General features: G+C 35.0%; 62 protein-coding genes and 4 pseudogenes (2 of these 66 running past the window's edge). 33 read left to right on the plus strand and 33 right to left on the minus strand.

Features of this window, described 5'->3' with window-relative positions; translation table 11 throughout:
* Positions 1-177 carry the 5' portion of a hypothetical protein gene (locus AsFPU1_RS14785; RefSeq protein WP_124977120.1) on the minus strand. Its footprint begins 15 nt before the window's first position, so the window shows 177 of its 192 coding nt (coding positions 1-177); it begins with the start codon at positions 175-177; the stop codon falls past the left edge of the window.
* A gap of 341 nt (positions 178-518) precedes the next feature.
* Between AsFPU1_RS14785 and AsFPU1_RS14790 the strand changes: the two genes are divergently transcribed.
* From AsFPU1_RS14790 to AsFPU1_RS14805, 4 genes are all read left to right on the plus strand, one after another.
* Positions 519-713, plus strand: a complete 195-nt coding sequence (locus AsFPU1_RS14790) for a DUF2949 domain-containing protein (protein WP_438357535.1) — start codon at positions 519-521, stop codon at positions 711-713.
* Between the two features lie 178 nt (positions 714-891).
* Positions 892-2,094, plus strand: a complete 1,203-nt coding sequence (locus tag AsFPU1_RS14795; RefSeq protein WP_124977118.1) for an argininosuccinate synthase — start codon at positions 892-894, stop codon at positions 2,092-2,094.
* Positions 2,095-2,298: 204 nt separating this feature from the next.
* Positions 2,299-3,426, plus strand: a complete 1,128-nt coding sequence (locus AsFPU1_RS14800) for a DUF262 domain-containing protein (protein ID WP_124977116.1) — start codon at positions 2,299-2,301, stop codon at positions 3,424-3,426.
* On the plus strand, positions 3,423-4,073 hold the full coding sequence (locus tag AsFPU1_RS14805; protein WP_124977114.1) for an MAE_28990/MAE_18760 family HEPN-like nuclease: 651 nt from the start codon (positions 3,423-3,425) through the stop codon (positions 4,071-4,073). The genes AsFPU1_RS14800 and AsFPU1_RS14805 overlap by 4 nt, the downstream gene beginning before the upstream one ends.
* A 61-nt stretch (positions 4,074-4,134) precedes the next feature.
* Here the strand turns inward: AsFPU1_RS14805 and AsFPU1_RS14810 are convergent.
* The 4 genes and pseudogenes from AsFPU1_RS14810 to AsFPU1_RS14825 all read right to left on the minus strand — a co-directional run bounded on the left by AsFPU1_RS14810 (position 4,135) and on the right by AsFPU1_RS14825 (position 6,772).
* A pseudogene (locus AsFPU1_RS14810) lies at positions 4,135-4,586 on the minus strand (DUF29 domain-containing protein).
* Between the two features lie 39 nt (positions 4,587-4,625).
* On the minus strand, positions 4,626-4,853 hold the full coding sequence (locus AsFPU1_RS14815) for a hypothetical protein (protein WP_124977112.1): 228 nt from the start codon (positions 4,851-4,853) through the stop codon (positions 4,626-4,628).
* Positions 4,854-5,108: 255 nt separating this feature from the next.
* Entirely contained in the window at positions 5,109-5,951 is an 843-nt protein-coding gene (locus tag AsFPU1_RS14820; protein ID WP_369692084.1) for an ATP adenylyltransferase family protein, read from the minus strand.
* Positions 5,951-6,772, minus strand: a complete 822-nt coding sequence (locus AsFPU1_RS14825; RefSeq protein WP_124977108.1) for a Tab2/Atab2 family RNA-binding protein — start codon at positions 6,770-6,772, stop codon at positions 5,951-5,953. The genes AsFPU1_RS14820 and AsFPU1_RS14825 overlap by 1 nt, the downstream gene beginning before the upstream one ends.
* 163 nt (positions 6,773-6,935) lie before the next feature.
* On the opposite strand from AsFPU1_RS14825, the gene rimM reads away from it, so the two are divergent.
* The 4 genes from rimM (at position 6,936) to AsFPU1_RS14845 (ending at position 10,382) form a co-directional block, all read left to right on the plus strand.
* The gene (gene rimM / locus AsFPU1_RS14830) at positions 6,936-7,559 is read left to right on the plus strand and encodes a ribosome maturation factor RimM (RefSeq protein ID WP_124977126.1); all 624 of its coding nucleotides are present in this window, start codon (positions 6,936-6,938) and stop codon (positions 7,557-7,559) included.
* A gap of 61 nt (positions 7,560-7,620) precedes the next feature.
* A complete protein-coding gene (locus AsFPU1_RS14835) occupies positions 7,621-8,916 on the plus strand; it encodes an AAA family ATPase (RefSeq protein WP_125061130.1) in 1,296 nt (431 codons plus the stop codon).
* Positions 8,917-8,922: 6 nt separating this feature from the next.
* On the plus strand, positions 8,923-9,369 hold the full coding sequence (locus tag AsFPU1_RS14840; protein ID WP_125061131.1) for a hypothetical protein: 447 nt from the start codon (positions 8,923-8,925) through the stop codon (positions 9,367-9,369).
* 98 nt (positions 9,370-9,467) lie between these two features.
* On the plus strand, positions 9,468-10,382 hold the full coding sequence (locus tag AsFPU1_RS14845; protein ID WP_125061132.1) for a YihY/virulence factor BrkB family protein: 915 nt from the start codon (positions 9,468-9,470) through the stop codon (positions 10,380-10,382).
* A 34-nt stretch (positions 10,383-10,416) separates the two neighbouring features.
* On the opposite strand, the gene AsFPU1_RS14850 is transcribed toward AsFPU1_RS14845, so the two are convergent.
* From AsFPU1_RS14850 to AsFPU1_RS14860, 3 genes are all read right to left on the minus strand, one after another.
* Entirely contained in the window at positions 10,417-10,800 is a 384-nt protein-coding gene (locus AsFPU1_RS14850; RefSeq protein WP_125061133.1) for a four helix bundle protein, read from the minus strand.
* A 213-nt stretch (positions 10,801-11,013) separates the two neighbouring features.
* On the minus strand, positions 11,014-12,066 hold the full coding sequence (gene murG / locus AsFPU1_RS14855) for an undecaprenyldiphospho-muramoylpentapeptide beta-N-acetylglucosaminyltransferase (RefSeq protein ID WP_124977218.1): 1,053 nt from the start codon (positions 12,064-12,066) through the stop codon (positions 11,014-11,016).
* A gap of 125 nt (positions 12,067-12,191) precedes the next feature.
* The gene (locus AsFPU1_RS14860; RefSeq protein ID WP_124977216.1) at positions 12,192-13,436 is read right to left on the minus strand and encodes an RNA-guided endonuclease InsQ/TnpB family protein; all 1,245 of its coding nucleotides are present in this window, start codon (positions 13,434-13,436) and stop codon (positions 12,192-12,194) included.
* 94 nt (positions 13,437-13,530) lie between these two features.
* Here AsFPU1_RS14860 and AsFPU1_RS14865 point away from each other — a divergent pair, with 94 nt between their 5' ends.
* Positions 13,531-14,301 carry a DUF8623 domain-containing protein gene (locus tag AsFPU1_RS14865; protein WP_124977214.1) on the plus strand — a complete coding sequence of 257 codons (771 nt, stop codon included), beginning with the start codon at positions 13,531-13,533 and terminating at the stop codon, positions 14,299-14,301.
* Positions 14,302-14,371: 70 nt separating this feature from the next.
* Here AsFPU1_RS14865 and trxA read toward each other — a convergent pair whose 3' ends face one another.
* Entirely contained in the window at positions 14,372-14,695 is a 324-nt protein-coding gene (trxA, locus tag AsFPU1_RS14870; protein WP_124977212.1) for a thioredoxin, read from the minus strand.
* A 447-nt stretch (positions 14,696-15,142) separates the two neighbouring features.
* Here trxA and pcrA point away from each other — a divergent pair, with 447 nt between their 5' ends.
* Positions 15,143-17,491: a DNA helicase PcrA gene (pcrA, locus tag AsFPU1_RS14875; protein ID WP_124977210.1), complete on the plus strand. Its 2,349-nt coding sequence runs from the start codon at positions 15,143-15,145 to the stop codon at positions 17,489-17,491.
* Between the two features lie 19 nt (positions 17,492-17,510).
* Here pcrA and AsFPU1_RS14880 read toward each other — a convergent pair.
* Positions 17,511-17,915: pseudogene (locus tag AsFPU1_RS14880) on the minus strand (Crp/Fnr family transcriptional regulator); the annotation flags it as partial.
* A gap of 1 nt (position 17,916) precedes the next feature.
* Between AsFPU1_RS14880 and AsFPU1_RS23570 the strand changes: the two are divergent.
* From AsFPU1_RS23570 to AsFPU1_RS14915, 8 genes and pseudogenes are all read left to right on the plus strand, one after another.
* Positions 17,917-18,039: pseudogene (locus tag AsFPU1_RS23570) on the plus strand (sulfate ABC transporter ATP-binding protein); the annotation flags it as partial.
* Positions 18,040-18,142: 103 nt separating this feature from the next.
* Positions 18,143-18,445: a hypothetical protein gene (locus tag AsFPU1_RS14890; RefSeq protein WP_227873610.1), complete on the plus strand. Its 303-nt coding sequence runs from the start codon at positions 18,143-18,145 to the stop codon at positions 18,443-18,445.
* Positions 18,446-18,450: 5 nt separating this feature from the next.
* The gene (locus tag AsFPU1_RS14895; RefSeq protein ID WP_124977206.1) at positions 18,451-18,915 is read left to right on the plus strand and encodes a PIN domain-containing protein; all 465 of its coding nucleotides are present in this window, start codon (positions 18,451-18,453) and stop codon (positions 18,913-18,915) included.
* Between the two features lie 163 nt (positions 18,916-19,078).
* Positions 19,079-19,696 carry a DUF4129 domain-containing protein gene (locus AsFPU1_RS14900; protein ID WP_124977204.1) on the plus strand — a complete coding sequence of 206 codons (618 nt, stop codon included), beginning with the start codon at positions 19,079-19,081 and terminating at the stop codon, positions 19,694-19,696.
* 82 nt (positions 19,697-19,778) lie between these two features.
* On the plus strand, positions 19,779-20,003 hold the full coding sequence (locus AsFPU1_RS14905) for an addiction module protein (protein WP_124977202.1): 225 nt from the start codon (positions 19,779-19,781) through the stop codon (positions 20,001-20,003).
* Between the two features lie 61 nt (positions 20,004-20,064).
* Positions 20,065-20,220, plus strand: coding sequence for a hypothetical protein (locus AsFPU1_RS22720; protein ID WP_174715385.1), 156 nt, complete (start codon positions 20,065-20,067; stop codon positions 20,218-20,220).
* A complete protein-coding gene (locus tag AsFPU1_RS14910) occupies positions 20,217-21,308 on the plus strand; it encodes a DUF4350 domain-containing protein (protein WP_125061134.1) in 1,092 nt (363 codons plus the stop codon). Before AsFPU1_RS22720 ends, AsFPU1_RS14910 begins: the two co-directional genes overlap by 4 nt.
* Positions 21,309-21,590: 282 nt before the next feature.
* Positions 21,591-22,277, plus strand: coding sequence for a phosphatase PAP2 family protein (locus AsFPU1_RS14915; RefSeq protein ID WP_124976941.1), 687 nt, complete (start codon positions 21,591-21,593; stop codon positions 22,275-22,277).
* Positions 22,278-22,281: 4 nt separating this feature from the next.
* On the opposite strand, the gene AsFPU1_RS14920 is transcribed toward AsFPU1_RS14915, so the two are convergent.
* Positions 22,282-23,265 (minus strand): GntR family transcriptional regulator, encoded by a 984-nt coding sequence (locus tag AsFPU1_RS14920; RefSeq protein ID WP_124976943.1) that lies wholly within the window; start codon positions 23,263-23,265, stop codon positions 22,282-22,284.
* Between the two features lie 95 nt (positions 23,266-23,360).
* On the minus strand, positions 23,361-24,311 hold the full coding sequence (locus AsFPU1_RS14925) for a PRC-barrel domain-containing protein (protein ID WP_124976945.1): 951 nt from the start codon (positions 24,309-24,311) through the stop codon (positions 23,361-23,363).
* Positions 24,312-24,615: 304 nt separating this feature from the next.
* Here AsFPU1_RS14925 and AsFPU1_RS14930 point away from each other — a divergent pair.
* The 3 genes and pseudogenes from AsFPU1_RS14930 to AsFPU1_RS14940 form a co-directional block, all read left to right on the plus strand.
* Positions 24,616-24,726, plus strand: a pseudogene (locus AsFPU1_RS14930) (hypothetical protein); the annotation flags it as partial.
* Between the two features lie 92 nt (positions 24,727-24,818).
* On the plus strand, positions 24,819-25,277 hold the full coding sequence (locus AsFPU1_RS14935) for a cupin domain-containing protein (protein ID WP_124976947.1): 459 nt from the start codon (positions 24,819-24,821) through the stop codon (positions 25,275-25,277).
* Between the two features lie 89 nt (positions 25,278-25,366).
* Positions 25,367-25,681 carry a DUF3611 family protein gene (locus AsFPU1_RS14940; protein WP_124976949.1) on the plus strand — a complete coding sequence of 105 codons (315 nt, stop codon included), beginning with the start codon at positions 25,367-25,369 and terminating at the stop codon, positions 25,679-25,681.
* A gap of 90 nt (positions 25,682-25,771) precedes the next feature.
* On the opposite strand, the gene AsFPU1_RS14945 is transcribed toward AsFPU1_RS14940, so the two are convergent.
* The 9 genes from AsFPU1_RS14945 to AsFPU1_RS14980 form a co-directional block, all read right to left on the minus strand.
* Positions 25,772-25,990, minus strand: coding sequence for a hypothetical protein (locus tag AsFPU1_RS14945; RefSeq protein ID WP_124976951.1), 219 nt, complete (start codon positions 25,988-25,990; stop codon positions 25,772-25,774).
* 171 nt (positions 25,991-26,161) lie between these two features.
* Positions 26,162-26,332 (minus strand): hypothetical protein, encoded by a 171-nt coding sequence (locus tag AsFPU1_RS22725; RefSeq protein WP_172957557.1) that lies wholly within the window; start codon positions 26,330-26,332, stop codon positions 26,162-26,164.
* Positions 26,333-26,452: 120 nt separating this feature from the next.
* Positions 26,453-26,839, minus strand: coding sequence for a type II toxin-antitoxin system VapC family toxin (locus tag AsFPU1_RS14950; RefSeq protein WP_124976953.1), 387 nt, complete (start codon positions 26,837-26,839; stop codon positions 26,453-26,455).
* Positions 26,836-27,069: a type II toxin-antitoxin system Phd/YefM family antitoxin gene (locus AsFPU1_RS14955; RefSeq protein WP_124976955.1), complete on the minus strand. Its 234-nt coding sequence runs from the start codon at positions 27,067-27,069 to the stop codon at positions 26,836-26,838. The genes AsFPU1_RS14950 and AsFPU1_RS14955 overlap by 4 nt, the downstream gene beginning before the upstream one ends.
* A gap of 38 nt (positions 27,070-27,107) precedes the next feature.
* Positions 27,108-27,311, minus strand: coding sequence for a hypothetical protein (locus tag AsFPU1_RS14960; RefSeq protein WP_124976957.1), 204 nt, complete (start codon positions 27,309-27,311; stop codon positions 27,108-27,110).
* Positions 27,298-27,705, minus strand: coding sequence for a hypothetical protein (locus AsFPU1_RS14965; protein WP_124976959.1), 408 nt, complete (start codon positions 27,703-27,705; stop codon positions 27,298-27,300). Before AsFPU1_RS14965 ends, AsFPU1_RS14960 begins: the two co-directional genes overlap by 14 nt.
* A 291-nt stretch (positions 27,706-27,996) precedes the next feature.
* Complete coding sequence (locus AsFPU1_RS14970; protein WP_124976961.1) at positions 27,997-29,724, minus strand: diflavin flavoprotein; 1,728 nt, start codon at positions 29,722-29,724, stop codon at positions 27,997-27,999.
* A 133-nt stretch (positions 29,725-29,857) separates the two neighbouring features.
* Positions 29,858-30,202: a HepT-like ribonuclease domain-containing protein gene (locus AsFPU1_RS14975; protein ID WP_124976963.1), complete on the minus strand. Its 345-nt coding sequence runs from the start codon at positions 30,200-30,202 to the stop codon at positions 29,858-29,860.
* On the minus strand, positions 30,189-30,509 hold the full coding sequence (locus AsFPU1_RS14980) for a nucleotidyltransferase family protein (protein WP_124976965.1): 321 nt from the start codon (positions 30,507-30,509) through the stop codon (positions 30,189-30,191). Before AsFPU1_RS14980 ends, AsFPU1_RS14975 begins: the two co-directional genes overlap by 14 nt.
* 202 nt (positions 30,510-30,711) lie before the next feature.
* Here AsFPU1_RS14980 and AsFPU1_RS14985 point away from each other — a divergent pair, with 202 nt between their 5' ends.
* Positions 30,712-31,014 carry a type II toxin-antitoxin system HigB family toxin gene (locus AsFPU1_RS14985; RefSeq protein WP_124976967.1) on the plus strand — a complete coding sequence of 101 codons (303 nt, stop codon included), beginning with the start codon at positions 30,712-30,714 and terminating at the stop codon, positions 31,012-31,014.
* The gene (locus AsFPU1_RS14990; protein ID WP_124976969.1) at positions 30,965-31,390 is read left to right on the plus strand and encodes a helix-turn-helix domain-containing protein; all 426 of its coding nucleotides are present in this window, start codon (positions 30,965-30,967) and stop codon (positions 31,388-31,390) included. Before AsFPU1_RS14985 ends, AsFPU1_RS14990 begins: the two co-directional genes overlap by 50 nt.
* A 6-nt stretch (positions 31,391-31,396) precedes the next feature.
* Here AsFPU1_RS14990 and AsFPU1_RS14995 read toward each other — a convergent pair whose 3' ends face one another.
* Positions 31,397-32,689 (minus strand): cytosine deaminase, encoded by a 1,293-nt coding sequence (locus tag AsFPU1_RS14995; RefSeq protein ID WP_227873601.1) that lies wholly within the window; start codon positions 32,687-32,689, stop codon positions 31,397-31,399.
* Positions 32,690-32,781: 92 nt separating this feature from the next.
* On the opposite strand from AsFPU1_RS14995, the gene AsFPU1_RS15000 reads away from it, so the two are divergent.
* Together AsFPU1_RS15000 and AsFPU1_RS15005 are read left to right on the plus strand one after the other, a co-directional pair.
* Positions 32,782-34,164 (plus strand): HD domain-containing phosphohydrolase, encoded by a 1,383-nt coding sequence (locus AsFPU1_RS15000; protein ID WP_124976973.1) that lies wholly within the window; start codon positions 32,782-32,784, stop codon positions 34,162-34,164.
* Between the two features lie 56 nt (positions 34,165-34,220).
* Positions 34,221-34,814, plus strand: a complete 594-nt coding sequence (locus AsFPU1_RS15005) for a pentapeptide repeat-containing protein (RefSeq protein ID WP_124976975.1) — start codon at positions 34,221-34,223, stop codon at positions 34,812-34,814.
* Between the two features lie 342 nt (positions 34,815-35,156).
* Here the strand turns inward: AsFPU1_RS15005 and AsFPU1_RS15010 are convergent, their stop codons facing one another.
* On the minus strand, positions 35,157-36,302 hold the full coding sequence (locus AsFPU1_RS15010) for an IS4 family transposase (RefSeq protein WP_124969650.1): 1,146 nt from the start codon (positions 36,300-36,302) through the stop codon (positions 35,157-35,159).
* A 53-nt stretch (positions 36,303-36,355) separates the two neighbouring features.
* Between AsFPU1_RS15010 and AsFPU1_RS23575 the strand changes: the two genes are divergently transcribed.
* The 3 genes from AsFPU1_RS23575 (at position 36,356) to AsFPU1_RS15025 (ending at position 39,089) form a co-directional block, all read left to right on the plus strand.
* Complete coding sequence (locus AsFPU1_RS23575; RefSeq protein ID WP_438357543.1) at positions 36,356-36,550, plus strand: PEP-CTERM sorting domain-containing protein; 195 nt, start codon at positions 36,356-36,358, stop codon at positions 36,548-36,550.
* 406 nt (positions 36,551-36,956) lie between these two features.
* Entirely contained in the window at positions 36,957-38,216 is a 1,260-nt protein-coding gene (gene purD / locus AsFPU1_RS15020; protein WP_124978232.1) for a phosphoribosylamine--glycine ligase, read from the plus strand.
* A 78-nt stretch (positions 38,217-38,294) separates the two neighbouring features.
* Entirely contained in the window at positions 38,295-39,089 is a 795-nt protein-coding gene (locus AsFPU1_RS15025; protein ID WP_124978231.1) for a PD-(D/E)XK nuclease family protein, read from the plus strand.
* A gap of 292 nt (positions 39,090-39,381) precedes the next feature.
* Here AsFPU1_RS15025 and AsFPU1_RS15030 read toward each other — a convergent pair whose 3' ends face one another.
* The 7 genes from AsFPU1_RS15030 to AsFPU1_RS15060 all read right to left on the minus strand — a co-directional run bounded on the left by AsFPU1_RS15030 (position 39,382) and on the right by AsFPU1_RS15060 (position 48,223).
* Positions 39,382-41,379 carry an ABC1 kinase family protein gene (locus AsFPU1_RS15030; protein ID WP_124978229.1) on the minus strand — a complete coding sequence of 666 codons (1,998 nt, stop codon included), beginning with the start codon at positions 41,377-41,379 and terminating at the stop codon, positions 39,382-39,384.
* A 174-nt stretch (positions 41,380-41,553) separates the two neighbouring features.
* A complete protein-coding gene (locus AsFPU1_RS15035) occupies positions 41,554-41,778 on the minus strand; it encodes a DUF433 domain-containing protein (RefSeq protein ID WP_124978227.1) in 225 nt (74 codons plus the stop codon).
* A gap of 55 nt (positions 41,779-41,833) precedes the next feature.
* Entirely contained in the window at positions 41,834-42,184 is a 351-nt protein-coding gene (locus AsFPU1_RS15040; protein ID WP_124978225.1) for an SH3 domain-containing protein, read from the minus strand.
* 25 nt (positions 42,185-42,209) lie between these two features.
* Entirely contained in the window at positions 42,210-42,953 is a 744-nt protein-coding gene (locus tag AsFPU1_RS15045; protein ID WP_227873663.1) for a L,D-transpeptidase, read from the minus strand.
* A 19-nt stretch (positions 42,954-42,972) separates the two neighbouring features.
* Complete coding sequence (locus tag AsFPU1_RS15050; protein ID WP_227873662.1) at positions 42,973-43,530, minus strand: L,D-transpeptidase; 558 nt, start codon at positions 43,528-43,530, stop codon at positions 42,973-42,975.
* A gap of 753 nt (positions 43,531-44,283) precedes the next feature.
* Complete coding sequence (locus tag AsFPU1_RS15055) at positions 44,284-44,685, minus strand: fasciclin domain-containing protein (protein ID WP_124978221.1); 402 nt, start codon at positions 44,683-44,685, stop codon at positions 44,284-44,286.
* Positions 44,686-45,208: 523 nt separating this feature from the next.
* Positions 45,209-48,223, minus strand: coding sequence for an FAD-binding and (Fe-S)-binding domain-containing protein (locus AsFPU1_RS15060; RefSeq protein ID WP_124978219.1), 3,015 nt, complete (start codon positions 48,221-48,223; stop codon positions 45,209-45,211).
* Positions 48,224-48,514: 291 nt separating this feature from the next.
* Here AsFPU1_RS15060 and AsFPU1_RS15065 point away from each other — a divergent pair, with 291 nt between their 5' ends.
* From AsFPU1_RS15065 to AsFPU1_RS15075, 3 genes are all read left to right on the plus strand, one after another.
* Positions 48,515-48,790, plus strand: a complete 276-nt coding sequence (locus tag AsFPU1_RS15065; RefSeq protein WP_124978217.1) for a hypothetical protein — start codon at positions 48,515-48,517, stop codon at positions 48,788-48,790.
* Between the two features lie 534 nt (positions 48,791-49,324).
* Positions 49,325-50,824, plus strand: a complete 1,500-nt coding sequence (locus tag AsFPU1_RS15070; protein WP_124978214.1) for an energy transducer TonB — start codon at positions 49,325-49,327, stop codon at positions 50,822-50,824.
* A 383-nt stretch (positions 50,825-51,207) separates the two neighbouring features.
* Positions 51,208-51,753, plus strand: coding sequence for a Uma2 family endonuclease (locus tag AsFPU1_RS15075; protein WP_124978212.1), 546 nt, complete (start codon positions 51,208-51,210; stop codon positions 51,751-51,753).
* Between the two features lie 246 nt (positions 51,754-51,999).
* Here AsFPU1_RS15075 and psb34 read toward each other — a convergent pair whose 3' ends face one another.
* Together psb34 and aqpZ are read right to left on the minus strand one after the other, a co-directional pair.
* A complete protein-coding gene (gene psb34 / locus AsFPU1_RS15080) occupies positions 52,000-52,185 on the minus strand; it encodes a photosystem II assembly protein Psb34 (RefSeq protein WP_124978210.1) in 186 nt (61 codons plus the stop codon).
* A 178-nt stretch (positions 52,186-52,363) separates the two neighbouring features.
* Complete coding sequence (gene aqpZ / locus AsFPU1_RS15085; RefSeq protein ID WP_124978208.1) at positions 52,364-53,128, minus strand: aquaporin Z; 765 nt, start codon at positions 53,126-53,128, stop codon at positions 52,364-52,366.
* A 204-nt stretch (positions 53,129-53,332) separates the two neighbouring features.
* Between aqpZ and AsFPU1_RS15090 the strand changes: the two genes are divergently transcribed.
* A complete protein-coding gene (locus AsFPU1_RS15090) occupies positions 53,333-53,626 on the plus strand; it encodes a Mo-dependent nitrogenase C-terminal domain-containing protein (protein ID WP_124978206.1) in 294 nt (97 codons plus the stop codon).
* Positions 53,627-53,894: 268 nt separating this feature from the next.
* Entirely contained in the window at positions 53,895-55,838 is a 1,944-nt protein-coding gene (locus tag AsFPU1_RS15095) for an FAD-dependent oxidoreductase (protein WP_124978204.1), read from the plus strand.
* Between the two features lie 163 nt (positions 55,839-56,001).
* Here the strand turns inward: AsFPU1_RS15095 and AsFPU1_RS15100 are convergent, their stop codons facing one another.
* Positions 56,002-56,243, minus strand: the 3' portion of a protein-coding gene (locus AsFPU1_RS15100) for a hypothetical protein (protein WP_227873661.1). It continues 220 nt past the right edge of the window; 242 of the gene's 462 nt are visible here — the last part of the coding sequence; the start codon falls outside the window, past its right edge; its stop codon occupies positions 56,002-56,004.

Here is a 56,243-nt window from a genome sequence, read left to right on the forward strand (position 1 = left end):
ACATCCTAATTCAGCCTTTAACTCTGTTTTAGATTTGCCAGTATCGCGGCCTTCTAAATATTCCTGATAGGCTTTCTCTCCCGCTTCAATTTCTTCAGGAGGCACGTCATCAACAGTCTCAGCGGTTTCTAAATACTCTAGGAATTGCTCAATATTTAAAGCACTTTGGTTGTTCATGCTACTGCGCCTACTTCCTTATTGTTTTTCTGGCTTTCATTAACCATCATAAAACAAAAGAGGGATTGTGGCGCGGTATATCGGATAGGTTATCATAAGCTTTACTTATCACCACACATACGGGAAAATCGTACTAAAGCCTTAGTTGGTATATAAAATTTGTTTTTTTTGTATTACTTGTAACCTAAAGAAATCTTGAAGGGGGCCAAATCGAAAATTGTCACTCTCTTTACGCATTTTTGACACAGCATTGACACAATGAGTGTGTTTAATGTAAATGGATTTATTTACCAAAGCCGACTTCATAACCTTGATAAAATTATCTTATTACCCCTATTCTTATGAATCAAATGACTATCAGATTCCTCGATTTTTTAAAAGATGATTTAGCGATTCCGGCTGAGTCTATCGCCTTAGCTGTTCGGGACGTATACGCCATGCCTCATCACTTTCCCATGATTCTTTGGCAATATGGATTAGTTAATAAAGAACAACTAGAAGATGTCTTTGACTGGCTAGAGGAACATTGTTTATAAAGTTTTAATCTGTTTTTTATCTTAAAATCATGAGGAACACTCAACCCCAACAAGTAGAGCATTTTAGAAAGTATTAATAGAACGAAAATTGTCCTGTATTCTTGACCATTTTTAATGACTTGACACAGTTATCTAAAGTACAATTAATCATTAGTTGTTTGCTAGAGATAAAATATTTATGGGTCGTGCTAATAAAGTTGTGCTGGCTTATTCTGGTGGGGTTGATACTTCCGTATGTATTCCCTATCTCAAGAATGAATGGGGAGTAGATGAAGTGATCACCTTGGCTGCGGACTTAGGGCAAGGGGACGAATTAGGCCCTATTCAGCAAAAAGCTCTGAAATTTGGAGCAATTGAGTCCTTAGTCGCTGATGCTACCTCAGAATTTGTCACAGAGTATGCGTTTAAGGCGATTAAAGCCAATGCCCTCTACGAAAACCGCTATCCTCTGTCTACCGCTTTAGCCCGTCCCCTCATTGCTAAACTCTTAGTCGAAGCGGCTGAAAAATATGGGGCTGATGCGGTGGCCCACGGATGTACTGCCAAAGGTAATGACCAGGTACGCTTTGATCTGGGTATTTTAGCCCTTAACCCCACTTTAAAGGTTTTGGCCCCCGCCAGAGAATGGAATATGAGTCGGGAACAAACTATTGCCTATGGGGAACGCTGTGGCATGGAATTTCCGGTTAAGAAGTCTTCTCCTTTTAGTATTGATCGTAATTTACTCGGACGCAGTATGGAAGCGGGGCCTCTCGAAGATCCTATGACGGAACCCCCGGAAGAAATTTATCTGATGACCAAGGCGATCGCGGATACCCCTAATGAACCCGAATATATTGAGATTGGGTTTGAAAAGGGTATTCCTGTTAGTATTAATGGTCAAATTCTTGATCCCGTGACCCTTATCAGTCAACTCAATGACACAGTAGGTAAACATGGGGTTGGCCGTCTTGATATGATTGAAAATCGGGTGGTTGGCATCAAATCACGGGAAATTTATGAGGCCCCGGCTTTGTTAGTATTAATTGATGCTCACCGAGATTTAGAAAGTCTGACTCTGACGGCTGATGTTACTCAATATAAACGCGGTCTTGAAGAAACTTACGGTCAATTAATTTATCGGGGTTTGTGGTATTCTCCTTTAAAAGAAGCTCTTGATGCTTTTATTGATCAAACTCAAGAACGAGTGACGGGAATGGTACGCATTAAATTGTTGAAAGGCAATGCGAAAATAGTAGGTCGTTCTTCAGAAAACTCCATTTATAGTGCGAATTTGTCCACTTATGGAGAAGATGATCATTTCGATCATAAAGCAGCAGAAGGCTTTATTTATATTTGGGGACTTCCTACTAGAGTTTGGGCCCAAAAAACCAAGGGTTAATGATTGAATGTAGGGGCATAATATATTATGTCCCTATCCATTTTTTTTTGTCATTCACTCCAGAGCTATTTTATTGTCTAAAACGCCCTAACCCTAAAGGGTTGGGCTATAAGAACAAAGCCCGCCTGCGCGGGCTATCTGGCTAATTATTAATATTTGCGATTATACTATTTAATAAAAATTCAATTTAAGTTACTTTAAATTATGCCACTACAAGAAGAAATTGACAAAACTAGAAAAGAAATTAGGACAGATAGTTATTCTATGTCTATTGGCGAATGGATAAGTCTTTATGAGAACAATGAGGTTAATATTTATCCAGAGTTTCAACGTTATTTTCGCTGGTCGGATCATCAAAAATCGGCTTTTATAGAATCAATTTTACTGGGTATTCCTATTCCACCAATTTTTGTTAGTCAAAGAGATGATGGGGTTTGGGATGTGGTGGATGGTGTTCAGAGGCTATCAACAATCTATGAATTTGTTGGTATTTTAAAAAAAGATGAACAAGAAGAAGATAAGGAACAAGAAAAAGATGATGTTCCAGTTTCTTTACAAAAAACAACATATTTAGCATCTTTGGAAGGCAAAAAGTGGGATGATCCCAATGATCCAGAAAATTCTCTGACACAGACACAACGTTTATTGATTAAACGATCAAAAATTACTGTTAATATTGTTGAAAAAGAAAGTGATCCCATTATTAAATATGAGTTATTTCTACGATTAAATAGGGGAGGATCACCCGCTACTCCTCAAGAAATGAGAAATTGTATTCTTGTGATGTTGAATAAAGATTTATATGAATTAATGCGTTCACTTGCTAATTATGAATCATTTAGAAATTGTATTGCTTTGAGTGATAGGCTTTATGAAGAAAAGTATGATATGGAATTAGTATTACGCTTTATTCTTCTATTTGATAAAGATCAGAAAAATATTGAAAAATTAGGAGGCGATGTTAATGAGTTTCTAACAGACAAAGTACGCGAAATCGCTACTAATAAAGAGTTAGACTATAGACACATAGAAACAGCATTCAAGAGAACATTTGATATACTTAATGAAACAACGGGAGATAATAGCTTCAAAAGATATAAATCTGAACAGGATAGATTTCTTGGTAAATTTATATTATCTGCATTTGAAGTAGTCGCATTAGGAATAGGATATAATTATAAAAATCTGCCAACAACTAATCTAATATCTGATAAAATAAAGAGTATTTGGTCAAATCAAACTTATCAAAAGTGGTCTGGTGCAGGTGTGAATACTGTAAGACGTTTACCCTATCTTATTCCCCTTGGTAGAGGGGTATTTTCTGCCTCATGAAACGCCAGACTGCTGAACAACTAAGTGATAGACTTTCAGACGATCTTATTTGGAGAAAGAAGGAACTTTCAGAACTTAAATCTTTGGTAGAAAACAAAGGTTTTTCACCTCAAAAACATAACTTATTAACTCGCAGTGGAATCTGTATTTTATATTCCCATTGGGAAGGTTTTGTTAAATTAGCTGCTAACTCTTATCTAGAATATGTTAGGCTTAAAAAGCTTCGTTATGAACAACTTTCTAGTAACTTTTTATCGTTGGCAATGAAAGATAAGCTAAAGGAAGCAAAAGAGACAAATAAAGCATCATTATATATACCTGTTTGTGATTTTTTTCTAGTTGAGTTACATAATAAATCTTCCCTACCTAAAGAAGCGATTTCTACGGCTTCAAATCTTTCTTCTGAAGTTTTCAAAGAAATCACTTATATTTTAGGATTAGATTTTTCTCTTTATTCTACTAAGTCAAAATTAATAGATGAGAAACTTTTAAAAAACAGAAATGAAATTGCACACGGTAACTATTTGATGATTGACACAGAAGAATATATAGAGTTACATACAGAAGTTATAGGAATGCTTGATACATTTAAGACTCAAATAGAAAATGCTGTTCTTAATGAGGATTTTAAACGAAATTTATCTTAATTTTAAATAGTGCTATTATTCCATTTTGTTAATCTTGAAATAATTCTTGTCTATAATTAAATCAGCGTAAATAATCAGGGTTTAGTACATTTTCAAGGGTAAAAGGACAAATTTTAGGAAAGATATTAAGGTTTAACTCTGTTTCTGCAGCAGCTTCTTTTCTAGCATACTCATAACAATAATTAAACCTTATTGTTAAATAAGTCCGTAAACTCGGACTATCTTCTAATTGTCTTTCCAGTCTTCGTCTATGTTTAATAATAGAATATTGCCAACTGTTCGTTTTTTTTCCGGTTGGTACTGCCACTTAAGAAGATGAAGCAAAATAATAATTAAATTGCTTTCTAAAGCGTGTTTTTCTTTTCTTCCCATAGCGGACAATTCTTCAATCAGATTATCATAATCAAGTCTTGATAACTGACGTTTTTGTAAATTATTAATAGTTGTTTCTAACCAAAGAAGAAAATCTTGATCGTAAAGTTTACAATCAAATTGATATATTTCAGTTGTCATTATTTACCCCATAATAAAACTGATGATTGTTTTACAATTTTATCCTGAAATCATAAAGGTACTCCAAAATAATAAAAATAGACCAGCACTTAGTCCCAACGGTGTGACTAAAAATTCCACAAATTCTAATAATACTAACAAACATCTTAAGACACCTAGTGATAAGTCCATGGAACTGCCCCCATCAAGTTGAGTAAAATTGAGTAGATGAACTCTAGTTTTGGCGGGTAGTAACCCGTTTCTAGAATAATGACCCTTACTTCTCACGAATTTATTATTCCTAAGCTTTAAAAGTGACCTCTTTATATAAGATACAAATTGTAATGTTTTTTTGCAACTAGGGAACTTTTTGAAATTATTAGAGTCGATGATCCGTTTAACTCTTACTACAAATCTAAAGGATCACATTCAAGATAATTTAGAATAAATGCCTAAATTTTCAAACTCAATCAGGTTTATTGAGCTACATTTTCTAAAATAGTCATGGGACCTAATCTTTTTAATTGTTGCAATTGTTCTTGATTACGTACCAATAAAGGCCCCAGCAAACCCTAAAGAATTAACAGAAATAGACTCAAAACTTGCTTGCGATCGCTTAATTACCATCATCCATTGTCGGGTTATCAAAAGATTATAAGCTCCTGATGGTTTTTGTTCTGTTCTTAGTAAACCAATTTTGTCTAATAAACTTTCATATTTTCTTAAAATAGTATGAATAATTTCTGTAAAATCGGAATTATGATTAATGTCTAAATAAGTGAAAGCATGACTAAAAGAAAAACTCGGAATTTCTCCAATTTCGCCCTCAAATTGAGCTTTTTTTAAGAAAGGTTCAATCGGAATTCTTTCACCTTCATCGGCAAAAGGAAGGGGAACTAATTGTAAATGTTTATGAGGTTGACTAGCTCCTGCAACTTGACCACTATTATAAAATATTAGTCCATCTATTTGTAATAAACAAGCCCATAATGCTCCTATATCATTGAGATTTAACGAGCTTTCTTGGTCTTCAAATTCACGAGTAATAATTAATAAGTGATAAGGAACAACATTATATTTATTTAAGAGACATAAATGAGTTTTAGAAATATCTGTAACAAATAAATCTTGTTCATAGGGTAGAAACGGATTAAAGTTTTTTCCTGTTTGTTTAACTTGTTTTTCTTGTTCTTGTTTAGCTTTTTCTTTACGGTCTAAATTTGTTAACACTCTCACTAAAAAATTAATCTCTCCCTCTTTAACAAATTCAGTGTCAGTGGGAATGCTGTGTAATGCACCACAGTTAAGAGCAAATTCAGTTTGTCCAATAACTTTATTCCACAAATTATCAGGTTCAAGTATAATTTGTTCTAATTGTTCTAACATTATATTTCCTCATTTCGTAATAACCAAACTCCACTATAAGTCATTCCAGTATCATCTGGTTGGACGACTAAAAAATGAAGTCCTTGACTTGCTTGTTTACGAGATTCATATTGTTGAGCAGATTGGGACATTTCAGCATCATCAAAAGTTAATAAAACCCAACGATCAATTAATCCTGATTCTAAAATTAAACCCCCAGATTGATTAACTTGTGTGGGAATATGAGTTAAAGAAACAGGTTTATTTTCCGCTAACCATCGAGCTAAATAAATAGATTTTTTGCCACCATAAATAACTACTCCTGGAATATTAATACTGGAAGGTATCCCTAAATTAAAAGGGTTTAAAATCTGAGGAAAATCTATTATAGGAATTGGGTGATCACTAAAATAGTCAACAATTTCATCTGCTTTAAATGAAGCAAATCGCCACTGATCTCCCCATAAATTTTCCGGTAATGCTTGAGGTGGCAATTGTTCTAATTTAACTGGATTATAATTAGAAGTATTATAACGTTGTTGCAAAATTTCTTTAAGTTTAGAAGTGCGTCTGGTGGGTTCAATTAGAATACCTAAAGCTTCACAAGCGACTGTTAATAAGCCGACGCATTGAGGGCGAAAAACTTGGATGAAATCAGGAGAATATTTATTTATAATTGGTTTCAATTGGACAATTAACCAGTTAGCATTTGCATCAGATTGCTGACAAGTCGCGTCATGAATTATCTCTCCTTGAGAATCACAAATAAGCAGTTGCCATTGAACAGTTTTTTCTGGGTTATTTAAGGAATATTTATAAAAATCTGCTTGCAGAATAGTCATTAAAATCAACCGTAATTTAGTTAATTATTTTTTCAATTATTTAATTTTAACATAAATCATAAGTATTTGAGATAATTCTTAAGAATTGAATATATAATCTAGGGTAAAATGGAGCTTATAATAAGAACAAAATAAAGTAATAAAAATGAGTCATCTTCATCTTATGAAAGAAAATACAGATAATTGGTTAGAGATTGGCAAGATTGTGGCTGCACAGGGATTAAAAGGGGAATTAAAAGTAGTTCCTAGTACTGATTTTCCTGAAAGATTTGAACAACCTGGACAACGATGGTTACAACCGCTTAATAGTTCATCTCCTCAACCTGTTGGACTAATTAGCGGTCGATATGTTCCTGGAAAAGATATCTGTATTATTCGTTTGGAAGGAATAGAAACTAGAACGCAAGCAGAAGCATTAAAAGGGTATAAGTTATTAGTATTAAGTAGCGATCGCGTAAAATTAGAGAAAGATGAATATCATGTCTCAGAGTTAATTAATTTGGAAGTTTATCATCAAAAAACGGGCGAATTAATTGGGATTGTGACTGACATTTTTGAATCGGGACATGATTTATTAGAAATTGAGTTAAATCGGTCTAAGGTTACTGTTGAAGTGATAGAAATTGAAGAGGTAGAAGAAGAAATTATTTCTAATAAAAAGAAAGAGAAAGTTAAGAAGAATAAAATATTAATTCCCTTTGTTTATGATATTGTTCCGGTAGTTGACTTAGATAATAAGCGAATAGAAATTAATCCCCCTAAAGGGTTATTAGAATTAGTTGAATAAGTATATCATAAAAATTGATATTAATTAAGAGATTATTAATTAGAACATCTGGAGTTGTTAGATGGAAAAACTTATCGTGCATGATTTTTTGATTTTAAAACATATTGAGCTTGATTTAACCAAGATCAATATTATTATTGGCAGACAAGCTGAAGGTAAAAGTATCTTAGGGAAACTGATATTTTTTTTTAAAGATTTTTTTATTAAGTATAGAGCTTCTCTTCTTAAGAATCAGACTAAAGTTCAGTTCAATAAGATTATTTTACAAGAATTTAAAAGCATTTTTACTGATTATTCTTGGCGATCAGAAAATTTTGAAATTACTTATCATTTGCATAATTATTGGATTAAAGTGACAACAGATAAATTATCAAATGGTCGCTTAAAATTAGGATTATACTATTCGGATGAGTTAGCTAAAGCACGGCGAAAAATGACTATCTCTTACCAAAAGAAAAAAGAAGAAGATAGCAGAAAATATTCAGTAGATGATGAATTTGATACTTTTGGGTATTTAGATGAGCTTTTAGAAAAAAATCTTTTTAATAGTAATAATATATTGGGATTTGAACAACCGTTTTTTATTCCTGCGGGAAGATCTTTTTATGCTAATTTAGAGGAAAATATTTTTGCTTTTTTATCATCTAATATATCTATTGACTATTTTTTAAAGGAGTTTGGTCAGGATTATCAGTTTACTAAACAAATTTACAGACAGAAAGATAATTTTGATAAAAATTATCTTTCTAAAATTAATGATATTGTTAGTCAAATAATTGTAGGAAACTATGTTCAAGAAGATGGTCAAGACTGGATTTATTCTCATAAAAATAGAAAAAAAATTAAAGTTTCTAATGCTTCTTCTGGTCAACAAGAGGCTTTACCAATGACCACTTTATTAGAAATATTACCTTTTATAACTTTTGCTGGTACATCTAACAGTATTTTCTTAATTGAAGAACCAGAAGCACATTTATTTCCTCAATCACAAAAGCATATTATTGAATTAATTGCACTCGTATTTAATATAACTGATAAAAGACATCGTTTTTTTATTACTACTCATAGTCCTTATATTTTAACTGCTTTTAATAATCTAATTCAAGCAGGGAATACTAAGAAAAAAATAAAAGAAAGAGGCAATAAAAAAGAAGAACTTAAACAGTTATTTGATATTGTTCCTGAAAATCAAATTTTAGATATTGATGATTTTGGGGTTTATACTTTAGGGAATGGAGAATTGAAAAGTATTATCAATCAAGAAAATCAGCTAATTGATACCAATATTATTGATGAGGTTTCTCATGAGTTTAGCGATATTTTTGAAAAATTAGTTGATTTAGAACTTGAGGACTAATCATAAATGAATTTTGATGAATGTTCAGAAAACATAAATCATAAGAGTATTTTAATTCAAGATAAAAAAGGTAAAAGTAAATTTTACTTAGAGAATAAGTCTCAACTTATGATAACCAAAATAATCGTGGATGGCTGTTTAAATATAACAGGAAAAAAGTGTGATTATCTAATCACTATTGATCATCCTTTAATCGAAATATATATTGAATTAAAAGGTCGTCGGGTTGATGAAGCTATAAAGCAGATTGAAAATACTATTCAGCAAGTTTCTAAGAATAAATATACAGGGACTAAATTTTGTTATATTGTTCATACTAAATGTCTTTTAACAACCCAAGAGATACAAAACTATACCAAGACATTTAAGAAAAATTATAATGCTACTCTGAGATTTAAACCATCAGGATTTAAAGAAAAAATAGTTGATATAATCGGGAAATCACGTATCTGATAACTAAAAATCTGTTAAAATAATTAATTGTTTCCTTAAATCTGACATTTAGCCTTACAATTTAATTATTTATTGCGATACTTGATAAATAAATAGCCGTGATCAAATTTATCAAAACAAAAATTATCCCCTCAAAAATAGCACAATTATTAATTCGTACTCTCATTAAATGGCAAGAAGATGAATGTTTAGAAATGGGGGCAGCATTAGCTTATTATGCTATTTTCTCTTTATTTCCTATTTTCCTTGTTATTCTCAGTATTTTCGGTTTAATCTTAGGTCCAAATACCAATGCTTATAGTCAAATTATATCCTTTGCAAATAGCTCATTACCAACAGATGCTTATAAAATTGTAGAAAGTACGTTAGTTAATTTGAATGAAAGTAGTGTCGGGGCTGGAATTATTGGATTTAGTATTTTATTTATGACAGCTAGTCGAATTTTTGGGGCTTTAGATAGGGCTGTTGATAAAATTTGGAAAGTTCATGAGGAAAAATCTACTTCGACAGGATTAATTTGGAAAATTATCAAAGTTATTAATAATCAAATTATAGCTTTTTTATTAGTTCTTAGCACGGCAGCATTAATTCTAGTCTCTTTATTATCTAATATTGCGATTAAAGTAATTTTAAAAATACTGAAAAATGTGGGAAATTTTATTCACTGGTTTAAAATAGATGAAGCCCTTCTCTGGAATACTTTGCAAGTGGGAATAACTTTTTTCCTCCTTACTTTAGTTGTTATGATATTATTTAAAATTTTACCTTCAACCCGCATAAAATGGGGTGATATCTGGTTAGGGGCTTTACTTACTGTTAGTTTATATTCTTTGTTACAAAGCTTAGTTAGTAATGGAGTTATTCGTATTGGTGAACAATTCCGCGCTTATGGGGTTATTGGTAGTGTAATGGTTCTTTTATTATGGATTTATTTAATTTGTCAAATCTTCTTTTTAGGGTGCGAATTTACCTATGTTTACACTCATTTATTTGGTAGTCGCAGTCAAAAATAAAATGAATTATGAATTATGAATTATGAATTATGAATTATGAATGGTTTTGTTTTGTTTTGCAGATAATGGTGGTAATGACGGCGATAAGTTCTTCTGTTTCTTGGGTGAGAGAGTGAATGCGGTTTGTCGGAACAATCTCTGATTTTTCTAGCAAGCGCAACCAATATAGACTTTCCCTTGCTTCTTTTTGAGCGATACTCATTTTATGAATGAAATCAGCTTTACTTTGTCCTGACTGTGCCTCTTCTATATTAGCTCCAATGGAAGTGGCAGATCTTAAATATTGTTTTCCTAGTATCCAACCTGCACCATCTTTTCCTTCCTGTAAAAATTGATATAATTTAATTGCTCGGAGGGCATAGTCAAAAGAACGTTCCCGAATATTCCTTGGTTTGTCTTCTCTTCTTTCATAATTCATAATTCATAATTCATAATTCATAATTCATAATTCATAATTCATAATTCATAATTCATAATTCATAATTCATAATTCATAATTCATAATTCATAATTCATAATTCATAATTCATAATTCATAATTCATAATTCATAATTCATAATTCATAATTCATAATTCATAATTCATAATTCATAATTCATAATTCATAATTCATAATTCATAATTCATAATTCATAATTCATAATTCTCCCTGACTAATTCTGCTAATTTTTGTGCGCTGTCAATTACAGCTAATTCTTGAGTTTTTTGAGCCATTTTTTGCAGTTGATCTGGATTTTTTAATAAATTTACAACTACTTCTTCTAACACTTTAGCCGTTAACTCTTTTTGAGGATATAAATAAGCTGCCCCAGCTTCAGCAAATACCCGTCCATTATAAGTTTGATGATCTTCAGCCGCAAACGGATAAGGAATTAAAATAGCTGGCGTTTCAGTAATAGCTAATTCTGTCAAAGTTCCGGCCCCTGCGCGACTAACCGCTAAATTAGCCCGTTGTAATAACCCCGCCATATTGTCATAAAATGGCAAAGCCAAATAATGAGGATGGGTTAAACTTCCAGCATCAGGATCATTATTCCCCGTCAAATGGACGATATAAGCCCCTAATTCCAGCCAAGAGGGAACACATTGACGCACCAATTGATTAACAGATACAGCCCCTTGAGAACCCCCTACAACTACAATTAAAGGCACATTCTCAGGAATTGGTAAATCTAACGGTTGAGGAGTGTAAAATTGCGATCGCACAGGGGTACTGACCCATTGAGTATTAGCTTGGGGCAAATATTTCGCCGTTCCTGCAAAACCCAAGGCGACCGTATCACAAAAACGACTCAATAACTTAGTGACTTTGCCAGGAATATAATTTGATTCGTGAATAATTGCCGGAATTCCTTGTAAACGGGCCGCTAAAATAGCCGGACTGGCAATATATCCCCCCGTTGTAAATACTAAATCAATTTGTTGTTCTTTAATTAACCGTCGCACTTGAAATACAGCCCTCACTAACCTCAAAAAAATCTGGAGATTTTTCACAGGAGAACTGCCTTGAAACCCCTCAACCGCTACCGTATGTAGAGGATAACGATCTCCGACTAAGGTTTGTTCAAGACGGTTAGGAACCCCCAACCATTGAATATCATAATCAGGTAAATTTTCAGCCAAGGCCAAGGCCGGAAATAAATGTCCCCCAGTTCCACTCGCAGCAATCAATAAACGAACCATATTAATAACAACAAACTATCAATAAATTGAGCTAGAATGAGACAAAGATCCTGTGTTCTTAACCAGGATACCCTAAAGCAAAATAGACGATTGACACTCCCTCGCTTTTTTAACGGCGGGGATTCTTAAGAGACATAAGTCCTTAAAGGGTTAGCCAAAAACCCGCTAGACACTCGCTCAAAACTGAGTCTGTGCTTACTTTTAACTAAAATATTGGCACTGCCGTTTATATCTGCACAAACAAGATGCTTATCCTTTGTCCGATACAATCCACGTTTAATCCTTTTGCCGGAAAATTTGTATTTACCAGGATTATCGGCATTGTAAACAGGGATTTCGTCACGGTCAAAAAAACTTGCTTTAGAGGAATAAGATTCTTCTTGCTCAAAATATTCGATTCCGTATCGAGAACACATTGCTTTAAGTTTTTGTCTCAATTGCCAAAAAGGAATTTGAACAAAATTTTGGTTATTGGAACGCCCGATATTAATCTCTTGTTTAATGCCTGGGTTATAGCCAACTACCAACTTGCCAATTTGATAAATCAAACAATGGTTAATTATTATTCGAGCCGATTTATTGAGGTAATCTCGAATGGAATCATTGCGCCATTGATTGAGTTGAGCTTGTTTGTTTGTCAACCTTTTAATACCTTGCTTATCTCCTTCAGATTGAAGTTCAGCGTTGCGCTTGTTATACCACTGATTAATGCTTTTAAGTCTTTTTCCATCAATCAAAAATTGATGCCCGTCAGTGTCAAAGCAAGCCGCCAAATTATCTACTCCCAAGTCGATAGCAATAGCACTATCAGAATTAACAGATGTCTCTATTTTTTCATCTTCATAAATATACTCAATCTCAAACCATCGAGCCGAGTATTTTGGATGTATTCGTACCTCCTTGATATTTTTGTTTTTCAGTCTTTCTGGGAGTTGGATTTTAACCTCACCATGTTCTTTTTTAAACTCTCTAGACATGGGAATTTCAAATATTCCATCTTTGAGTTTAATTCTAGGAATAATCAAAGGGAAATATCCCTCTTTAGGCAAGTATTTGGGCAGTTGTGGTCTTTGATCACATCTCCCTATGCTAATTGCCTCTCTCAGCCCCAAGAAAGACCTCATACTTCTATCTACTATCTTCATGGTCTGTTGAGCAATATCGGTATTAAGCAACCGATAGTTTTCATTAGACTTGCAAATATGGTAGTTAGATTCGTAGGTCAAGCGTCTTCTTTCTGTAAAGAAATACTGCCTACATTCGTACAATGCCACGTTAAAAAGATTTTTACTCAAACGACACAAGGCAGTGAGGGCTTTAAATTCCCTTTGGCTAAGTCTTTTGAGTTGGTTTTTTTGAGTGGCGTACATAGTCTTACTCGTTTCGCTATACCGCTAGTATATAGCGAAACAACTTAAATGTAAAGCCGTCCCAAAAGGACGGGGTTTCAAACCCAAATTTTCGATGATTTATTGGCGTTGGTTCCTCTCTTTTTTACTGGGTTTTGGCTTAAGTGTCGGTACCAATTCTGTCGTTCGCGCTGAACCCCCTGAAACGGCCCCTGCCGAATTAAAAGCCTTAATTACTCAGATCGATACGACAGCAAACCGTCAGGATAATGAAAAAATTCAGTCATTTTATAGTTCCCAGTTTGTGACGGCCGATGGACTGACGGCCGATACCATGTTTAAAAGCTTAAAAAAACTGTGGAAAAGCTATCCTAAGTTAAAATATAGGACAGAACTCCAGTCTTGGCAAAAAGAAGGTAACAATTGGGTCGCCCAAACCTTAACGACTATTGAAGGTAGTAGCTCTCAGGAGAGGCAACCCGTTCAACTCAAAGCGACGATTAAATCCCGTCAAACTATCCAAGACGGAAAATTAATTCGTCAAGAAATATTAAGCGAACGTACTCAATTAAGTTCTGGTGCGAATGCTCCCCAGGTTAAGGTTAATTTACCTGAAACCGTTAAGGTTGGCCAAGAATTTGACTTTGACGTGATTATCCAAGAACCATTGGGGGATGATTTATTAGCAGGGACAGCGATCGCCCAAACAGTAGAGAGTTCACGCTTTTTAGAACCTACTGCGATCGAACTCGATTTATTACAGTCCGGTGGTCTCTTTAAACGGGTAAAAGCCGAAGATAAGCCCCAAGATCGTTGGTTTTCCGCCCTATTAGTGCGAGGAACTGGTATGACCTTGATCACCCAAAGAGTGCGGATTCAACCGTGAAATAAATTAGGGGCAAACTTCACCTGAGTTACCCCTAAATTGTACTTTTGTCTTTTTAGATCAGAAGAAGTTAAAGATACTTTTCCAGGGTGCTGGCTAAAGTTGTTTTAGGAACTGCCCCAACCACCATATCAACTCTTTGACCCCCTTTAAAGATCATAAGAGTGGGAATGCTACGAATTCCATACTGACTGGCTGTGTTAGGATTTTCGTCAGTATTGAGTTTAACCACCTTGACTTTACCAATGTATTGTTCAGCGATTTCCTCTACTACTGGAGCTACCATACGACAAGGGCCACACCAAGGGGCCCAAAAATCTACTAATACAGGAAGTTCACTATCTAAAACCTCTTCTTTAAACTTATCATCTGTAACCTGAAGTGTGTCTGCCATACCGAGAATTCCTTTGATTGCTTACATTGCTTGAGAATACTCTAGAATTCTACCATAACGAAAACTCTGTGGATTTAACCCAAAAGAATAGATAATTTTACAAAGAATTTATGCTTTTAAGGCTAAAGTTCCTAAACCTTAGTAATCCTAGCACTCAATCTAACTTTATATTAAGTTAGATAAAGAAACCGCTCGAACAAAGCCCGAGCGGAGTGTGGTGTGAGGAGTGAACGGAAACATTCGTCTCCGCTATCTCTATTGTATAGGACAATTCCCATTTTGATTAACCAATTGTGGCAATATTCAAGAATTTTTTATTAAGTTATTCTAACGAACTAAGTAATTGTACCTGAATCTGAGGGCGATTATTGTCGTTGATGGAACGATTAACGATAGTATACACATAAGATAACTTGTTAGACGGGGAAGACTAACCCCTTAAGCTTCATGAGTGCTACTCTGGATTTTCTCTCTCAACTCAATTCTTCACAACGTCTTGCTGTAGAACATTTTTGTGGCCCTTTGTTGGTGGTAGCTGGAGCAGGTTCCGGTAAAACAAGGGCCCTAACCTACAGAATAGCTCATCTGATTAGTCATCATCAAGTTGACCCAGAATCCATTCTAGCTGTTACTTTTACCAATAAAGCAGCTAAAGAAATGAAAGAGAGAATTGAGAAGTTATTTGCTCAAGAAATGGCTCAGAAAAAACATAATACTCGTTTTGAATTGTTGCCTGAATATGAACAAAAAAAGCTAGTTTCTCAAGTTTATAAACAAACTACTAAAAAACTTTGGATCGGTACTTTTCATAGTCTATGTGTTCGTATTTTGCGCTACGATATTAATAAATATCAGGATGAACGGGGACGCACTTGGACAAGAGATTTTTCTATTTTTGATGAATCTGATGTGCAAAGTTTGATTAAAACTATTGTTACTAAACAACTCAATTTAGATGATAAAAAATTTGAGCCTCGTAATGTGCGTTATGCTATTAGTAATGCTAAAAATTTAGGTCTTTCTCCTGATGATTATCTAAAAGAGAATACTCACTATAAAGGACGTATTATTGCTGAGATTTACCAAGAATATCAAAATCAACTGGCGGCGAATAATGCTCTAGATTTTGATGATTTAATTTTGGTTCCAGTTCGTTTATTTAAACAAAATGAATCAATTTTAGGTTATTGGCATACTCAATTTAAACATATTTTAGTAGATGAATATCAAGATACTAATCAAATTCAGTATGATTTAATTCGCTTATTAACAACGAATGGAGAAACTGACAAAAGTCAATGGAATTGGCAAGATCGCTCTATTTTTGTGGTAGGAGATGCGGATCAATCTATTTATAGTTTTCGCATGGCAGATTTTACGATTTTATTAAATTTTCAATCTGATTTTGGGGATAGTTTACCGGATGAAGATACCCGCACAATGGTTAAACTCGAAGAAAATTATCGTTCTAGAGAAAACATTTTACAAGCAGCTAATAAGTTAATTGAAAATAATACACAACGCATTGACAAAATTCTCAAACCCACTAGAGGAGAAGGAGAACAAATCTATTTTTATAAGGCAGATGATGAACGCATTGAATCACAATTTGTCATTGATACTATTCAACAATTAATTAATAGTAATCCTGAATTAAATTGGGGAGATTTTGCTATTCTTTATCGTATTAATGCTCAATCTCGTTCCTTTGAAGAAGGTTTAATTCAGAATAATATTCCCTATACAATTGTAGGAGGATTTAAGTTTTATGATCGTCAAGAAATTAAAGATTCCCTGGCATATTTACGGTTAATTGTCAACCCTGTTGATACAGTTAGTTTACTAAGAATTATTAATAGTCCTCGTCGCGGAATAGGCAAAACTTCGATGGATGCTTTAATCAAAGCGTCTCAAGAATTAGAGATCCCCTTATGGGAAATTATCAGTGATGAAACCTCAGTTAATACTTTAGCAGGAAGGGCGGCAAAATCTATTAATAAATTTGCTACCATGATTAAAAAATTTCAAGAAAACTTAGAAAATTTACCTGGTGCAGAAATTTTAAATGATGTCATGGAAGTATCAGGTTATCTAGATGAATTAAAGGCAAAAGGAACAGAAGAATCAGATAATCGTATCGCCAACATTTTTGAATTGTATAATGCAGTGACCCAATATCAAGAAGAAAATGAAGACAAAAGCTTACAAGGATTTTTAACCAATGCTTCCTTAGCATCTGATCTTGATGGGTTAAAAGAAGGACAAGAAAAAGTATCATTAATGACCCTTCATTCGGCCAAAGGATTAGAATTTCCTGTTGTATTTCTGGTAGGATTAGAACAAGGATTATTACCTCATAATCGCAGTTTAAGTGATCCTTTATCCTTAGAAGAAGAACGACGTTTATGTTATGTGGGAATCACCAGGGCCCAAGAACAATTATTCTTAACTTGTGCCAGAGAACGCTTTGTTTGGGGGTTTAAAGAAGCGAAATTACCCTCCCAATTTTTAAGTGAATTACCTCAAGAGTTATTGAGTAGTAATATTAAATTAACTCGTTCTAAATCTCCAGGAAAAAAACCTGCTTTATCTTCTCAAAATAGTCCCGCATCTGAATTAACTTGGTCAGTAGGCGATCGCGTAATTCATCATAGTTTTGGTGAAGGAGAAATTACTCATATTTTGGGTTCAGGAAAGAAAACTAATTTAGCTATTCAATTTCAGGGTTTGGGACGAAAAATAGTTGATCCAAAATTAGACTCTATCAGCAAAATTAAGACCAGCAAACATAGGTAAATGAAGAACTATTTAAGATCTAACGAACTGGCCACCAAGAAACTTTGTCTCTAGTCGCGGAGTAAACTTCTTTTAATCCTTCTGGGGCCACAACATTAAGAAGATCGCTGGAAGATTCGCCCTTGATAGAAGTCAGTAAACCCGCTTTTTCCATGCCTTTTAACACTTGTTCAACGGTACGCTGATTAAGTTGACAGCTACGGGCAATAATATCAATAGGTAAATCAAAATGATAACAACCGTTAGTATCAGGCTGATTACCTAATTCTCTCTCTTGATAGATTAACCCCCGTAACAAACTCGCAACTGCTTGAGGGGGATAGGTACTGCAATTAAGTAGATGATATTGGAATTTTTCCCCTAATTCAAACAGGAGACGATAGCGATCGCGGATAATCTCATTCGCGTCATATAACTGTTGTAGGGGACGAATTGAACAAATTGGAACCTCGTCCGAAATTTACGATCACCCCGCAACTCCTTTTGTCATGAGTTTTGTGGGAGAAGTTAATGTCATACCCAGTAATGCTCGACTATTTCGTAATCATTTGTGTTATACAGAATTACAATATCATTCTTCTAGCGAACTTGTGATTATGTAATATAAGATTAAGAAGATGAATCAGTATTGTCGTTTGTAGCAGGGTTTTAATGATGAAAATAATTCAATCAACTGGCAAAATTGATACTGAAGGTAGATTATCTTTAGACCATCCAATTCCAGGGAGTTTTCCCAGTTCGGTGCGCGTGATTGTTTTATTTGAAGAGATGGAAGCAGAGGTTGAGCAAATAAGTGAGGGTCAACAACCTATAGCTATGACTCCTGAAAAATTACAGTATGAATTAAAACAAGCATTGACTGAAGCGGGTTATGATTCAAGGGAAAAAATTATTCAATTGGTACAAGATGTTAAACAAGAAATTTTCCAAGAGCGTCAGCAAAACCGAAAATAAATGAGATGACTACGATTCCTTCATTAATTTTTTTGGATACTAATGTGTATTTAATTGGTGTAATCGAACCTGAGAGTTCTGAATGGATCATTCTACGCTGGTTAGGGTGGGAAGTGCCTAATAGTTATGCTGTTAGGGTAATAATTTCTGAGGAGTTGATTGATCAAATTGCTAGAGTGGCTAAACGTTTAAAAAATAAGGATTTAAGTGGAGAAATTATTAGTAGAATTTGGCAAAATTTAAAGGTTGATCATGTGCAGCTTGATGATTCTGAGTTGGCTAAAATAGAAGCGGTGGCGGTTATTCCTCGTGAAGATGTTGGAGTTTATTTAACAGCAAAGGTTGGTCAAGCTCAATCTTTTATTTCAGCAAATCATAAGTTAATTAAGGTTTTAGTTAAAGAAACAAGGGAATTTGACTGTTTTACTCCTTCTGAGTTTGTAAGTCGGTATTTAAAGGAAAAAGAATAAAATCTGCTCTCCCGTACCTGTGGTGATAAGTAAAAGTTATAATTCGTAGGGTGGATTAGACGCGGCACTTACAAACATTCGTTTATTTGTAAGCAAGGCGCAGAAGACAGAAAGTGTTAAAATTATTTCACGAAATATTTTTAATTTGTTTTTTGCTCAGAGTATGTTAATTTTTTTAACAGAAGAATCCTTTAAAAAAGATGGTTTAGGTTGGCGACTACAACAGTTACAACAACGAATCGGAGAATGGTGGGAACTACAACTGCAAAAATGGAATTTTAAGTTACCTAACCCCGATTTAAACCCGATAGCTAATTTGTCATTTCTCTGGGAAATTATTAAGGGTATTTTTCTTATTTTATTAGTTATTCTTATTCTGTGGTTAACCTGGATAATCATTAAAAGATGGTTTCCTTACTTCCAGTTAATGTTAACTCAAACTCATCAATCATTTCAAGAAATTCAAGATAAATTATCTCAAGAATCATCCGTTGATAAGTTATTCGCCAGATCTCAAAAATTTCAACAACAAGGAAACTATTATCAAGCTTGTCGTTATTTATATTTAGCAATGTTACAAAGATTAAATGACAGTGGAATGATCCCCCATCAAGCTAGTATGACTAATGACGAATATCAATTATTAACTTCTCAATTACCTGATCCCGATCCTTATGAAACTATTTTAATTATACATCAACAAATATGTTTTGGCAATCAAAATCCGACTCTTTCTCTGTTTGAAACTTGTCAACAAGCTTATCAAAAAATAGATATATGAAAACAGGCGATCACGTTATCAAGACACAAATTTCCTATTTTTGCGGTAAAATAGGATTGTTACTTCTCCATAGAATTAAGTCATGACAGTAGAATTTGCACCAATTTTTGAGCTAGGACTTTCAGAAAAGCTACAGCTTCTCGAAGATCTCTGGGATAATATTGCAACTCAACCAGCTAATGTTCCTGTACTAAGCTGGCAAAAAGAAGAACTCACTAAAAGAAAACTATCTCACTCACAAGATCCTAATTTAGCAAGTTCTTGGGACTCAGTAAAAGCAAGAATCCGTAGTCAAAGAAATGTCTAAGAGTCTCATCATTCTCCATCCATTTGACGAGAAATAATGGCTTCAACCAAGGTGGTTAGCGATGGGAGGATGTCAATCTTCAATCTTAGGGGAACCTGATCCCGATCCTTATGAAACTATCTTAATTATACATCAAAAAATCTGTTTTGGCAATCAAAATCCGACTCTTTCTCTATTAGAAACTTGTCAACAAGATTATCAAAAAATAGATATATGAAAACAAATAATAATCGGAAAATTTGGTTATTTGGACTTTTTTTTATAATTATCTTAATCATTATTACTATTTTTGTTGCCCCCAATAATAATAAACTCAATCGAGGGTCAACTTATAATCGTAATCCTGATGGTTATGGGGCCTGGTATGCTTATATGGAAAAAAAAGGAACCCCCATTAAACGATGGCAAAAACCCTTAGAAATCTTAAGTAATAAGGAGTCTATCACTTTATTACAAATTTATCCTAATAACCTTCCTTCTGCTTTAATAAATAAACAAAAAGATTGGCTCAAAAAAGGCAATAAATTAATCATTTTAGGGGTTAAAAAATCAGTTACTGAAGCTAATTTTACCACCTTACATGATTATAAATTAGGTCAAATCAAAATTGAGACAAAACGAAGAAATAAAGAAGAAAATGATACCATTCTTGGAGATAAATTTGGGGCTATTATTTGGCAAGAAAAAATTGGTAAAGGACAAATTATTGCCTCTGTTACCCCAGATTTAGCGGCTAATGCTTATCAAGATAATCCAGGAAATTATGAATTTTTAGCTAAATTAGTCACTGAAACAGGTAATCCTATTTATGTAGATGAATATTTACATGGATATAAAGATAAAGAAGTTATTGAAAAAGAAGTAGGAGGAAATATATTTAGTTATTTTGCTAAAACTCCAATATTGCCTATTTTTATTCAGGTGTTAGTGATAATAATAGTGTTAATTTGGGACAAAAATAATCGATTTGGTCAAATTATCAAGTTAGTAAAACCAAGTATTAATAATAGTTCAATTTATATTAAAGCTTTAGCTGGAGTGTTAGAAAAAGCGGAAAGTAGTGATTTTGTTATTTCAACTATTAATTTAGAAGAACAAAAACAGTTACAAAAATTACTAGGATTGAATGATAAAAGTCTTAACAGTGAGAGATTAATTGAAGCTTGGGGACAACAAACCGGACAACCTATTAAAGAATTAAAATCGATTGTAAAGGTTGCTGAAAAGAAAAGTAAGATCAATGATGCTAGTTTAAAGAAGTGGTTAGAAAAGTGGCAAGAAATTAGAGAAAAAATCAATAACTAATATGTTTAGTGACATATTTTGTTTGTCAAATATTTATATAAGTTGACAATAAGGCATATTTAAGGATGATTTGCTATAATTGAAAATGGTTCTACCAGACAAGTTATGCTAAATTATTACAAATGATAGACCTTCACTCGCTCAGAGTTAAGCTATACGAACAAAGGTTGCCTACGCAACCTAAAATTTAGTCCGCGCAGGCGGACTTAGTCTTTATAGAATAAGGCTTTAGCCTTTTATTAATTATTAGTTTAGCATAGTTTGTCCTGTAGAACCATTATTATGAAGAATCTTGATTTAATTAAAATCCGAAAAAAAAGCTACAATTGGTTAATTATTAATTGGCGAACTTTAATTATTGGTACTATTATACCTTTACTAATTTTTAGTATTCTTGCGTGGAAAGTTAGTGAAGCTAAAAAAGGATTCTCTTGGGATATTTTTATTTTATTACAAATTCATACCACTGCTCAACCTTTTTTAGATCAGATAGCTCAAATTTTAACACAGTTAGGCGATTTTCCCAAAATTACTGGATTATTAATACCTATTATTATTTTACTTATTTATCAAAAAAAATGGCGACAATTAGCTTATTTCATTATTACACTTTTAGGTAAATTGGTTATTAGTGTAAATACTAAAATTTTCTTCCATCGAATACGTCCTCATCTTTGGGAATCAATGTATTCTCGACCTGAAGATTTTTCTTTCCCTAGTGGTCATGCTATGGGAAGTATGACCTTAGTAATGATTCTTTTAATGATTACCTGGGGAAGTCGCTGGAGTCTTTTGGTTGGCATATTTGGCAGTTTATTTGTGTTAGTAATAGCTTGGACTCGTTTATATTTAGGTGTTCATTTTCCTAGTGATATTTTGGGAGGATGGATGCTTGCTATTGTTTGGACAATAGGAATGAGTTTATTATTTAATATTCGTCAGTCGAATAGGACTAATTTAGATGCATGACAATTTATCCTAATCCTAACTCTCTTTTAAGAAGATTAATGGATTTCTCACCAATATAATTTTCAGAACAAATAATATCAGGAGGACGAATTAAATCATCTCTTACTGTTATAATAGCTTGTTTAACAATCGGATAACTCGCCGGATCTGTCATAATAGTTTGAGCAGAACGAACTAATCCTAAAACTTTAGTGCGATCGCTTGCTTGGGCCAAAATTAATAATAAATCATCTCCTCGTAAACTATGAATTAAAATTTCTGCTATGGTTAGAATACCAGGACTTAAACTAACAATGCCTAAACGAGTATCTGAGGGCAATTTTTTAATTAAGGCTAATTCTTGACTATAATCATAGATATCTACAGGAATAACACGAGTAGAATAAGGGGCAGCAATAGACTCAACTTCAGCGATAAAATAGCGACTGCTAACAACTGTTCCTGAGTTTGTTTGAGAAAGAACTTGAGCTAATTCTTCCATAGGAACTAATTGTACAGGAATGGCTAAAGCTTTTTCTAATTCTTGTAAAATTAATTCACCTGCCCCTAAATCTTGAATTGGTACTGTTACTAATACTTGTGCGCTAGACCGTAATCGCCAATCAATTGCAGTTAGTAATAACTCTTTAATTTGAGATAGAGTTAAACCTTGTTTTAATAATTCATCAAAGCTTTTGTGAATAACAGAACTCGCATCAGGATATTGAGTAAATAAAGGAGAATCTAATAGATTTCCTGTTTCATATTTTTGCGCTTTAACATAAATTCCTGAACCGGCCATTGATTCTACCAGCCCCGATTCTTCTAATTGTTGATAGACTTTACTAATAGTATTGCGGTGTAATCCCGTAATAGTGGCTAATTGACGGGTACTAGGTAAGCGATGGCCAGGGGGATATTGACGAGAAGCGATCGCAAACCGAATTTGGTCAAATAATTGTTTAGAAGCAGGAATATCGCTGTCAGGCTGAATTTGAAATTGAATCATGGCAAAAGTCAGGAAACAAGGAAGAAAAAGGGCTATAACTACTAATTGTAGGGGTCAACGACCGTTGATCCCTACAATTATTAATAAACCCGACATTATGCTTCTTCTTCGTAATATTCCCGTTCTTTTTGTTTTTGAGGGATATTAACGCGAGGGGGATTATAAGGTTCAGGTTCAAGATCATCATCCCAAACATCTCCCTCTACCTCATCGTATTCGTACTCTTTTTCCCGACGGGGAGGTTGATAAGAAAGGGGTTTTTCCCGACGAACTTCTCCCCAGTTATCTTCTTCTGACTCTTGATCATACTCTTGATAAGCTTCTGCTTGTCGTCGAGGGGCCGGTGTAGAGATGGGTTGTTCCCAGGTATCTTCATCCCACCGTTCCTCAACCACTGGTTTACGAACTTGAACAGGAGTACGAACAGGAATACCTGTTCCCAGTTGATTTTCAGGTTTGGCCGTTGGGGGAGAATACAGGTCTTCTTCTTCTTTTTCCCAAGGAGGACGACCAATACCCAAGCGTTCTAGAACACCGACAGTTAACTGATTGAGTCTTTCTTCGGCCCCTTCAAAAACGATCAAACGGTTTGGCCCACTACTGACAACTTCCTCCATAGAAATTTCGTAGGTACTTAGGACTTGATCTGGAATTTGAGGAAAACCCAAAGAAGCGATAATAATTGAGGAAACTTTACCTGTTTGTAAATCAAACTGAAAGTCCCGAACCCGTCCTAAAGGTTCTCCCACTTCAGTAATGACCTCACAGTTAATAATGGGGGTATAAGCATCAATATCAACAGTTTCAATCGCGTCTTCATTATCAACTAGGATCACATCCCCAATTTGACGAATACTTGAAATATACATATATTGGGGCATTCCCGACAAGGAAAGCATATTATCTCGTAGGCCTAACGCGACAACTTCTCGTTGATCGATATCGACTAAGATTTCTTTGACAACCCCTAACTTTTTACCTTGATCACGGGTGATCACTTGTGTATTAATAAATTCGTTGCGTAATCGGATGTTATCTGTGGTCATTGTGTCTTAAGTTGAAGTTTTAGCTTCAATAGTAATAATAAACTCAAATAAGGTTTTGACGTTTAGGTCTTGGTTGATTGATAATAGCTTAAGGTGTCACCAACGAATTGACAATGGAGAATTAAGATAACTGTTCATTGTCGATTGTTGAACGGCGTTTGTCTGTGTCCAGGGCTAGATTTTAAATTTCCTAGCTTTTCACTACACGAAGGACTTATCCTATATTTTAACAAAAATGTCGGGAGAAGTCCCCACCTAAAAATACTATAAAAAGATCCACTAAACTGCGGACTCGAAGAGGAGAGTCCATCACTGCCATGAATGTGGTTTTAAATGTGATAGAGACGTAGCTGCTTCTATGGTAATAAGAGATAGAGGTTTAAATCTTATTGCGGCTGGTACGTCCGTGATTTAAAATGCTTTTGGAGGCGTTCTGACGGGGGAGAAATCCTAGTTAAGAGCCTGTGAAGAAAGAATCCACTCGGCTTTAGCCAATGGAGGTTCAACATGAGTGCTAATTCTAAACTATCGAGTGATCACTGTATGATTCCGGTGATTAAATCTCCTGAAGATTACCAAGTGTTTCGCATTACTCCCCAAGATACGAACCGTTTGGCTATTGTTTTTGATTCTAGCTTAGCGGAGGATTCTTTGACCGTCTGTGTAGAAATTTTTGATCCTGGAGGAAGAACTCCTACTCATCGTCATAATTTTGCGGTGGAAATGTTTTTTATTCTTAAAGGAGAGGGTTTAGCTATTTGTGATGGAAAAGATATTCCTCTTCATGCAGGAGATAGTCTTTTAGTTCGTCCGACGGGAATTCATGAAATTAGAAATATCGGTAATTCTCGTTTATATGCTTTATGTTTTATGGTTCCTAATGAGGATTTTTCGGAATTAATTCGTAGTGGGGTTGCTGAAAGATTAGATGAGGAAGATTTAAAGGTATTACGAAGTACATTTTGAATTAATACTAAGCTAATATAACCGTCCTAAGTCATTTGCCAGGAATAAGACCGCTATAGATTTAAGAATAACAATTACCATTATACACAATGACTGAATATCCATCTAGCCCAGAAAAATCTCTGATTCCCCCTCGTATTCCTATTGCCTTTCGTCGTTTAGGGTGGTTTGCCTTTTTGCTGCAAATCGTGTTAGCTTTTATCCCTATTTGTGTTTTATTTTTTGCCTTGTTTGTTCTCAAAACTTCTCCCGACGGGACAGGAACTTTAATTGAGGTAATTTTAGCTTACGGATGTTTGTTATTTTTGCCCTTTTCTATTTTCTGGAGTTTTCGTTATCAAAAAATAGGAGAACAATTAGAGTCTTCTACTCGATTTCCTTTGAGGAATAATACGGGTAAGTAATTGCTATATCCTGTAAATTTATTTTATTTTGTTCTTATTTCATAAGGTTCAATGCTGATATAATCATTACTCACTTTAATACTATCCTAATTATTTTTCAGTAAGCCATTTCCATAAAGATGTTAACTCATTTTCATTCAAAGAAATTGATCCATCTTCCATTTCATTATCCATATCGGAACCCCAAACTTTTATATAATCTATGGAATTTTTACAAACATAAATAGTGAGTTTTTTTTCTTTATGCCACCATTCTAAGACAATTTCATTATCTATACTAATATTACCTAAAGGTTGATTCCACCACAAATTATTTTTAGTAGCAATTAAACTTAGACACTTAATTAATTCATAGGTCTTGCTAATAATTTTGGAGTTAATACATTCTAATTCAAAACTACTTTTATTGAAAAGAGATTTGATTTTTGAATAAAATGATAACTCTTTTGCATATTCCGATAAAGCTTCTATTTCACTAATTTACTGGTTATCTGTTCCTTTTTCAAACAAGTCTTTTAAAACCTCTGGTAGTCTATCAATTAAGGCAAAATTTAAAATAATGCTTCCTCCTTCATCATACAAAACAACAGCATTTGTATAAGTTAAATTTTGATTTTCATGGCCAACAATTTTGATCGGTATATCGGTCATTAGTCCTCCTAAGTTATAAATAATGTCTTTTCAGTCGCATTATATCACAAATTTAGACAAAAGAAGTAAAATAAATAAAAGCAAATCTCGCTATTACTGTTAATAATGATCCTACAATACTTACCATTCTACTTTGATAGGATAGTTACCAAATTTAGAATCTTTACTGAGTAAAGTGGCATTTTCTAACATTGCTTGAACAATTAATAAATGATCAAAGGGATCTTTATGATAAACATTTAAAGTCTCTAATTGTAAAATATGCTCTAGATTTATAGGTAATAGTTGGATATTATTAGTTATTTTCTGATGTTTTATAATAGCTGATAAAGAATTATTTAATGTTAATTTTCCAAGTTTAGATTTAATTTCTATTTCCCAAATACTGACAAGACTAAGTAAAATGATATTGTTACGATCACCACATAAATCTAATATTTTTTTAGAGAGTTTAGAAGAGTCGCTATTCCACCAAATAAAAGTATGAGTATCCAGGAGTAATTTCATTCTTCTCCTAACCAAAACTCATCAGATAATGATTCATCAAAATCTTCACTAATTATGATTGAATGGGGATATAAATCAGGAGTTCTTGAACCTGAATCATTAATACTTGTTAAACGTGCTACAGGTATATGACCATCAGTTATGACAATTTCTTCATTTTCCTGTAGTAAAGATATTAATTCTGGTAATTTTATCTGGTTTTGTCTAATCTCAATAATTTTGGTTAACATTAAATTTATTCCATCGTTACATTAATTTTATCATATCTTCAAGATATAGCACTAAAATTAGCAAAAGCAGATAAAGCTGCTATTGTTGTAATTCCCGTAATAAATACTAAAACCTGATCTAGTTCTGAAATCTGTTCATCTTGTCCCACAAAATATAGTAAAATAATCGTAATTCCCGTTAAAAATAATCCGACAATTAAACTGCGATATTTTACGACATCAAAATCATTATTCTTCCTCATTGTCTTCTTTCTTTCTTTGTTGGGGGATAATATTTTTTACATAGTCTAGTGCAAGTTCATAAAATCCTGTACCAAGAATAAAAAGTCCTGGTAAAGTTAATCCCTTAAAAATCAATCCTAGTCCAATTATAATAGCTATACCAGATAATGAAGTCTTACGAATAATCTGCATTATTTCAATTGAACGCTGATGTTTACCATTTTTGATATATTCATCCTGTTTAATAATGTCTCCTCGTACCTGTGTCCATAGTTTAATATCTTCCGGTGACTTTGCTTGTGTTAACCTGTCTTCAATTCTTTGTAATGGTTTAAACTGCGGTGAAGAAGTATCAGAAAAAGATGGTAATTCTGAAGATGATGGTTGATCAAGTTCTCCTTTTTTTTCTGACATACTTAACTGTATAATAAGCTAAACTATTCAAAATGGTGGGTTACGACACGGATAAAATTTTATTAGTTTTTCCTCAAAATAATTGCCGCTTCTAACCCAGTTTACTAGACTGACACATCTAATTTATTGTATTAGTATTTGGGTTTGTTGGGTTTCGTTCCTCAACCCAACCTACAATATTTAAAATGGTGGGTTACGACGCGGATAAAAAATTATTAGTTTTTCCTCAAAATTATGGCCGCGTCTAACCCACCCTATATCTAGACAAACAATAAGTAATCAATACTTATTTTAATAGTAATTGCCTACTTTGCGGTGATGAACTGCTGTTAAACCATCTGTATTTGAGACTCTTCCATTGGTTACTTTACTATAAACAACCCAATGATCACTACACTCCATACGACTTACAACTTCACATTCTAAATATGCTAAAGCATCTACTAAAATCGGTGATCCATTATTAGCAGTTTGGGTATTTACTCCCTCAAAACGATCTGCACCAGGGGGAAACCGTTTCAGAAAATGCTTCATTAATGGTTGATATTTTCCTTCTTCTAAAATGTTTAAAACAAAGCTATCTCCTACGTGCATTAATGATTCAATGGCCCGATCTTTTGCCACTGCAACCGTAAACCCCGGAGGATCAAAACTTGCTTGTGTTACCCAAGATGCTAACATCGCCCCCTTGATTTTTCCTTTGGTTGCTGTTAATATGTATAAACCGCCACTAATACGCCCAATAGCTTTGTCTAAGTCGCTATCTAAGGACTTCCGTTGTTTGACTTTGCGATCAAGGGTTAAACTCTGTCCTAAGTCGGTTCCTGCTTCTTCACACAGTTGATAGGTAGCTTCTGTGGGGGTATCTTTAACTCGTATCGCATTAAACCCTTGACTTAAACCTGCTTCCCGAAACTTCGTTAAAAGGGGATCAATAGGTTCGTCATTCCCCCCATAAGACTCAAACATGCCAATATACTGCTTGTTTTTCGCAGCAGCGATAATGGTTCCCATATTACTTGTAGTTTCCTTGTCATGAGTCCCTTCTAAGGGAGGCATTCCGATGACAAGACCTGCAGAACGACTAATAACCTCATTGACATCTTGGGGATCAGCCGATTTTAGATCTACCATTTCCACGGCTACCCCCGCTTTGGTGATACCTTTAGCAATGGCTTGGGAAAGACGATCACTGTATCCGTAGTCGGAGATATAAAACACGGCGACGCTTTTATCAGCTTTGCTTTGTTCTTCGCTCCAAGTGCGATAGCGTTCTACTAACTCATGAACATTATAGCGCAATAAAGGGCCATGGCCGTTAGCCACCATTGTAATTTCTCCTAATGTATCCATCCGTTTCATTGCCGAGAGGACAGAACGAGCATTAGGACCCATTAAACATTCATAATAGAAATGGTAGTCTGGGGCGATCGCTTCTAAGTGTTCATCATAGAGACTATCAGAACAATAGTGCATCCCAAAAACATCACAAGTAAAGAGAGTTTGAGTGCCTTGATCATAGGTTAAAATGGTGTCAGGCCAGTGTAAATTAGGCGCACTCACAAATTCTAAAACATGACCTTTTCCTAAGTCTAAAGACTCTCCACTTTTGACTAAAATTCGTCCAAAAGGTTGGTGTATAAAGTCTTCTAAAAATTGAATGGCAACTTTTGATCCGACTACGGTAATATGGGGTGCGAGGGCTAATATATCTTTAGCTAAACCACTATGATCTGGTTCCGTATGACTAATAACAAGATAGTCTATGGTTTTAGGATCAATTAATTCTGTTAAGGTATCTAAATAAAGTTGACGGAATTTTGCGTGAGAAGTGTCCACTAAAGCAATTTTATCTCCTCGGATGATATAAGAATTGTAAGTGGTTCCGTTTTGTAGTCCAAACTCGATATCAAAGCGATCTCTATCCCAGTCAAGGGAACGAATGGTAGTGGTATCTGCTGTAATATCTGCTGTTTGTATGGTTAAGCGTTTTTCTGTTTTAATGGGGGTTGCAACCATATCCCTCTCCGTTGTTATATTTTCATTTTTTTATATTGTGACACGCTTTATCCCTAATAGGGGTTTAAGATACTTATGGAAAGGGTAAGAATAGTTTAATTAATGATGAAAGTTGATCTAATAAGAATATGTTTTATAAGTCTTCATTAATAATTTGCTCTAAAATAATAACTAATGGTGGTAAATCTTCTGTAACTGTTTTCCACACAATATCTAAATCTACTTCATAATAATTGTGAATTAAACGGTTTCTCATACTGATGACTTGTGGCCAAGGAATTTGGGTGATTTGTGCCTGTTTTTCTTTAGATACTCTGGAAGCAGCTTCACCAATGATTTCAATTAAACGAACTAAAGACAAGACTAACATTCGTTCGATTTCTAAAGAATGTCTAGTTTTTTGATTGATAAAAAATAAGGCTTCTTCTGCGGCATCTTTCATGTGAGATAACCGAGTATAATCATCAATTTTTGACATAAATAGTTAAAGCTTCTTGTTCAACTTTATCACGAAAATAACGACTTAATTCCGCAGGTGTTCGTAAATCTGCTTTCCTTTTAATGAGTTCAGATAATTCTAGTTCCATACCTGCTAAACGAATATAACCAGGGATTTTGTCTTTTGCAAAAATAACTAAAAAATCGACATCGCTTTCTTGAGTAAAATCTTCTCTTAAGACTGAGCCAAATAATGATAATTTACAGATATGATGATGTTGACAAAATTCTTTTATTTTCTGTCTATCGATAAAAATTGGTAAGTTGACAATTGGTGAATTATTCATGACACAAATTTGGATTTTTACCTATTAATATTATATAGTATTTTAAAATGAGGTGTAAATGTGGAATGGGCATACTTCGTGCGATCGCGCTTCCCGGAACATCGCGGTTAGTGAGCGTACTCGAACTACGATAACCGCAGCATCTAAGTATATCTATACCATTAGTCACAAATGATTTAAGACTGCTATAGAATAGATCTCAATGCACATTATTAGTAAAAAGAAACTTAGAGAATTTTATAGAAAACATCCCAATGCTGAAGCAAACCTCCAGACTTGGTATAAAATTACAAGTAAAGCTAATTGGAGGAACTTTGCTGAATTACGTCAAAGTTTTCCTTCTGCTGATTTAGTCGAAAATTTTATCGTCTTTAATATTAGCGGAAATTCTTATAGATTGATTGCTTTAGTTGATTATCAATATCAAGAAACTTACATTCGTTATATACTGACTCATGCAGAATACGACAAACAAAACTGGAAACAAGATCCCTGGTACACCTAAATCTTATTTACAACTAATACAAGATTTTTCTCCTAGAAAAATTAATTCTGAAGAAGAATTAGATCAAACTCAAGTCATTATTGATACTTTACTAGATCGAGGTAAATTAACTCAAGATGAAAGAGATTATCTTCATTTGTTAGGGTTATTAGTTACTGAATATGAGGAAGTACATCATTCTATTCCTGATATTTCTGGGATAGAGGTATTAAAAACTTTACTTGAAGAAAGAAATATAGAATTAGAACAATTCATCTTAATTTCCGGTAATGAAGTTAGGTTTAAAGATATCTTACAACATTATCAAAATATGACCGTTTCCGAAATTGAGCAACTTGCTAATTTTTTTCAAATTCCTGTTACTTGTTTTTTCTAAACATTATCAAATCATTAAATCATCTAATTCCCTATAATCAGGTAATGAACTATCAATTAGTTTACCTTGTCTTAAAATTAGGCGATCGCTTTGAGGACGAGAGAATAATTCACTAAAATAACGGGCTTTAAAAATAATCAAATTAGCGTCTAATCCTATCTTAATTCTACCTAATTTATCAAGCCCCATTAAATCAGCAGGAATTTGATTAACATTAGCACACCAACTATCATAAGGGGTATCTAAATGAGCAATTCTTACCGCTTCTTTTAACACTTCTAAACCATCATGATCGCCAAATCCATAAAACGGATCACGACAATTATCACTGGCAAAAGCAACGGTCACTCCTGCCTTTTTGAACTCATGAATTTTAGTAATTCCTCGCCAATAAGGAGTTATGTTAGGGTTTCTATCCTGAAGATAAAGATTACACATAGGTAAACTAACAATACTAATATTAGCCTCTTTTACTAAAGTAATAGTCTGGTTTACTTGTTCAGGAGATTGAACAGCTAAACTACAACAATGTCCACAAATAATTTTTCTAGTAAATTTATTTCCTAAGGATGCTTCCGCAATTTTTTGTAAGCAAATAGAATTCGGATCGTTGGTTTCATCTGCATGAAAATCTAGATCTAGATCCCTTTCTTTAGCTAAAGTAAATATTTTATCTAACTGTCTATCTAAGTCAGGATTTTGATAAGCAACTCCCCCTAAAATTCCTCCATACTCAGCCACTCTATTAGCTAAATCTTCACCGTCAGGGGTTAAAAAATAATCTAGAGAAACTAAACAAACAGCCTGTAAAATTAATTTATCATGCCATTCTTGTTGTAACTGTTTAAAGACCTCAAAACTAACTTGAGATTGTTGACCAAATGAATCTAAATGAGTTCTAATAGCCATTGTTCCGTGAGCATAACTACATTTAAGACCAAATTCCATACGACGATAAAGATCCGACGCTTTCCAATATAATTGAGCATCTTTTTTAACGGTGTTTAAAGCATCATCAAACGTACCCGTTAAATTAGGCGATCGCTGCCAAATATGTCCCTTATCTAAATGAGTATGAATATCCACAAAACAGGGAAAAATGATACCTCTATTTACGTCTACACCAGAACGATCTAAACTAGAAGAAGTAGGACAAATTTGAGTGATTTTACCTGCAACAATTTCTAGATCAACCAGACATAAACCTTCCCTAGTGTAAGGGAGTAAATTAATATTTTCTAAGAGACAATGAGGAATATGAGCATTTTTAAGCCAAAAGCGATCGCTAACAGGAATGATCAACATAGACAGTTAACAAGGTTTCTTCTAATCAAGACAATAAGTTATAGTTATCTTTAAGTCTAAAACTTCCCAGGAAAAAAAACTCTCCCATGACATCCCAGTCTACCCTAAATCAACTTAAAGCAAGCCTTCCTGATGGTCAATTACCCTCAAGTTACGGTGTTTACTTCAAAAATACCCTAGTTGCCCTTTGTCATGCCTTAGAAGACCATATTTTGCAAGCTAATGCTAAAGTACCCGAAGAAAAGCCCCTAGTCTTAGTTACATTTCAACGAGGAAAATGGTATTTACAAGAAGCAGATCGCTACTTTGAAATTGCCCAATGTTCCAATCATATCGTTATTGCGGCGGTTCCTGATAGTGGATTTTCTAGTCATAAAACCAGCAAATTAGAGAATGTATCTTTAGTAAATTTAGATGATAATGATGAGCTAATTCATGAGTGGAATTTAGTGATATTATCACCTGGTTATGCTGCAATGGTACTGTGTCGAGAACTTTCTGTAGAAGAATATCGCGCTGATAGTCAACCAAAAACGGATACAGAACGAAAATTTTATGGACTATGGACTTTTGAGCGTAATTTAGTGGCTCAAACCGCTACAATTTTAATTGAAACGATGCGTTTTTATAATCCAACTTTAGCAGATAATTTACGACAACAACAACGGCATATTGCTGCTAACATGAGCAACGTTTCCACAGATTTAAGTGGGGTTGTTTCTCGTATTGTTAATTACTTACAAACCAGTCAACAACAATTAGTTACTATTAACCGTCAAAACCGAGAAATGGTGGAATTAGAAGGTCAGGCCTTACGATTGAATCGTAACCTAGCGGCGAATAAACTGCAAGCCTTCTTAAGAATGGCCCAAAAAGTTGATGAAAGGGATACAGATAACTCGGTTGCGTCTCTGCAAGTGTCTGCATTAGCGGAAACTTTAGGACAATTACTGGACTTACCTACGTTAAAATTAAGACGACTTCGTTTGGCCGGTTTACTCTATCGTATTGGATTAGCAGAAGCTCCCACAGAAGTGTTTAATCAACCCCCAGAACAGTTAAATGATGCGACGTATACTTTTTGGCGTAATCGCTCTGTATTGGGGGCCCAGTTGCTTTCTACCATGCCTGAACTTGTAGCCATTAAAGAGATTGTAGCTCATCAATTAGAACATTGGGATGGCAGTGGGAAACCCAATGGGTTAAAAGGGGAAGAAATTGGCATTGAGGCGCGAATTTTAGGGTTAGTGAGTTATTTTCAGGAATTAACCCAACCGAGAGGCGATCGCCCGGCCTTAAGTTTAGGAGAAGGGTTAGAAAAGTGTCAAAATTATCGAGAAACGTGGTTTGATCCGGCCTTAGTTGATTCTCTGGCAACTGTGATACGCTTAGCTGAAATGGGATTAATGGCCTTACCGGATCGTCCTAGTCAACTTCCGGCCGTTTGGTTAGAAGAAGCGACAAAATAAAACATAATTAGTCGAACAAATCTTTAGAAATTTAATTTAATTGTTTTGAGATTTATATGAATCAAATCATCAATTTAAGTGACATTTGTGCTGGTAAAATTAAAAATCTAGCAGGAAATGATTTATCAGGAATAGATTTATCGGGAGCAAATTTATGTCAAGTTAATTTAGCAGGAGCAAATTTAACGGGAGCGAATTTAAAGGGGGCAAAATTACAAGGAAACTTAAGAGGGGCAGATTTAACGGGAGCAAATTTAACGGATACAGATTGTCGTCATAGTGATTTTAGAGGAGCAACTTTATTAGATATTATTGTTAATCGTACCAGTTTTTCTGGGTGTTTTTTAGCAGGGGCTATTTTGAGTCATTTAGATTTAAGTGGGGCAGATTTTCGAGGTTGTGATTTACGTGGAGTAACCTTAATTAAAGCAATTTTACAACAAGCTGATTTAAGTTATGCTAATCTGTCAGGAGCAGATTTATCTCAAGCAGATTTAGAAGAAGCAATTTTTCAAGGTGCGGTATTAAGAGGGACTAATTTAAGTGGGGCTAACTTATTATGCGCTCATTTTGAACAAGCAGTTTTAGAGGGAATTTTATTAGAAGGAACTTGTATTGAAGGAACCATTATTGATGTAAAATATCAGTAACGTAGGGGCGGGTTTTCATCAAAATATATGGTAAAAAGTTAACATTAGAATAAACCCGCCCCTACAACCTCATAAAACTGCCCACACACCACTAGTGATTACCTAAAATAAAGGGCGGGTTTTGTACATAATTCTTGAACTACGGATAATATCCTAGCTAAACCCGCCCCTACAACCTCATAAAACTGCCCACACACCACTAGTGATTACCTAAAATAAAGGGCGGGTTTTGTACATAATTCTTGAACTACGGACAATATCCTAGCTAAACCCGCCCCTACAAAATACGATATATCAAACCAAAATTGGATTAATATTAGTCTGGCGTGGGGACATAAAAATCTATAAGCTAGACTTAATCAGGGATATAGCCCGTCGTCCTCGTCGATAATAGGCGCGTTTTTCGGGGCTTAATTGCATTAATGCCTGGGCTTCAACGGTAAATAAATCACAAGAGTCAACCCAATCTTTTCCATGAAGACCGATATAAAAGTTACTGTGTCTCCGTCGCATTTTCTTGTTTTTTCTGACTCTCCCCACATATTTTGCCAATCCTTTCTCTTTAATAATTTTTCCAGAAAATGTTGCCATTGAATAAGCTAGAGTAATCAATATAATTAAGGAAGTAAGGCGATGTCCTGTTAATTTCGTTCTTTCTAAATCATAACCACCTTTCTTAAAATCCCGAAACATTTCCTCAATACAAAATCTCTTTTTATAAGCGTCAATCGTCTCATCAATACTGGTTAAATTTGTGATAATAAACCAAGCTTCTTTTGTCTCTATTCCTCTATACTTCTTTTTCCATTTCGCCACTATATTACTGCCTATAAATCCTTTTGTTTTCGTAACTTTAACTCCTTGATAAAATAAAGACATTCCTGAAGATAATCCTAAATCTTTTAGTCGCGTCCACATTTCCTTTTCTACTTCAATATAGTTGCTTTTCTTCAATCTGAGTGCATAATAAACTCTTTTTTGTCCATGTAACCATTTTGCTAGTTCAACTGAGCAGAATTCTCTATCCCCTAAGACAACTATTTTATATTCTTTTAGAAAGAGTAATATTCGGGCTAATATACTTTTCTGTGTGTCAAAGTTACTATTACCGATGTGATCTAGCAACTCAAAATATAAGGGAATTCCTCTATTATCAATTACCAGACTTACCATCAAAATATTAATCAACCCCCATTGGGTTCTATCTATGGCAATATGTAAGACATCTCCTGTACTAAATGATTGCTTTAACCACTGTTTTATGATAGGTATCCATACTCCTTCAATTGTCAAACAAGGAATCTCGAAAAACCGTTTTAACTTTTTTCTCTTACTTTCAAATAAAATGGGACTGGGAAAATAACTAGCTAACTCATAAAACCTAATTTTCCTATATACTTGCACTAATTCTATCATGATTAACAGTATTAAATATTCCGATTTTTTCAGATACTTTGTTAAATGGTTGTTATAAATTTCTGGTAACATTTTGGGTTTAGACGGCGATCGCTAAAAAAAGAACATTTTCTTTTTACCATGTTTTGCTCTTTTCGTCATCTGGTAAGGCTTTCAGGGTTTCATGTCCCCACGCCAGTTCTTTCACAGTCGAAAAGCCTGATGACGGTGGTGTTGTACCCGAACCCCTGACCATGTTAGGTGCTGGTGCTGCTGTTGCTTTTGGTGGTGCGTTCAAACGCAAATTAGGTCAAGCTAAAAAGAACGACAAAAACGCTTAAATTTCTGTAATTTCAGAGCAAACCTCTTAGTGTTTGGCAGACCGTTGGGTCTGCATTTTTTTTGTTTTTATAGTTCTAGAAAAATATCAATATCAACGATGGGTTTCTTTTTCTAATTCAAGCAACACTTTAGCAACATCTTAATTGTTATTGGAGAAGCAGCTAATCAAATTTCTTTTCTCCGGCTAATCTCAAAAATTGTTTGACTTTTTCAGTTTTTATAGCTAAAATTAATGCCATTAGAATTAATAAAGTTAACCGTCTATGTTAGCCAGTTATTTAGACGAATCTATGAAACTAGCAAATTTTGACAAAAATCCATGATTCTTACCAATAACTTCGATAAACCCGCCCTGCCTTCTATAATTTAATTGGCGTTAATCTCCGAAAACAGGTAAAAATAAGCGTGAAAGTGTTAGTAGTTGGCAATGGGGGGCGAGAACATACCCTCGCTTGGAAACTTCTAGAGTCTCCTCAAGTAGAACTGTGTATCTGCGTTCCTGGTAATGGGGGAACTGCATTATTATCAAAGTGTCAAAATATTCCAGTTAACGTCGAAGATATCGAAAAAATTGCCCAAATTTGCCAAGAAAAATCCATAGATTTAGTGGTAGTGGGGCCAGAAATTCCCTTAGCCCTTGGTATTACCGATCGCTTACAACAACAGGGTATTAAAGTATTTGGCCCTACCCAAGAAGGAGCTAAAATTGAATCTAGTAAATCTTGGGCCAAAACCCTGATGGCTGAAGCTGGAATTGCGATCGCCAAAGGAGAAACATTTACGGATGCATCCGCCGCTAAAGCTTATATTACTCGACAAGGGGCCCCTATTGTCGTCAAAGCAGATACCTTAGCCGCCGGAAAAGGGGTCATTGTGGCCCAAACCATTGAAGAAGCCCAAAATGCTGTTGATACCTTGATGGCAGAGGGATTTTCTCATTTAGTCGTAGAAGAATGTTTAATAGGGGAAGAAGTCTCAGTCTTAGCCTTAACTGATGGTATTTCTGTACGTTCTTTATTACCCGCCCAAGATCACAAACGCATTGGGGAAGGAGATACGGGGCCAAATACCGGAGGAATGGGGGTTTATGCCCCTGCACCCATCGCTACGCCCGCTTTATTACAACGCATACAAACAGAGATTTTAGAACCTACCGTTAAAGCATTACGCGATCGCGGTATTGACTATCGGGGGGTACTCTATGCAGGTTTGATGATCACACCCCAAGGAGAAGCTATCGTATTAGAGTACAATTGTCGTTTTGGTGATCCCGAAACTCAAGCCATTTTACCCCTATTAAAAACGCCTTTGGATGAGGTGCTATTAGCCTGTGTAGAACAGCGTTTAGGGGAGTTTCAACCCCTAGAATGGCATCCCGGTAGTGCGGTATGTGTAGTAATGGCTTCTGGGGGATATCCGGGCAGTTATGAGAAAGGAAAAGCCATTACAGGTATTGAACAAGCTGAGGGGTTAGGAGTGACAGTTTTTCAGGCTGGAACTCGTTTAAATGGCGATCGCCTTGTGACTGATGGGGGACGAGTATTAGGAGTAACAGCTTTAGGTCAAAATTTTAATGAAGCTATCACCCTTGTTTATCAAGGGGTTGAGCAAATTGATTTTGAGGGTCAATACTATCGTCGAGATATTGGCCATCAAGTTCGATAATAGCCTGTGCAGACAGGCTTTGTTTAATTAGCCCCACCCTTGAGGGTGCGGGCTTAAAAAAGGAACTATATTAACTCTATGGATAAACCTTTAATTCGTCTGTCTCAATCTCAATTAAATCTATTAGAAACTTGTCCTCCTCAGTTTCAACGTTTATATTTAGAAGATTTAGGAACACCTCCAAGTCCAGATACTCAAGATAGTTTATCTTGGGGCAGTCAATTTCATCAATTGATGCAGCAGGAACAATTAGGATTACCTATACAATCTTTTTTAGGAGAAGATCAAGAATTACAAAAAGCGTTAAATGCTTTAGTTAATGTGGTAAAAATTGAGCATCATCTTACTGAGGAAAGTTGGAAAGAAGCAGAACATTCTCGTAGTTTAGAATTTGATAATTATTTATTAACTGCTATTTATGATTTACTTATTCTTGAAGATAATAGAGCGCAGATTTTAGACTGGAAAACTTATCTTAAACCACAAAATAAAGAGAAGTTAGCTAAAAATTGGCAAACCAGACTTTATTTATATTTATTAGCCGAAACTTCTGATTATTTACCGGAACAAATTTCTATGACTTATTGGTTTGTTAAATTGCCTAATGAACCTCAATCTTTAACCTTTACTTATGATAGTAAAACTCATCAAAAAACTGCTCAAGATTTAAGTTATTTATTAGGTCAATTAGAGAGTTGGTTATCTGATTATTTAGACAATAAACAATCATTTAATCATATTAGTAATTGTCAAAGTATTTGCCCTTATTATGAAACTTTTTTTGACAATAATCTTGATTTAGATGATGAGAATAAAGAGAATGATTGGTTATTTGATTTGGATGAAATTGAAGAAATTGCAGTTAATCTTTAAGTAGGTTGGGTTGAGGCACGAAACCCAACAAGCCGAAATTATAATACAATAAATTAGCTCAAACAGTCCACTACTATACTAACCTATCTAAAATTGGTGCGTTACGACGGATTGTTAAATCCTAGTCATAGCAAAGATTGTCGCCGTCTAACACACCCTACACTAATAAATAGCATCTTCATTTATAATAATAAACATGATAAAGAGAAGCAATCACTGGGTTTGGGATTGCTTCTGTGCGCTATTGCTTCGTTCGCAATGACAAGTAATTAAACGGATTTCCTATAACTAATTACGAAGCAGAAGGTAAAGATTTTTGAGGTTGATGATAAGGAATAGAATTCTCTTTCGGTTTATCTAATTCTAGGAGAATATTACGAATGAGACGGGCGACAAATTTGTGTGTTAAGCCTTCTACAATTTTTTGTCCCATTTGTTGAGTTTCTGATTTAGTTAATAGTTTAGTCATCACAGGAACCAAACGCATAGGATCAAATCCGGGGGTATCTTGTAAGATTTTCAAGATATTTTGTAAATGTTCAGTCGTCTGAGAATTATCTCTAAATTCTAAAGGAGTTTCTTGTACCGCTAACCCCACTTGTTCCCGAACCATTGTTGATAAATTAAACCAAGTACGACGACCAAAAATATCAACAGCATTGATAATTTCATCAATTAACCTTGCTCGAATAAATTCACCTCTTTGAGAGAAAAGAAAATCAGTCGCTTGATCCAAAACCCGATCAATATCATAATCAGAAGAATTCTTCGCATTTCGTAATAAATTTTCTAACCGATTCCAACGAAAACTCCCGTCTTTAAATAATAAATCTCGCAAAGATTCCCGCAGTTCAGGAGAAGTATCAGTTAATAATCTTTTGGCTACATACGGATAGGCTTTACTAAGAACTTTAAAATTAGGGTCAATGCCGATCGCAATGCCTTCTAATGTCACCATTGAGCGAATAATTAGGGCATAATAAGCAGGAACCCGAAAGGGAAACTCATACATCATTTCTGACATTTGATCCGTAATACTTTTAAAATTTAACTCAGCAACACTCGCCCCTAACGCATTACCAAATACTTTAGTTAAAGCTGGAATAATGGGAGATAAATCTGTTTCTGGTGTAAGAAATTCTAACTTAATATAATCATAAGCTAAGGACTCAAAATCTCGATTAACTAAGTGAACAACAGCTTCAATTAAGCCATAGCGTTGATAAGGTTGAATATTACTCATCATGCCAAAATCTAGATAAGCAAGTCTGCCATCCCTCATGGCTAATAAGTTACCTGGATGGGGATCAGCATGAAAAAAGCCATGTTCTAATAATTGGCGTAAAGAACAATTAACTCCCACTTCAACTAAATGCGTTGCATCAATTCCTTGGGCTTGAATTTCTTGAATATTAGTTAGTTTAGTTCCTTCTATCCACTCCATTGTTAGGACACGTCGTCCTGTATATTCCCAGTAAATTCTAGGTACATAAATTTCCGGTAAATGACCATATAATTCAGCGAATTTTTCGGCGTTTTTCCCTTCTTGAACATAGTTAATTTCTTCAAAAATACGCCCCGCTAATTCATCAGTAATAGCTACTAAATCTGAACGAATTTGTTTAAAAGTTTTTTGCGCCCAACTTGCCAAATTACGCATAATATAAATGTCTAGCGTAATGCGTCTAATTAAATCAGGTCGTTGCACCTTAACCGCAACTTTTTCTCCCGTTTTTAACTTAGCTTTGTAAACTTGTCCTAAAGAAGCAGCAGCAATGGGTTTAGAAGAAAATTCACTATAAATAAATTCCGGTCTTGCGCCTAATTCTTCTTCAATAAAACGATAAGCAATTTCATTAGGAAAGGAAGGAAGTTGATCTTGTAAAGTAGTTAATTCTTGAAGATAAAGCGGGGGAACTAAATCAGGTCTAGTAGATAATGCTTGTCCGACTTTAATATAAGTAGGTCCCAATTTAGTTAACATTTCTCTGAGTTGAATAGCCCGTTTTTTTTCTTGTGTAGGATTTTTTCCTCGTGTTTTATCCCACCATAAACCAACAAAAAATTGAATAAATAGAATAATAACGTTAATTAATCTTCTTAAAACTTCTAAGGTGCGTTGACGATAATATTGATTAATTGTATCTGGGCGATATTCCCAACTTTCAGGAGAAATATCACTAATAGGACCTAAATCTTCCGTATGGGTTGCAGGAATATGAATAGGTTGTGCATCAATGGTAATTACTTCTAGGGTGTCTACATCTGGAGGCAGAATGACTGGAGGCATAATGTTGATTAGGTGAGAGTCGGGCTTATGTAAACTATTGTAACAACTTGTGGACTAAGAAAGTTGACTCCTCATCTCTTAAACCAAGATCGCGCAAAGCCAATGCTGTTATCCCAAAAGTACTTGTGATCCAGTTTGCAATAGCAGGTGATAGATGTGCGTCTATCCATATTGTCATGGTATCAAGACTGGATGATTAAGCTTATGTGACGCATAGGAAAGTGCGGCTTTTAAATCATCAGCCTCAAGATCAGGCATTTCTGCCAAAATATCGTCAGCACTTAGTCCAGCCGCAAATAAATCTAAAATGTCTGACACACGAATTCTCATACCTCTAATGCAGGGACGACCGCCACATTGTCTAGGATTGAGTGTGATTCTTTTTAGTAACTCTGACATTCAAGATAGATCCATAATCCCATTCTTTACTATTTTAACTTAATTACCGAAAAACTTATTGAGGGTCGTTGCAAACATAATCAGCCCTGACCCATCCGCCTCGGCCATTATAATTGGCTTGCCACCAATAAATGCCATCGGGCCCATATTGTCCCTCGTATATGGCAATAGTTCTGCCATTGGGTATTTCTGTTAATTTTTGATAATTTTGACCTGGCCCGCTTCGCATGGACAAACGGCCATCACGCTGATTAGTACATACACGACCATAAGGGTTTTCTCCTCCTGTTCCTCGTCTGCAATAGCCATCAGTGCGGCCACATCCTGGCCCGACTTGTACTTGTGCCTTCAGGGGAAGAATAGCAACTCCAAGAAAAATAGCACTAGCAATGATAGTTTTCCACATGGTTTTATCTCCTGGTAATTTAGATTTAAGGTTGAATTTTTACCTCTAAATATTGAGGTTGATAACTGTTGACATAGCTTAAAACTTGTGCGAAATCTTGCTTATTAGTTAAGCCAATACACCCGTGTGTTCCGTCTTCCCCGTTGGATTTTTCAAAAGAAGGGTCATAATGAATACCTAATGCTGAACGTCCTGTGGAAAACAACGGTGTAATCGGGAGAAATTGTTCTCCTACTTCGGGTTCATTTCCAGGGACAACCCCACTAGCAATCCTGTATTTTCCATCGGGTAGGGGAGCCTGTGACCCCTCTTGATGACGATTTTTGCTTTGAGTAGTCGCTTGTCCCGTAACAATGGGATAAGCTGCCAATAACTGACCGTTAGCATACAGACTTAACTTATAGATAGGGTTCCCTAATTTATTAGTAGTACTGGTAGGAGCTAAAGTCATATAATTGTCTAAAGAAACAGGTTCAATATTGCTAATTTGAGGGGTGTCGATAGGGGGATTAAAATTAGGGCTTGGGAGTGGTACTTTTTGAGAAGGAACCGACTTTAAAGGTTTGGGAGATTGAAGGTTGGGATTCGTTTCTTTTGATTGCTGAAACTCTTGCCATTGTTGTTGTTTTTGACTAGCTAAATCTTTCGTTGTTACCTCAATATCAGGACTAACTGTTGCCTGATCTAAAACAGGAGATTGTTTTTGTTTAGCCTGAGAAATATAGGCTAACAATACCAGACAACTGAACAATGATAATGACAATCTCATAAACATTTAAGTCTACCTTCTATTGAATATCAACCATTAAAAGCTGAGGTTTATAAGTCTCAATAAATTGTCTGAGGATTTCAAAATTTTGTCGATTAGTTAAACCAATACAGCCCGATGTTCCATCTTCTCCATTAGCTCTATTATAACTCGGATCATAATGAATTCCCAAGGAACTTCTACCCGTCCGAAATTGAGGCTTGATGGGAATAAAACGCCCGCCTACTTCTGCTAACGTCCCCCACACACTAGATGAACTAATACGATATTTTCCATCGGGTAAAGGAGAGTCTGTACCTGCTCGATGACGATTTCTGGTCTGAGTAAAAGCTCTACCTGTTACCGTTTCAAAAGTGTAAATAGGTTGCCCTTGATGATATACTTCAAGAATATAAATTGGATTAGCTTGTTGATTTTTCTTGTTTGATGGGACTAATCGCAAACAAGTATAACAATTATCAGTGGAATTATAAGCCGTTTGGCTATATTCTCCAGCTATTACTGTCGTTCCTTCTCCCATTAATGGTATTAAAAATATTGTTCCTAATAATACCCTCAGTAAGCGATTAATTCTCATCTTTTTAACCTTTAATTAACGGCACAATCTTAGGTTTTCTCGAAAAATACTGAAAACAAATCTTTACACTAATTAACGTTTATTAATTCACACCACAGTTCGGTATTTTGGTACTTACTCATGATTTTACTGTAGCGTGTATAACTGAAAACCTGTGTAGCATTTTCACAATTTTTTACAATTCCTCCCAGATGACTCTGTAATGATTCTTCAGTGAGGTTGATGGATTTTCCGTAAATTTATCAAATTGTTGTGAACTGACTCTAGACTAAGATGTAACGTAATTTACGAGGGATTAAAATCACAGTGTTATTAAAAATCAAGAATTATCATACTTATTTAACAACTCTGCTTGTTTTAATTAATATCCTCCTTCCTCTGCTTCATGAACAATAATCTGTAGTTTCATTTTTTGAAGTTGCTATTAATATAAACAGTAACAATTACATTAGGTTGAACTAAATCATTAAAGGGCATAATGGTATTCATTAGTGTCAACTTAAAATGAAACCCCAAGACATAAAAGCTTTCCCACCATTCCACCCACACCCTGCCAAGGGTGGGGTTAACTGTACAAAACCGTAGCATAGCAGGCTAATGTTAGTGCAAGTCCGCGCTCGTCGGACTTTGTTGGATAGCCACAGGCTTTAGCCTGTCGGCTGTCTATCGGCGTTTTCGACTAAGTTGACACCAATCAATGGTATTATGCCCTTACATCATTTACATTGGTTTTAACCTGGTTAAACTCTATTTTTAACCCATCAAAATTACATTATCAATCACATGAATTACCCCGTTATCGGCTTCGATATTTTCCATGATAACGGTTGCATTTTTTACTTCAAAAGCATCAGAACAATCAATAGAAATAGGTGAACCTTCAACAGAAGCCACACTATCAACTTTAGCTAAATCAGACTTCATTAATTTACCCGAAACCACATGGTAACAAAGAATACGAGTCAGTTGAGGAATATTTTGTAATAAAGTAGTAATAGTTCCTGGAGGTAGTTTAGCAAAAGCTGCATCCGTTGGAGCAAAAACCGTAAAAGGGCCAGGACTTTTTAAGGTATCCACTAAGTTAGCTGCACTAACAGCAGCGACTAAGGTTTTAAAGTTATCGTTATTAACAGCAATATCAACAATATCAGGCATTTTCTTCAAGATAAACATCAACAGCGTTTTTAATTATAGCCTAATTGTCTTCCGTTAAATTAACCGGTTCTACCGAACCTAGTATGTAAAACTATTAAAAATTATGAGCTTAAACCCTTAAGGGTTAAACTATCAAAACAAAACCCGTCTACGCGGGTTTAATTGAGCCTCCCGAAGGGAGACTTTGTTTCTATAGTATCACAGATAAGGTCTGTGGTATAGACGTTGATTTAACATAACTTGTCCGGTAGAACCAATTAACCTTAATACCTATTAATCTATGATCACTAGAAAGGAGTTTGTCGGAACAATATAACCTGTCTCAACGTCCTCAAAGAGGGTTACGAGATAAATAATCTCAAATTTATCGTTAATTAGAGCGATTTTTGGGGTTGTCTTGTTAACAACTTGGTGACATATCGAGTCAATATAAATACAAGAGTCAGCTTGTTATTAATCACTGACTCTTTTTTGTTAGGGAATTTTCTTGAGTATTATTATTTGGAATAGCTGTTCCGATATCTTATTCCTGGGATTTATTAATTAATTGACATAAGGTTTGTATAGGATGTTGAGGAACCCATCCTGAGAACCTTTTCACTTGAGAACGACAAGAATATCCAGTTACTAAGTAATAAGGGTTTGGAGTTGAGGGTAATTTTTTTTGCCAACTACTTTGATAAATGCCTAAAGAATCTTGATAATGTTGGGTTTCATGTCCATAAATTCCCGCCATTCCACAACAACCTACTGCCACTATTTTAAGCTCTATTCCCATTTTTGTAAAGACTTCTTGCCATTGTTTTTGAGAATTAAAAGCGAGGCTTTTTTCGTTACAATGTCCTAATAAATAATAGGTGTCTGATGTACAAATTTGAGGTAAGGGTTTTTCTTGCTTAATAATAAATTCTTGAAGTAACTGTACTTTATTAATAATATCTCCTGCTTGGCTTATTTTACTATATTCATCTCGATAAGTAAGTACAATACTCGGTTCTATTCCGATTAGGGGAATATTTAAGTCTACCAGTTGTTTTAAATAAGTAATATTTTTTTGAGCAATTGTATTAAATTGATCTAAAAATCCTTTGACATGAAAAATTTTTCCATTCACAAAAAAAGGAGCTACATAAACATGATAACCTAAGTGACTCCAAAAATTATATGTATCAATAACAATATTAGATTCATAAAAACTCGTAAAAGCATCTTGCAATAATATAATACTATTCTTTTTTTCGGATGGGGATAAGTTAGATAAGGTTTCTAGGTCAAATAATGGGGCATTTTTTTGTTTTAATGTTTGTCTGATAGTATTAACACTAATTGGGGGAATATCAACTAATCCTAATCCTAATTTTATTATTGTATGATTTAGGGGATTTTGTAAGATACTATTGATTAAATCAGGGGCAAAAGATTGATAATAAGCTAAAGTTTCAATATGACTAATAAAATAATCGCTTAATGAACGTAAATAGCGAATATGATATTGTTGTAAAAATTGAGATTTTAGGGTAGGAATATCAACATGAATAGGACATTGACTCACACAAGCTTTACAAGATAAACATCCTTGCATTGCTTCATATACATCATGAGAATAGTCTTCTATTCCCCACCATTTTCCAACAGTATTACTAATTTTTGTCAGAAAATTGTTAGATTCAGTAATAGGTAATTCTGTTTTTTCTAACAGACGTAACCATTCCCTTAAAAGCATTGATCTACCTTTAGGAGAATGAATGCGATCGCGGGTTTGTTTTGCGGAAGGACAGATCACTTCATGGGGATTAAAATTAAAACAGGCCCCATTACCATTACAATTAAATGCCCCTTCATATTCTTGTCTAAAATTAAGAGAAACTTGACGATCAAATTGTCCTCTTAAGGGAGATTCTAATGGCACAATCTCATCTAAACTACCATAAGGAGTAACAATTTTACCAGGATTTAATTTATTATAAGGATCAAACGCAGCCTTAATTTTGCGTAAGTCTTGATATAATTCTTCTCCAAAGAAAATAGGTGTATATTCACTGCGAAAACCTTTACCATGTTCTCCCCACATTACCCCCCCATATTTCCTGACTAAAGCAACGACTTGATCAGATAATTTCCTGATTAGTTTTTCATCTTTAGGAGACTTCATATCTAAAGCAGGACGAACATGAAGACAACCTACATCTACATGACCAAACATAGCATAATCAAGTTCATATTGATTCAATAATGTTTGTAATTCACTGGCATAATTAGCTAATTGATCAGGAGGAACTGCTGTATCTTCTATAAAAGGAATAGGTTTGCGATCGCCTGGTAAACTACCTAATAAAGCTGCTCCTTTTTTTCTTAATATCCATAATTGACTAATTTCTGTTTTATCTTCTGTTAAATAATAACCAAGAATTCCTTTATCATTAGATAAGCGGCTTTGTAAATTACTAATTAAAGATTGAGTAATATTTTGTAAATAGTTTTCATTTTCTCCAATAAATTCTACTAAATTAATAGCTTTAGCTTCTCTAATAAAATCTTTTACGTCCATAAAAACAACATCTTGTTTCGCTAAACTTAATATTTTTTCGTCAAGGGTTTCTATCGCAGTAGGTTTAAACTGTAATAGTTTTTCAGCATCATTTAAAGCAGAATTAAAGTCAGAATAATGTATGACTAATAATTGAGTAAATCGAGGAATCTTTGTCAATCTTAACTTAGCTTCAGCAATAACTGCTAAAGTTCCTTCAGAACCTGATAAAATACGATTAATATCAAAAATAGTTCGCTCTTGATTATAAACCTTAGCTAAATTATACCCCGTCATAAAGCGAGTCATTTTCGGGAAAATTGTGGCAATTAAATCTGCTTTAGACGTAACAATCTCATCTACTTGTCTATAAATTTCACCTAACTGCCCTGACGGTTGTTTAAGATGACTTAAAGTATCTTGATTAACCTCAGAAGAACAAGCTAATGTGCCATTAGATAACACCCAAGTTAAGGATAAAATATGATCACTCGTACGACCATAAATACGGGAACCTTTGCCAGCAGCATCCGTATTAATCATACCGCCAATTGTAGCGCGATTACTCGGAGCAAGAGAAGGAGCAAAAAAAACATTTTTAGACAACAAAATTTGATTTAACTGATCTAAAATAACCCCAGGTTGAACTCGAACCCATCCTTCAGATATATTTACTTCTAAGACTTGATTCATATATTTAGAACAGTCTATAATAATACTAGGAGAAAGAGATTGGCCATTAGTGCCTGTTCCTCCCCCTCTCGGCGAAAAAGTAATAGATTCAAAAACCGAGGTTTGAGCGAGAGTAAAAAGTTCAATGATGTCTTGAGTTTGACGAGGAAAAATAACCGCTTGAGGTAAAATTTGATAAATACTATTATCAGTTGAAGCCATTAAACGAGTGGCAAAATCACCCCGAATTTCTCCTGAAAAATTAGTTGTTTTAAGCGCAGCTAAAAAGTCTGAGATGAGGGGAAGAATATTATTTTCAGAAATTAAACGAGGAATCATAGGAAAAAGAAGATAGAACTTTATCTATATTAATGATAGAAAAGATGATAATTAAGTAAATTAACTTAAAATAATCAAATTAGATTACAATATATTCTAACCAGACTGAAAGAATCAAAATTCATTTGGGAAAAAAGTATAAGTCAATTTTCCTTGATAAATAATTAAAATAAAAATAATAATTGAAAAAAAAGCAGTTATGATAAACAATAGTGATATTAGTGTAATTTAAGCCACTTAAACCACTGTTTACTCAAGCTATCATTTCAGAAAATTTACATCCTTATGACCATGATGGACACTGCTGTCAATAGCATAGAAGATCTAGAACTCACCCGTGAGGAGAGAGTTATTGAAATTCAAAACCTCATAGAAACCCTACGCATTGCCGAAGAAATAGCACTTAAAGGCTATTTAATTACTAGTTCGGAACTAGCAGATTTGATGGACATTAATGCTAGTGCTGTCACCAGTCGTGGCGATCATTGGTCTTGGCGTAACTGGGTTGTATCAAGGGTTAGACGAGAAGGCAATCAAATTTTATGGCAACTCGAACGAGTTGATTAGAGTGTGTCTTTTTAGGGTCAATTTATAAATTGACCCTACAGGTAGTATAAGTCATTAAGTAGACAGACAAAATTAATTAGATAAAATTCTGATTCTACCAGACAAGTTATGCTTTATTATCACATAATAGACTTTAAATCTTCATAGTAGGGGTCAACGGCCGTCATTGGTGTCAACTTAAGGCGAAACTTGACGCAGTGCAAGCTTTCTCACTATCCCATCCACACCCTGCCAAGGGTGGGGTTAACTGTACAAAGCCTGTCTACACAGGCTAATGTTACAGTAAAGTCTGCGCTCGTCGGACTTTGTTGGTATAGCCACAGGCTTTAGCCTGTCGGCGTTTGGGACTAAGTTGACACTAATGACGGCCGTTAACCCCTACCAAACAAAGGTTGCCTACCCAACCTATAATAATGATACTTTAGATGTGAAATCACAACGACTAATTGTACTAAAGTGAATTACCCTGCCAATAAGGCCCAACATTTGCTATAAATAACTAAGCAGAACTGCCTAACGGATTTGGTAACGGTTATGACCCCCTCCTCTTTCATTCCACCTATGCCCATTCGGGTGTTTAACTCCAATAGCTTATCAACTATCACCTCTGTGGGCATTCATGCCTTAGTATTATTGCTCATCCTTCCTCGTGTTGCTAGTTTATCGGCAAGTAATCCCGAAAATGAGTCGAGAAATGTCGAATTAATCGAGTTAAGTCCGGCTGAACAAAGCCGTTTACCTAATCCCTCATCTTCATCAGATATTCCCCCATTAGCAAATACTCCTTTGGGAGACATTCCTGTTGTAGACTCTCCCTCTCAACAACCCCCTGTTCCCAACTATCTCAATAATTTACCTGCCCCCCCTACATTACCGGCCTTACCTGCTCTGCCGCCTCTTTACGGCAATTCTAACATCGGTGGACTTCCTATTGCCTCCCCCCCACCATCCTTACGCATTCCTCAAAATTTTACACCGCGATCGCTGCCTCTGCCCCCGCAAGGTCAAACCCTTCCTCCTCTTCCTGGATCAGAAATTAGCCAAGAACCTCAACGGCCTACATTTGAGCCTTTAAAACCCCCTGTTCCCATTGATGATTTAATTAATGGAAGAAACGGCGATCGCCCACAACCAGAACAGGTTGCGGTTAATACTCCGAGTAACCCCAATTGGGCTAATAATAGAGATACCACAGCCCCATCAGATGATCGCATTGGTCGTTTAGTAGCTGCTACCTTACAAGGGGCGGATAATCTACGGTATAATGGAAATAATACCAGTGATCAAGAAGCTAACCAGAATGATATAGAGTGGATGCGCAAAACAGGTCAACTTTTGAAACGTAACCAAATTGTTACCATTCAGGGGACATATCCGAGAGCCGCCTGTGGACTACAATTAAAGGGATCACCTGTTTATAATGTGGTGGTAGATGGACAAGGAAACCTAGCACAACCGCCTTTTCTCACCCGTAGTTCTGGTTATGGTATTTTAAACAATCAAGGCTTACAAGAAGTCCGTTCTAGAGGCTTTTCTCAGTCTACGAGGGTAACAGTAGTATTTACCCCTGATCCGAGTGTTTGTCCACAAATCGCTAGAGGCACTCAAACTCCTGAACTTCCAGATACACAAACTCCTCCAGTACAGGAAACTCCTCCGGTTACACCTCCATCAGAAGCCCGTAGAAACCCTCCTGAAACTGCTCCCATACCTCAAGAGAAACCTCCTGTTACACCTCCATCAGAAGCCCGTAGAAACCCTCCTGAAACTGCTCCCATACCTCAAGAGAAACCTCCTGTTACACCTCCATCAGAAGCCCGTAGAAACCCGCCTGAACCTGCTCCCATACCTCAAGAGAAACCCCAGGTTACACCTCCATCAGAAGCCCGTAGAAACGTTCCTGAACCCCTTCCCCCTGTAGAACCACCTGCTAATGTGCCTCCAGCACCGGCAACAGGTAGAAAAGAACCAGAAGCATCTGTTATTCCCGATAATGGGGCTTTGGGAAATCCCTTACCCCGTAAAGAGGAGTAAGGGTAGATACATAATATATTATGCCCCTTACCTATATGGTTTGTACCACAATTAATCGGGTTTAACCGTGTTAAACCCCTACCGGATAAGTAACTGAACAAAAATAAACGTTACGGTGAAGTGAGCAGGGGAGCGCCGGAGCGCCGGAGAGGGGTTACAACCTAGTTACATTTCTTAACATAGTATTGTTTATTTATGTCCGACTACTTAATGTAGGTTGGGTTGAGGCACGAAACCCAACAAACCGCCAATCCTAATACACTAAAGTCCAGTAGGGTGCGTTAATGAAATGTAATGCACCAAGTTTATATTTATATTAATTTGAATGACAGTTTTTGAGTAACACTTAAAGAACTATTTTAAACTTTTTAGGTAAATTTACCATGCAATCTTCTAGCATTAATAACTGCTTAGACACTTTAGATGCTTTTCTCAAGCAACCCAACATTGAAACGTCTCCAGCTTGGGAGTTCATCCAAGGGCAAGCCAAACAGAAACCAATGCCAACCCTCTTTCATTCCCGTCTTCAGCGCAACCTAGTTAACAAGATTAACAGTCAAAGCAAGGCTTATGAAGCTATCCAAGAACTTCGATGTATCGTTCCCCCCCTATCTCCTGTCCCTGATATTGTCGTTGTTAAAAATGATCGCCTCTGGGATGAAGATGGCCCACTACAAGGTTCACCCGACTGGTTAATTGAAATTCGTTCTCCGGATCAAAGCACATTAGATCTACAGAAGAAAATTCTACACTGCTTAAGCAACGGGACTCAACTTGCTTGGCTGATCGATATTCAGCGACAACAAATCTGGGTTTGGCAAAACCAAGAACTCCCACTGATTTATGCAGGAACTGACATACTTCCAACCCTTGACAATCTCTCAGACTTGACAGTGAAAGCCATCATGGCCATGACTCAGCAGCGATAACCGAAATATTTAAAGGAAGGATGAATATTCTCACCCTCCCCAAAAATTACCGGTTCTACCGAACTTAGGATGTAAAACGATTACAAATTACAGGCTTAAACGTGATCGGGTTAAGCTATAAGAACTAAGCCTGGCTACCCAGGCTTAAAATTAGGCTGTGTAGACAGCCTTTGTGCTTATAGAATAAGGCTTTAGCCTGTATTGATTTATTAATTTTACATGGCAAGTTCGGTAGAACTAAATTACCTAACCCGCAACATTACCAGAAGCATAAACAGCAACAGTAAGCAAACCGCCGATTAACAAGAAAGCGGCAATTCCCATAATGATATAATTACGTTGTTCCGACTTGTTCGGAGGAGTCGCCTCATAAACTTTCGGTTCTGCCGCAAAATTATTGAGCCGTCCGCCTTCTTCTTTGGTATATGGCATAGAAAAATCCCCTAACAATTTTTTCCTATTTTAGTTAATTATATTCATATATTACAATAAATCTCCATAAATAAAACTTTATCACAAGTAAAAACCCCTGGTGGGAGTCTGGGTATCTTAACAAATAACAAAGCCCGCTTTCGCGGGCTGAGTCGTGTTAGCTGAACCCTTAAAGGTATCAGCGATTGGTTAATTCTTCTGATAAGGTAGAATCAATTGAATTCAAGACAGTTTTATCATCCGCTTCTAGGAAAGTCTTATAAAACCATCCTCCTAAGACAGCACCAATGATCGGGGCAACCCAAAATAACCACAATTGGGCAATAATTTCCGTATTACCAGAAAATAAAGCGACTCCTGTACTTCTTGCCGGGTTTACTGACGTATTGGTAATAGGAATACTAATTAAGTGAATTAAAGTTAACCCTAAACCAATAGCAACGGGTGCGAAACCACTGGGAGCAAAACGATCCGTTGCTCCCATAATAATTATTAAGAACATAAATGTCATAACAATTTCGGTAATGAGGGCAGATAATAGATTGTATCCCCCTGGAGAATGCGCTCCATAACCATTAGTTGCTAAGGGATTTGAGCCACTTAAATCTAATGTTCCCTTACCACTAGCAATTAACAAAAGTACGCATCCTGCGAGAATTGCCCCTAATACTTGTGCCATGATATAGGGAAGTAAATCAGAGCCATTAAACCGTTTTCCGGCAAATAATCCAAAAGAAACTGCAGGATTAAAATGTCCTCCAGAAATATGCCCAACGGCATAAGCCATCGTTAATACCGTTAACCCAAATGCCAGAGAAACCCCTAAAAACCCCAATCCGAGAGGATTAGTTTCTCCGCCAAAATTTGCAGCAAGCACAGCACTACCACAACCACCTATAACTAACCAGAAAGTCCCAAAAAATTCGGCTACATATTTTTTCATTTTTTACTTTGAAAAAAAAAAGACATTTTACTAAGTATACACACTATGGTGCAGATATTATTAACTATACACACTGTAGTAGAGATTCTTTAATTTAACTAATCTTATATAAAAGTTTTTTATATAAAAAACCTCTTGTCATATTCATTATTTATAGATACAGTAGAAATAGATAAGTTAAATCAAATTTGACAAGACAACATTATGTATAATACAGTATCTAATAATAATGCTATATATTCTCCTTTGTCCCGCTTACAAACATGGCTAGATAATATGGAAATTCAAGAAGAAAAATTAGCTAGACAACTTGTTAAATTCATTCCTTCACAATGTCCTTTTGCCAAAGAGATCCGTCTATTTAATCAAGTTATTTTGCGTATTCCACCCCTATGCAAACTCAATCCATGTTATGATCAATTAATAGGCTTAAGATTTCGCGCTCTTTGTTTTTTAGCGGATAAATGTAATGAAGATATTACACAATATTGTCTCTAATTATTAGATAATGGGTTACTGTAGTAATTTTAGTGACTCATGAATCAATTGTTAAATTTGTCTACTTTGCCGATAGTTTCTCGTCGTACTGCGTTAACTAATTCCCCAATAAACTCATAATATTACTTACCTAACTATAGCAATTATATCAAACATTTCTACAAAAATATCAATAAGACTGTTCTTATGGATTCCTAAATTAAATAAGGAACTCGTTAATTGTCTCTAATTATTAGATAATGGGTTACTGTAGTAATTTTAGTGACTCATGAATCAATTGTTAAATTTGTCTACTTTGTCGATAGTTTCTCGTCGTACTGCGTTAAAAATCTTAGGATTAAGTACATTAGGAGGTATGGTAGGATATTCTCGTTGTAGTAAACCTCAACCTTCAATTTATCAACAAGATAGCTTAAGTTTACCTTATAAATTAAGTAAATCTAAATCAGTCGTTGTCATCGGTGCAGGGTTAGCAGGTTTAGCTTGTGCTTATGAATTAAGTCAGCGAGGTTTTCAGGTAACATTATTAGAAAAATCACCCAATTTAGGGGGAAAAATTGCAAGTTGGACAATTAATATGGGAAACGAAACTTTTAAAATGGAACATGGATTTCATGGCTTTTTTCCTCAATATTATAACCTAAAAAGTATTGTTCAAGAATTAGACATTACTAATAATTTTAAATCGTTAAATTTTTATTCTGTGGTCTTTCGTGAAGGAAATTATCAACCGGAGAAATTTTATCCCAGTCACTCTGCTTTTCCTTGGAATATAATAGATTTAACTTTTTGGTCGCCTAATCGTTTAAAGTGGGGCATTAATTTAATTAACCTGTCTCATTGGCAAGTTTTTCAAGCAATTAGTGGATTTAAAATTCCTAAAAGTTTTGCTCAATTAGATAGCATTTCAGTTATTGAATGGCATAAGAAAGGGTTTCCTCAAGGACTTTATGATTTATATTTTCTTCCCTTTGCTAGATCAACCTTAAATGCACCAGATACATTAAGTGCGGGAGAATTATTACAATTTTTTCATTTTTATTTTTTTGGAAATCCTGAAGGATTAGCTTTTAATGGAACTAAAGATGACATGGGAACCAGTTTAGTTAATCCCATTTCTGAAGCGATTAAACGTAACCAAGGACAAATTATTTCTGAAGCAATTGTTAGTCAAATTAATTGTCAGCAAGGTAAAATCACCTCTTTAAGTTATCAGGTAGGTACTGCTCAAAATAATGTTCCTTTTTGGATAGAAAAAAATACTTTTTTAAGTGATAATAAAATAGAATATTATGGAGGAAGTGATGGGGTTTTTATTTCAGATTCAGAAAGTCAAGAGGCAATCTCTTTAACCTGTACTCATCAAGGTTGTACCGTCGGAAGACAAACAGATGGAACTTTTTTATGTCCTTGTCATGGGGCCTTATATGATGCTCAAGGAAAGGTGATCAAAGGGCCAGCAAAACAAGATTTACCTCATTATAAAATTCAACAGCGAAATAATGAATCAGTGCAGTTAGTAGGAGTTTCTCCTAATTCTCCAGATAACACACAAACCATAGAAGCAGATTATTATATAATTGCTACTGATGTGCCAGGAATTAAACAATTAGGACGGTTAATTAAGGGAGAAATTAATGTTAAAATGACAGAACAAATAGAGGAATTAGCTATTGCTGATCCTTTTGCAGTTGCTCGTTTTTGGTTTGATCGAGATTTTGAGTGGAAATATAGTGATTTTACCTCTCTTTCGGGATATAAACTAACGGATAGTATTACCCTTTACCATCATATCCAAACTCAATTTATAGAATGGGCAAAGCGCACAGGAGGAAGTGTGGTAGAGTTACATGCTTATTGTTATAAAGAGATAAAATTTCCTACTCAAGAAATGCTATTAAATACCTTTGAACAGGAATTATATGAAATTGTGCCTGAATTAACTCAAACTAACTTATTACATCGGGAATTAGTGAATCAGAAAAATTTCTCAGGATATCCCCCCAATAGTTATAATAATCGCCCTGAAACGAATACAGAGATTGATAATTTATTATTAGCAGGAGATTGGGTAAAAATGCCTTTTCCTTGTGGTTTAATGGAACGAGCAGTCAGTAGTGGCTTATTAGCAGCTAACCAAATTTTACAACAAGAAGGGCTACAAAGACGTGAATTATTAACAGTTAATCCTGAAGGATTACTGAATATTTAACAAGAAATCACAAAAAGTAGGGGTCAACGGCCGTTGACCCCTACACCATCCCTATCTGTAGTCAAATTTTGAAGAATTGGTATAAGTTGTCTTCAAGAAAAATTACACTCAAAAAAGTCTGATAGGTGTTGGGTTTAGTTCCTCAACCCAACCTAAATTATTGTTACTTTTTATAAAAAGTTAGGACTTTTTCAACAGAAGTTCCTGTTGTGCCATTTTTACAGCTATCAATTTTACCCGTCATCCACCAACAAGCTGTATTTTTAACTGCTTGCATCTCATTTTTAGTAGCTTTAAATTGGGTTTCAAATTCTCGTTGTACAATACAAGTAACTGTCTTTTGTGCTGCTTTTTTATCCGCTTCAAATTGGTCAACAGTCATAGATTTACCTAGACATCTTTTCG

It is taken from the genome of Aphanothece sacrum FPU1 (genome assembly GCF_003864295.1).
In the GTDB taxonomy this organism is placed as follows: Bacteria; Cyanobacteriota; Cyanobacteriia; order Cyanobacteriales; family Microcystaceae; genus Aphanothece_B; species Aphanothece_B sacrum.

What these genes read in the sequence shown, in the direction of transcription:
- AsFPU1_RS14790 (WP_438357535.1), top strand. Translation starts at nt 519, where the DNA reads ATGAATCAAATGACTATCAGATTCCTCGATTTTTTAAAAGATGATTTA.
- AsFPU1_RS14795 (WP_124977118.1), top strand. Translation starts at nt 892, where the DNA reads ATGGGTCGTGCTAATAAAGTTGTGCTGGCTTATTCTGGTGGGGTTGAT.
- AsFPU1_RS14800 (WP_124977116.1), top strand. Translation starts at nt 2,299, where the DNA reads ATGCCACTACAAGAAGAAATTGACAAAACTAGAAAAGAAATTAGGACA.
- AsFPU1_RS14805 (WP_124977114.1), top strand. Translation starts at nt 3,423, where the DNA reads ATGAAACGCCAGACTGCTGAACAACTAAGTGATAGACTTTCAGACGAT.
- AsFPU1_RS14820 (WP_369692084.1), bottom strand. Translation starts at nt 5,951, where the DNA reads ATGTTAGAACAATTAGAACAAATTATACTTGAACCTGATAATTTGTGG.
- AsFPU1_RS14825 (WP_124977108.1), bottom strand. Translation starts at nt 6,772, where the DNA reads ATGACTATTCTGCAAGCAGATTTTTATAAATATTCCTTAAATAACCCA.
- rimM (WP_124977126.1), top strand. Translation starts at nt 6,936, where the DNA reads ATGAAAGAAAATACAGATAATTGGTTAGAGATTGGCAAGATTGTGGCT.
- AsFPU1_RS14835 (WP_125061130.1), top strand. Translation starts at nt 7,621, where the DNA reads ATGGAAAAACTTATCGTGCATGATTTTTTGATTTTAAAACATATTGAG.
- AsFPU1_RS14840 (WP_125061131.1), top strand. Translation starts at nt 8,923, where the DNA reads ATGAATTTTGATGAATGTTCAGAAAACATAAATCATAAGAGTATTTTA.
- AsFPU1_RS14850 (WP_125061133.1), bottom strand. Translation starts at nt 10,800, where the DNA reads ATGAATTATGAAAGAAGAGAAGACAAACCAAGGAATATTCGGGAACGT.
- murG (WP_124977218.1), bottom strand. Translation starts at nt 12,066, where the DNA reads ATGGTTCGTTTATTGATTGCTGCGAGTGGAACTGGGGGACATTTATTT.
- AsFPU1_RS14860 (WP_124977216.1), bottom strand. Translation starts at nt 13,436, where the DNA reads ATGTACGCCACTCAAAAAAACCAACTCAAAAGACTTAGCCAAAGGGAA.
- AsFPU1_RS14865 (WP_124977214.1), top strand. Translation starts at nt 13,531, where the DNA reads ATGATTTATTGGCGTTGGTTCCTCTCTTTTTTACTGGGTTTTGGCTTA.
- trxA (WP_124977212.1), bottom strand. Translation starts at nt 14,695, where the DNA reads ATGGCAGACACACTTCAGGTTACAGATGATAAGTTTAAAGAAGAGGTT.
- pcrA (WP_124977210.1), top strand. Translation starts at nt 15,143, where the DNA reads ATGAGTGCTACTCTGGATTTTCTCTCTCAACTCAATTCTTCACAACGT.
- AsFPU1_RS14890 (WP_227873610.1), top strand. Translation starts at nt 18,143, where the DNA reads ATGATGAAAATAATTCAATCAACTGGCAAAATTGATACTGAAGGTAGA.
- AsFPU1_RS14895 (WP_124977206.1), top strand. Translation starts at nt 18,451, where the DNA reads ATGACTACGATTCCTTCATTAATTTTTTTGGATACTAATGTGTATTTA.
- AsFPU1_RS14900 (WP_124977204.1), top strand. Translation starts at nt 19,079, where the DNA reads ATGTTAATTTTTTTAACAGAAGAATCCTTTAAAAAAGATGGTTTAGGT.
- AsFPU1_RS14905 (WP_124977202.1), top strand. Translation starts at nt 19,779, where the DNA reads ATGACAGTAGAATTTGCACCAATTTTTGAGCTAGGACTTTCAGAAAAG.
- AsFPU1_RS22720 (WP_174715385.1), top strand. Translation starts at nt 20,065, where the DNA reads ATGGGAGGATGTCAATCTTCAATCTTAGGGGAACCTGATCCCGATCCT.
- AsFPU1_RS14910 (WP_125061134.1), top strand. Translation starts at nt 20,217, where the DNA reads ATGAAAACAAATAATAATCGGAAAATTTGGTTATTTGGACTTTTTTTT.
- AsFPU1_RS14915 (WP_124976941.1), top strand. Translation starts at nt 21,591, where the DNA reads ATGAAGAATCTTGATTTAATTAAAATCCGAAAAAAAAGCTACAATTGG.
- AsFPU1_RS14920 (WP_124976943.1), bottom strand. Translation starts at nt 23,265, where the DNA reads ATGATTCAATTTCAAATTCAGCCTGACAGCGATATTCCTGCTTCTAAA.
- AsFPU1_RS14925 (WP_124976945.1), bottom strand. Translation starts at nt 24,311, where the DNA reads ATGACCACAGATAACATCCGATTACGCAACGAATTTATTAATACACAA.
- AsFPU1_RS14935 (WP_124976947.1), top strand. Translation starts at nt 24,819, where the DNA reads ATGAGTGCTAATTCTAAACTATCGAGTGATCACTGTATGATTCCGGTG.
- AsFPU1_RS14940 (WP_124976949.1), top strand. Translation starts at nt 25,367, where the DNA reads ATGACTGAATATCCATCTAGCCCAGAAAAATCTCTGATTCCCCCTCGT.
- AsFPU1_RS22725 (WP_172957557.1), bottom strand. Translation starts at nt 26,332, where the DNA reads ATGACCGATATACCGATCAAAATTGTTGGCCATGAAAATCAAAATTTA.
- AsFPU1_RS14950 (WP_124976953.1), bottom strand. Translation starts at nt 26,839, where the DNA reads ATGAAATTACTCCTGGATACTCATACTTTTATTTGGTGGAATAGCGAC.
- AsFPU1_RS14955 (WP_124976955.1), bottom strand. Translation starts at nt 27,069, where the DNA reads ATGTTAACCAAAATTATTGAGATTAGACAAAACCAGATAAAATTACCA.
- AsFPU1_RS14960 (WP_124976957.1), bottom strand. Translation starts at nt 27,311, where the DNA reads ATGAGGAAGAATAATGATTTTGATGTCGTAAAATATCGCAGTTTAATT.
- AsFPU1_RS14965 (WP_124976959.1), bottom strand. Translation starts at nt 27,705, where the DNA reads ATGTCAGAAAAAAAAGGAGAACTTGATCAACCATCATCTTCAGAATTA.
- AsFPU1_RS14970 (WP_124976961.1), bottom strand. Translation starts at nt 29,724, where the DNA reads ATGGTTGCAACCCCCATTAAAACAGAAAAACGCTTAACCATACAAACA.
- AsFPU1_RS14975 (WP_124976963.1), bottom strand. Translation starts at nt 30,202, where the DNA reads ATGTCAAAAATTGATGATTATACTCGGTTATCTCACATGAAAGATGCC.
- AsFPU1_RS14980 (WP_124976965.1), bottom strand. Translation starts at nt 30,509, where the DNA reads ATGAATAATTCACCAATTGTCAACTTACCAATTTTTATCGATAGACAG.
- AsFPU1_RS14985 (WP_124976967.1), top strand. Translation starts at nt 30,712, where the DNA reads ATGCACATTATTAGTAAAAAGAAACTTAGAGAATTTTATAGAAAACAT.
- AsFPU1_RS14990 (WP_124976969.1), top strand. Translation starts at nt 30,965, where the DNA reads ATGCAGAATACGACAAACAAAACTGGAAACAAGATCCCTGGTACACCT.
- AsFPU1_RS15000 (WP_124976973.1), top strand. Translation starts at nt 32,782, where the DNA reads ATGACATCCCAGTCTACCCTAAATCAACTTAAAGCAAGCCTTCCTGAT.
- AsFPU1_RS15005 (WP_124976975.1), top strand. Translation starts at nt 34,221, where the DNA reads ATGAATCAAATCATCAATTTAAGTGACATTTGTGCTGGTAAAATTAAA.
- AsFPU1_RS15010 (WP_124969650.1), bottom strand. Translation starts at nt 36,302, where the DNA reads ATGTTACCAGAAATTTATAACAACCATTTAACAAAGTATCTGAAAAAA.
- AsFPU1_RS15025 (WP_124978231.1), top strand. Translation starts at nt 38,295, where the DNA reads ATGGATAAACCTTTAATTCGTCTGTCTCAATCTCAATTAAATCTATTA.
- AsFPU1_RS15030 (WP_124978229.1), bottom strand. Translation starts at nt 41,379, where the DNA reads ATGCCTCCAGTCATTCTGCCTCCAGATGTAGACACCCTAGAAGTAATT.
- AsFPU1_RS15035 (WP_124978227.1), bottom strand. Translation starts at nt 41,778, where the DNA reads ATGTCAGAGTTACTAAAAAGAATCACACTCAATCCTAGACAATGTGGC.
- AsFPU1_RS15040 (WP_124978225.1), bottom strand. Translation starts at nt 42,184, where the DNA reads ATGTGGAAAACTATCATTGCTAGTGCTATTTTTCTTGGAGTTGCTATT.
- AsFPU1_RS15045 (WP_227873663.1), bottom strand. Translation starts at nt 42,953, where the DNA reads ATGAGATTGTCATTATCATTGTTCAGTTGTCTGGTATTGTTAGCCTAT.
- AsFPU1_RS15050 (WP_227873662.1), bottom strand. Translation starts at nt 43,530, where the DNA reads ATGAGAATTAATCGCTTACTGAGGGTATTATTAGGAACAATATTTTTA.
- AsFPU1_RS15055 (WP_124978221.1), bottom strand. Translation starts at nt 44,685, where the DNA reads ATGCCTGATATTGTTGATATTGCTGTTAATAACGATAACTTTAAAACC.
- AsFPU1_RS15060 (WP_124978219.1), bottom strand. Translation starts at nt 48,223, where the DNA reads ATGATTCCTCGTTTAATTTCTGAAAATAATATTCTTCCCCTCATCTCA.
- AsFPU1_RS15065 (WP_124978217.1), top strand. Translation starts at nt 48,515, where the DNA reads ATGATGGACACTGCTGTCAATAGCATAGAAGATCTAGAACTCACCCGT.
- AsFPU1_RS15070 (WP_124978214.1), top strand. Translation starts at nt 49,325, where the DNA reads ATGACCCCCTCCTCTTTCATTCCACCTATGCCCATTCGGGTGTTTAAC.
- AsFPU1_RS15075 (WP_124978212.1), top strand. Translation starts at nt 51,208, where the DNA reads ATGCAATCTTCTAGCATTAATAACTGCTTAGACACTTTAGATGCTTTT.
- psb34 (WP_124978210.1), bottom strand. Translation starts at nt 52,185, where the DNA reads ATGCCATATACCAAAGAAGAAGGCGGACGGCTCAATAATTTTGCGGCA.
- aqpZ (WP_124978208.1), bottom strand. Translation starts at nt 53,128, where the DNA reads ATGAAAAAATATGTAGCCGAATTTTTTGGGACTTTCTGGTTAGTTATA.
- AsFPU1_RS15090 (WP_124978206.1), top strand. Translation starts at nt 53,333, where the DNA reads ATGTATAATACAGTATCTAATAATAATGCTATATATTCTCCTTTGTCC.
- AsFPU1_RS15095 (WP_124978204.1), top strand. Translation starts at nt 53,895, where the DNA reads ATGAATCAATTGTTAAATTTGTCTACTTTGTCGATAGTTTCTCGTCGT.